46 protein-coding genes and 2 pseudogenes (1 of these 48 running past the window's edge) are annotated in these 57,671 nt (G+C 73.7%); 22 read left to right on the top strand and 26 right to left on the bottom strand.

Features of this window, described 5'->3' with window-relative positions:
- Window positions 1–1,439: the beginning of an excinuclease ABC subunit UvrA gene (uvrA, locus tag AB0N76_RS14200; protein ID WP_363556723.1), read on the bottom strand. The gene continues 1,474 nt to the left of window position 1, outside the view; the window shows 1,439 of its 2,913 coding nt (coding positions 1–1,439); it begins with the start codon at window positions 1,437–1,439; its stop codon lies off the left edge, out of view.
- Between the two features lie 268 nt (window positions 1,440–1,707).
- On the opposite strand from uvrA, the gene AB0N76_RS14195 reads away from it, so the two are divergent.
- Window positions 1,708–2,442 (top strand): maleylpyruvate isomerase family mycothiol-dependent enzyme, encoded by a 735-nt coding sequence (locus AB0N76_RS14195; RefSeq protein WP_363556721.1) that lies wholly within the window; start codon window positions 1,708–1,710, stop codon window positions 2,440–2,442.
- A gap of 165 nt (window positions 2,443–2,607) precedes the next feature.
- Window positions 2,608–3,261 (top strand): MBL fold metallo-hydrolase, encoded by a 654-nt coding sequence (locus AB0N76_RS14190; RefSeq protein WP_363556719.1) that lies wholly within the window; start codon window positions 2,608–2,610, stop codon window positions 3,259–3,261.
- Window positions 3,262–3,333: 72 nt separating this feature from the next.
- Here AB0N76_RS14190 and AB0N76_RS14185 read toward each other — a convergent pair whose 3' ends face one another.
- From AB0N76_RS14185 to zapE, 6 genes are all read right to left on the bottom strand, one after another.
- On the bottom strand, window positions 3,334–4,326 hold the full coding sequence (locus tag AB0N76_RS14185; RefSeq protein WP_363556717.1) for a TerC family protein: 993 nt from the start codon (window positions 4,324–4,326) through the stop codon (window positions 3,334–3,336).
- Between the two features lie 218 nt (window positions 4,327–4,544).
- Window positions 4,545–5,126 (bottom strand): TerD family protein, encoded by a 582-nt coding sequence (locus AB0N76_RS14180; RefSeq protein ID WP_363556715.1) that lies wholly within the window; start codon window positions 5,124–5,126, stop codon window positions 4,545–4,547.
- Between the two features lie 309 nt (window positions 5,127–5,435).
- Window positions 5,436–7,535 carry an excinuclease ABC subunit UvrB gene (gene uvrB / locus AB0N76_RS14175; RefSeq protein ID WP_363556713.1) on the bottom strand — a complete coding sequence of 700 codons (2,100 nt, stop codon included), beginning with the start codon at window positions 7,533–7,535 and terminating at the stop codon, window positions 5,436–5,438.
- 45 nt (window positions 7,536–7,580) lie between these two features.
- Window positions 7,581–7,889, bottom strand: a complete 309-nt coding sequence (locus tag AB0N76_RS14170; protein ID WP_363556711.1) for a helix-turn-helix transcriptional regulator — start codon at window positions 7,887–7,889, stop codon at window positions 7,581–7,583.
- The gene (locus AB0N76_RS14165) at window positions 7,886–8,260 is read right to left on the bottom strand and encodes a type II toxin-antitoxin system RelE/ParE family toxin (protein ID WP_363556709.1); all 375 of its coding nucleotides are present in this window, start codon (window positions 8,258–8,260) and stop codon (window positions 7,886–7,888) included. Before AB0N76_RS14165 ends, AB0N76_RS14170 begins: the two co-directional genes overlap by 4 nt.
- 48 nt (window positions 8,261–8,308) lie before the next feature.
- On the bottom strand, window positions 8,309–9,373 hold the full coding sequence (zapE, locus tag AB0N76_RS14160) for a cell division protein ZapE (RefSeq protein ID WP_363556789.1): 1,065 nt from the start codon (window positions 9,371–9,373) through the stop codon (window positions 8,309–8,311).
- 114 nt (window positions 9,374–9,487) lie between these two features.
- Here zapE and AB0N76_RS14155 point away from each other — a divergent pair, with 114 nt between their 5' ends.
- From AB0N76_RS14155 to msrB, 4 genes are all read left to right on the top strand, one after another.
- Window positions 9,488–10,255: a dihydrofolate reductase family protein gene (locus AB0N76_RS14155; RefSeq protein ID WP_363556707.1), complete on the top strand. Its 768-nt coding sequence runs from the start codon at window positions 9,488–9,490 to the stop codon at window positions 10,253–10,255.
- Window positions 10,256–10,396: 141 nt separating this feature from the next.
- Entirely contained in the window at window positions 10,397–10,858 is a 462-nt protein-coding gene (locus AB0N76_RS14150) for an indole-3-glycerol phosphate synthase (protein ID WP_363556705.1), read from the top strand.
- Window positions 10,859–10,989: 131 nt separating this feature from the next.
- Window positions 10,990–12,372 (top strand): UDP-N-acetylmuramate--L-alanine ligase, encoded by a 1,383-nt coding sequence (gene murC / locus AB0N76_RS14145; RefSeq protein WP_363556787.1) that lies wholly within the window; start codon window positions 10,990–10,992, stop codon window positions 12,370–12,372.
- 30 nt (window positions 12,373–12,402) lie between these two features.
- Window positions 12,403–12,807, top strand: coding sequence for a peptide-methionine (R)-S-oxide reductase MsrB (gene msrB, locus AB0N76_RS14140; RefSeq protein ID WP_363556703.1), 405 nt, complete (start codon window positions 12,403–12,405; stop codon window positions 12,805–12,807).
- A 48-nt stretch (window positions 12,808–12,855) separates the two neighbouring features.
- On the opposite strand, the gene AB0N76_RS14135 is transcribed toward msrB, so the two are convergent.
- The 8 genes from AB0N76_RS14135 to AB0N76_RS14100 all read right to left on the bottom strand — a co-directional run bounded on the left by AB0N76_RS14135 (window position 12,856) and on the right by AB0N76_RS14100 (window position 20,373).
- Window positions 12,856–14,085, bottom strand: a complete 1,230-nt coding sequence (locus AB0N76_RS14135; protein ID WP_363556701.1) for a cytochrome P450 — start codon at window positions 14,083–14,085, stop codon at window positions 12,856–12,858.
- On the bottom strand, window positions 14,082–14,648 hold the full coding sequence (locus AB0N76_RS14130; RefSeq protein WP_363556785.1) for an ATP/GTP-binding protein: 567 nt from the start codon (window positions 14,646–14,648) through the stop codon (window positions 14,082–14,084). Before AB0N76_RS14130 ends, AB0N76_RS14135 begins: the two co-directional genes overlap by 4 nt.
- A gap of 76 nt (window positions 14,649–14,724) precedes the next feature.
- Window positions 14,725–15,087: a DUF742 domain-containing protein gene (locus AB0N76_RS14125; protein WP_363556699.1), complete on the bottom strand. Its 363-nt coding sequence runs from the start codon at window positions 15,085–15,087 to the stop codon at window positions 14,725–14,727.
- On the bottom strand, window positions 15,084–15,539 hold the full coding sequence (locus tag AB0N76_RS14120; protein ID WP_363556697.1) for a roadblock/LC7 domain-containing protein: 456 nt from the start codon (window positions 15,537–15,539) through the stop codon (window positions 15,084–15,086). Before AB0N76_RS14120 ends, AB0N76_RS14125 begins: the two co-directional genes overlap by 4 nt.
- A gap of 145 nt (window positions 15,540–15,684) precedes the next feature.
- Window positions 15,685–17,214 carry an ATP-binding protein gene (locus tag AB0N76_RS14115; RefSeq protein WP_363556695.1) on the bottom strand — a complete coding sequence of 510 codons (1,530 nt, stop codon included), beginning with the start codon at window positions 17,212–17,214 and terminating at the stop codon, window positions 15,685–15,687.
- Window positions 17,215–17,314: 100 nt separating this feature from the next.
- Complete coding sequence (locus AB0N76_RS14110) at window positions 17,315–18,319, bottom strand: MBL fold metallo-hydrolase (protein WP_363556693.1); 1,005 nt, start codon at window positions 18,317–18,319, stop codon at window positions 17,315–17,317.
- 163 nt (window positions 18,320–18,482) lie between these two features.
- The gene (locus AB0N76_RS14105; protein ID WP_363556691.1) at window positions 18,483–19,229 is read right to left on the bottom strand and encodes a hypothetical protein; all 747 of its coding nucleotides are present in this window, start codon (window positions 19,227–19,229) and stop codon (window positions 18,483–18,485) included.
- Window positions 19,230–19,449: 220 nt separating this feature from the next.
- On the bottom strand, window positions 19,450–20,373 hold the full coding sequence (locus AB0N76_RS14100; protein WP_363556689.1) for a GNAT family N-acetyltransferase: 924 nt from the start codon (window positions 20,371–20,373) through the stop codon (window positions 19,450–19,452).
- Window positions 20,374–20,657: 284 nt separating this feature from the next.
- Here AB0N76_RS14100 and AB0N76_RS14095 point away from each other — a divergent pair.
- The 3 genes and pseudogenes from AB0N76_RS14095 (at window position 20,658) to AB0N76_RS14085 (ending at window position 23,993) form a co-directional block, all read left to right on the top strand.
- Window positions 20,658–21,988 (top strand): annotated as a pseudogene (locus AB0N76_RS14095) (DUF692 family multinuclear iron-containing protein).
- A gap of 53 nt (window positions 21,989–22,041) precedes the next feature.
- Complete coding sequence (locus AB0N76_RS14090; protein ID WP_363556687.1) at window positions 22,042–23,118, top strand: TIGR04222 domain-containing membrane protein; 1,077 nt, start codon at window positions 22,042–22,044, stop codon at window positions 23,116–23,118.
- 98 nt (window positions 23,119–23,216) lie between these two features.
- Window positions 23,217–23,993: a TIGR04222 domain-containing membrane protein gene (locus AB0N76_RS14085; RefSeq protein WP_363556685.1), complete on the top strand. Its 777-nt coding sequence runs from the start codon at window positions 23,217–23,219 to the stop codon at window positions 23,991–23,993.
- Window positions 23,994–24,055: 62 nt separating this feature from the next.
- On the opposite strand, the gene hemQ is transcribed toward AB0N76_RS14085, so the two are convergent.
- From hemQ to AB0N76_RS14070, 3 genes are read right to left on the bottom strand one after another with little or no spacing between them, the layout of a single operon-like run.
- Window positions 24,056–24,778, bottom strand: a complete 723-nt coding sequence (gene hemQ, locus AB0N76_RS14080) for a hydrogen peroxide-dependent heme synthase (protein ID WP_363556683.1) — start codon at window positions 24,776–24,778, stop codon at window positions 24,056–24,058.
- Window positions 24,775–26,211 carry a protoporphyrinogen oxidase gene (hemG, locus tag AB0N76_RS14075; protein WP_363556681.1) on the bottom strand — a complete coding sequence of 479 codons (1,437 nt, stop codon included), beginning with the start codon at window positions 26,209–26,211 and terminating at the stop codon, window positions 24,775–24,777. The genes hemQ and hemG overlap by 4 nt, the downstream gene beginning before the upstream one ends.
- Before the next feature lie 34 nt (window positions 26,212–26,245).
- Window positions 26,246–26,842 (bottom strand): Uma2 family endonuclease, encoded by a 597-nt coding sequence (locus AB0N76_RS14070; protein WP_363556679.1) that lies wholly within the window; start codon window positions 26,840–26,842, stop codon window positions 26,246–26,248.
- Window positions 26,843–26,957: 115 nt separating this feature from the next.
- Here AB0N76_RS14070 and AB0N76_RS14065 point away from each other — a divergent pair, with 115 nt between their 5' ends.
- Complete coding sequence (locus AB0N76_RS14065) at window positions 26,958–27,398, top strand: DUF523 domain-containing protein (RefSeq protein ID WP_363556677.1); 441 nt, start codon at window positions 26,958–26,960, stop codon at window positions 27,396–27,398.
- A gap of 152 nt (window positions 27,399–27,550) precedes the next feature.
- On the top strand, window positions 27,551–28,591 hold the full coding sequence (locus AB0N76_RS14060) for a DUF4349 domain-containing protein (protein WP_363556675.1): 1,041 nt from the start codon (window positions 27,551–27,553) through the stop codon (window positions 28,589–28,591).
- A 54-nt stretch (window positions 28,592–28,645) separates the two neighbouring features.
- Here the strand turns inward: AB0N76_RS14060 and hemE are convergent, their stop codons facing one another.
- On the bottom strand, window positions 28,646–29,659 hold the full coding sequence (gene hemE / locus AB0N76_RS14055; RefSeq protein WP_363556782.1) for a uroporphyrinogen decarboxylase: 1,014 nt from the start codon (window positions 29,657–29,659) through the stop codon (window positions 28,646–28,648).
- Between the two features lie 306 nt (window positions 29,660–29,965).
- Here hemE and AB0N76_RS14050 point away from each other — a divergent pair, with 306 nt between their 5' ends.
- From AB0N76_RS14050 to AB0N76_RS14030, 5 genes are all read left to right on the top strand, one after another.
- Window positions 29,966–30,628 (top strand): DUF3000 domain-containing protein, encoded by a 663-nt coding sequence (locus tag AB0N76_RS14050; RefSeq protein WP_363556673.1) that lies wholly within the window; start codon window positions 29,966–29,968, stop codon window positions 30,626–30,628.
- A gap of 319 nt (window positions 30,629–30,947) precedes the next feature.
- Window positions 30,948–31,664, top strand: coding sequence for a response regulator transcription factor (locus AB0N76_RS14045; protein ID WP_363556671.1), 717 nt, complete (start codon window positions 30,948–30,950; stop codon window positions 31,662–31,664).
- Between the two features lie 190 nt (window positions 31,665–31,854).
- The gene (locus tag AB0N76_RS14040; RefSeq protein WP_363556669.1) at window positions 31,855–33,105 is read left to right on the top strand and encodes an HRDC domain-containing protein; all 1,251 of its coding nucleotides are present in this window, start codon (window positions 31,855–31,857) and stop codon (window positions 33,103–33,105) included.
- 241 nt (window positions 33,106–33,346) lie between these two features.
- A complete protein-coding gene (locus AB0N76_RS14035) occupies window positions 33,347–34,564 on the top strand; it encodes an acetyl-CoA C-acyltransferase (protein WP_363556667.1) in 1,218 nt (405 codons plus the stop codon).
- 2 nt (window positions 34,565–34,566) lie between these two features.
- The gene (locus AB0N76_RS14030; protein ID WP_363556665.1) at window positions 34,567–36,696 is read left to right on the top strand and encodes a 3-hydroxyacyl-CoA dehydrogenase NAD-binding domain-containing protein; all 2,130 of its coding nucleotides are present in this window, start codon (window positions 34,567–34,569) and stop codon (window positions 36,694–36,696) included.
- Window positions 36,697–36,800: 104 nt separating this feature from the next.
- Here the strand turns inward: AB0N76_RS14030 and AB0N76_RS14025 are convergent, their stop codons facing one another.
- From AB0N76_RS14025 to AB0N76_RS14015, 3 genes are all read right to left on the bottom strand, one after another.
- The gene (locus AB0N76_RS14025; protein ID WP_363556663.1) at window positions 36,801–38,342 is read right to left on the bottom strand and encodes a glycosyltransferase family 39 protein; all 1,542 of its coding nucleotides are present in this window, start codon (window positions 38,340–38,342) and stop codon (window positions 36,801–36,803) included.
- A 136-nt stretch (window positions 38,343–38,478) separates the two neighbouring features.
- On the bottom strand, window positions 38,479–40,392 hold the full coding sequence (gene dxs, locus AB0N76_RS14020; RefSeq protein ID WP_363556661.1) for a 1-deoxy-D-xylulose-5-phosphate synthase: 1,914 nt from the start codon (window positions 40,390–40,392) through the stop codon (window positions 38,479–38,481).
- 247 nt (window positions 40,393–40,639) lie between these two features.
- Window positions 40,640–41,818 (bottom strand): ROK family transcriptional regulator, encoded by a 1,179-nt coding sequence (locus tag AB0N76_RS14015; protein ID WP_363556659.1) that lies wholly within the window; start codon window positions 41,816–41,818, stop codon window positions 40,640–40,642.
- Window positions 41,819–42,140: 322 nt separating this feature from the next.
- Between AB0N76_RS14015 and AB0N76_RS14010 the strand changes: the two genes are divergently transcribed.
- Together AB0N76_RS14010 and pepN are read left to right on the top strand one after the other, a co-directional pair.
- A complete protein-coding gene (locus AB0N76_RS14010) occupies window positions 42,141–44,036 on the top strand; it encodes a PQQ-binding-like beta-propeller repeat protein (protein ID WP_363556657.1) in 1,896 nt (631 codons plus the stop codon).
- A 169-nt stretch (window positions 44,037–44,205) separates the two neighbouring features.
- Window positions 44,206–46,785, top strand: a complete 2,580-nt coding sequence (gene pepN, locus AB0N76_RS14005; RefSeq protein WP_363556655.1) for an aminopeptidase N — start codon at window positions 44,206–44,208, stop codon at window positions 46,783–46,785.
- 128 nt (window positions 46,786–46,913) lie between these two features.
- On the opposite strand, the gene AB0N76_RS14000 is transcribed toward pepN, so the two are convergent.
- Together AB0N76_RS14000 and malQ are read right to left on the bottom strand one after the other, a co-directional pair.
- The gene (locus AB0N76_RS14000) at window positions 46,914–47,144 is read right to left on the bottom strand and encodes a hypothetical protein (RefSeq protein WP_363556653.1); all 231 of its coding nucleotides are present in this window, start codon (window positions 47,142–47,144) and stop codon (window positions 46,914–46,916) included.
- A gap of 20 nt (window positions 47,145–47,164) precedes the next feature.
- A complete protein-coding gene (gene malQ, locus AB0N76_RS13995) occupies window positions 47,165–49,351 on the bottom strand; it encodes a 4-alpha-glucanotransferase (protein WP_363556651.1) in 2,187 nt (728 codons plus the stop codon).
- 335 nt (window positions 49,352–49,686) lie between these two features.
- Between malQ and AB0N76_RS13990 the strand changes: the two genes are divergently transcribed.
- A complete protein-coding gene (locus AB0N76_RS13990) occupies window positions 49,687–53,820 on the top strand; it encodes a beta-N-acetylglucosaminidase domain-containing protein (RefSeq protein WP_363556649.1) in 4,134 nt (1,377 codons plus the stop codon).
- Window positions 53,821–53,922: 102 nt separating this feature from the next.
- Here AB0N76_RS13990 and AB0N76_RS13985 read toward each other — a convergent pair whose 3' ends face one another.
- Window positions 53,923–54,567: an HNH endonuclease gene (locus AB0N76_RS13985; RefSeq protein ID WP_363556647.1), complete on the bottom strand. Its 645-nt coding sequence runs from the start codon at window positions 54,565–54,567 to the stop codon at window positions 53,923–53,925.
- Between the two features lie 457 nt (window positions 54,568–55,024).
- On the opposite strand from AB0N76_RS13985, the gene AB0N76_RS13980 reads away from it, so the two are divergent.
- Window positions 55,025–56,224: a mechanosensitive ion channel family protein gene (locus AB0N76_RS13980; RefSeq protein WP_363556645.1), complete on the top strand. Its 1,200-nt coding sequence runs from the start codon at window positions 55,025–55,027 to the stop codon at window positions 56,222–56,224.
- An 87-nt stretch (window positions 56,225–56,311) separates the two neighbouring features.
- On the opposite strand, the pseudogene AB0N76_RS13975 reads toward AB0N76_RS13980, so the two are convergent.
- Window positions 56,312–56,413, bottom strand: a pseudogene (locus tag AB0N76_RS13975) (hypothetical protein); the annotation flags it as partial.
- A 29-nt stretch (window positions 56,414–56,442) separates the two neighbouring features.
- Here AB0N76_RS13975 and AB0N76_RS13970 point away from each other — a divergent pair.
- Window positions 56,443–57,216 carry a glycosyltransferase family 2 protein gene (locus tag AB0N76_RS13970; protein ID WP_363556643.1) on the top strand — a complete coding sequence of 258 codons (774 nt, stop codon included), beginning with the start codon at window positions 56,443–56,445 and terminating at the stop codon, window positions 57,214–57,216.
- On the top strand, window positions 57,186–57,671 hold a 486-nt coding region (locus AB0N76_RS13965), incomplete at its 3' end, for a hypothetical protein (RefSeq protein WP_363556641.1). The genes AB0N76_RS13970 and AB0N76_RS13965, both read left to right, overlap by 31 nt.

The raw sequence follows: 57,671 nt of genomic DNA, 5'->3' as shown, positions 1-57,671 counted from the left end.
AGACCGACGTCGACCAGGAACCGCAGCCGCTCGTTGACCTCCTTGAGGACCCGCTCGGCGATCTGCTTGTCGCGGGCGTTGAGCTTCATCGCGCCGAGGAAGTCGGAGCAGTCGCTGATCGACATCGAGGAGACGTCGGCGATCGAGCGGCCCTCGACGGTGACCGCCAGCACGACCGGCTTGAGCCGGGTGCCCGCGCAGGTCGGGCAGGGCACCTCGCGCATGTAGCCCTCGAAGCGCTCGCGGCTGGAGTCGCTCTCGGCCTCCTGGTGGCGGCGCTGGATGAACGGCACCGCGCCCTCGAAGCCGGTGGTGTAGGAGCGGTCGCGGCCGTACCGGTTGCGGTAGCGGACCTCGACCTGGTGCTTGTGCCCGTACAGCAGCGCCTTCTTGGCGCGGGCCGGCAGCCCGGCCCAGGGGATGTCGGTGCGGAAGCCCAGCTCGCCGGCGAGCGCGTCGATCAGCCGCTGGAAGTACTCCTTGGTGTGGCCGCCGGACCACGGGTGGATGGCGCCCTCGTCGAGCGAGCGCTCGTCGTCGGGGATGACCAGCTCCGGGTCGACCTCCATCCGGTTGCCGAGGCCGGAGCAGTCCGGGCAGGCGCCGAACGGCGAGTTGAAGGAGAACGAGCGCGGCTCCAGCTCCTCGAACGACACGTCGTCGTACGGGCAGTAGAGGTGCTCGGAGTACATCCGCTCGCGCTCGGGGTCGTCCTCCGGGAGGTCGACGAAGTCGAGCACGACCATGCCGCCGCTCAGCCGCAGGGCCGTCTCCACCGAGTCGGTCAGCCGGCGCTTGGCGCTGTCCTTGACGGTGAGGCGGTCGATGACCACCTCGACGGTGTGCTTCTCCTGCTTCTTCAGCTTGGGCGGCTCGGCGAGCTGGATCGTCTCGCCGTCCACCCGGGCGCGGGCGTAGCCCTTGGACTGGAGGTCGGCGAAGAGGTCGACGAACTCGCCCTTGCGCTCGCGCACCACCGGGCTGAGCACCTGGAAGCGGGTGCCCTCGGCCAGCTCCAGCACCTTGTCGACGACGGCCTGCGGGGACTGCTTGGCGATCGGGCGGCCGCAGTGCGGGCAGTGCGGCTTGCCGATCCGGGCGAACAGCAGGCGCAGGTAGTCGTAGACCTCGGTGATGGTGCCGACGGTCGAGCGCGGGTTGCGGTTGGTGGACTTCTGGTCGATCGAGACGGCCGGGGAGAGGCCCTCGATGAAGTCGACGTCGGGCTTGTCCATCTGCCCGAGGAACTGGCGGGCGTAGGAGGACAGCGATTCGACGTAGCGGCGCTGCCCCTCGGCGAAGATCGTGTCGAAGGCCAGCGAGGACTTGCCGGACCCGGAGAGGCCCGTGAAGACGATGAGGGAGTCGCGGGGCAGGTCGAGCGAGACGTTCTTGAGGTTGTGCTCGCGAGCACCGCGGACGATGAGGCGGTCGGCCACTGCTTCTGGCGCCTTTCTCCGGGGCGAGATGGCTGGTTGCGGGATGCGTTACTTCTTCCAGGATGCGCCAGCCAGCCTACTAGCTCAGGCGTTCGATTATCGAGCCTGTCCAGCCGGGTCCACCCGAACGAGTGAGGACGCCCCGCGAAGCCTTGACGCGCGATCCGAAAAGCACCTGCTCGGCACCGGGGATCGGCGATAGCGTCGGCTGGTCAACGAGCGGGGCCCCGCCCGGGCAACGCGCCGTCTCCCACGGAAGGCCGATCCGATGACCGACCCGCAGACCGCCGCCGCCTCGGCCGCGCAGTACCTGGCCCTGGTCGAGGAGAGCACCCGGCAGCTGCTGCAGACCGTCGCCGAGCTGAAGCCCGAGGCGGTAGCCGAGCCCTCCGCGCTGCCCGGCTGGACCCGCGGCCACGTCCTGGCCCACCTCGCCCGCAACGCCGACTCGCTGGTCAACCTGCTGGACGGCGCCCGCACCGGCACCGACATCCCGCAGTACGCCAGCGACGAGGCCCGCGACCAGGGCATCGAGGACGACGCGCCGCGCCCGGTCGACGTCCAGCTGGCCGACCTGCGGGAGTCGGACGAGCGCTTCACCGGCGCCGCCGCCCGGCTGCCCGCCGAGGCCTGGACGGCCGGCGTCCGGCACCGCACCGGCTACGTCTTCCCGGCCTCCGACATCCCCTGGAAGCGGCTGATGGAGGTCGAGTACCACCACGTCGACCTGGCCGCCGGCTACACCCCCGACCGCTGGCCGGAGGCCTTCGCGGCCGCCGAGTTCCGCCGCCTCGCCGACCGGCTGGCCGGAGCCGACCTGCCCGCCGTCGAGCTGGTCGCCGAGGACACCGGGGACCGCGCCGCGATCGGCACCGGCGAGCCGGCCCTGACCGCCGCGGGCCCGCTCCGGGCGCTCACCGCCTGGCTCTCCGGCCGCTCCGCCGGCCAGGACCTGCGCCGCACCCCCGACACCGCCCTGCCCACGCTTCCCCCGCTGGGCTGACGGCGCGAGGATGAGCCTGGTTTCTGTACTCGGGGTTTCTGTACTCGGGGTTTCTGTACTCGGGGTTTCTGTACTCGGGGTTTCTGTACTCGGGGTTTCTGTACTCGGGGTTTCTGTGCTCAGGGATTCTGTACTCGGATTCGTACTCGGACGAGGAGCGGACGGATGACGTACCACGGAGCGGTCAAGGTCGGCGGACCGCCGGACGTGCGTGAGCTGGCCCATCTGATCATCACCAAGGTCGCGGTCGGCCCGTACGACAACAACGCCTACCTGCTGCGCTGCCGCGACACCGACGAGCAGCTGCTGATCGACGCGGCGGCGGAGGCGCCGGTGCTGCTGGAGACGGTCGGCGAGCAGCTGGCCACCGTGGTCACCACGCACCGGCACCAGGACCACTGGGGCGCGCTGGCCGAGGTGGTCGCCGCCACCGGCGCCCGCACCGCCGCCGGCCGGATCGACGCCGCGGAGATCGGCGTGCCGACGGCGCTGGCGCTGGACGACGGCGACACCCTGGCGGTCGGCAACTGCCGGCTGACCGTCCGGCACCTGGTCGGCCACACCCCCGGCGCGATCGTGCTGGTCTACGACGACCCGCAGGGCCACCCGCACGTGTTCACCGGCGACTGCCTGTTCCCCGGCGGGGTGGGCAACACCTGGGGTGACGCGGCGGCCTTCGACAGCCTCTTCCGGGACGTCAACGAGAAGCTCTTCGACGCCCTGCCGGACGAGGCCTGGGTCTACCCCGGGCACGGCGGCGACACCACCCTCGGCGCCGAGCGCCCGCACCTCTCCGAGTGGCGCGAGCGCGGCTGGTAGCGGGCGGGGAGACGAACGACGGCGGGCCCGCGACCACTGCTCGGTCGCGGGCCCGCCGTCCTACGGGGAAGCTCAGGCGTCCAGCTTCGCAGACTCGTCCCGGCCGTCCAGCTCGGCCCGCTCGGCCTTCTTCGAGGCCATCAGGCTGGTCACGGTGGTGACGGCGAGCACCACCACGATGAAGCCCAGCGAGAACGGGATGCCGATCTCCGGCACGTGCACGCCCTGCTCGTGCAGCGCGTGCAGCACCAGCTTCACGCCGATGAAGCCGAGGATCACCGACAGGCCGTACGAGAGGTGGACCAGCTTCTTCAGCAGGCCGCCGATCAGGAAGTACAGCTGGCGCAGACCCATCAGGGCGAAGGCGTTGGCGGTGAAGACGATGTACGGGTCCTGGGTCAGGCCGAAGATCGCCGGGATCGAGTCCAGCGCGAACAGGACGTCGGTGGTGCCGATCGCGATCATGACGATCAGCATCGGGGTCATCAGCCGGCGGCCGTTCTCCCGGATGAAGAGCTTGGTGCCGTGGTACTTGTCGGTCGACGGGAAGCGCTGCTCGATCGACTTGAGCAGGCGGTTCTCCTCGAACTCCTCGTCCTCCTCGTCGGCCCGGGCCTCCTTGATCAGCTTCCAGGCGGTCCAGATCAGGAAGCCGCCGAAGATGAAGAACACCCAGGAGAACTGGGCGACCAGCGCGGCGCCGCCGGCGATGAACACCGCGCGCAGCACCAGGGCGATGATCACACCGAACATCAGCACGCGCTGCTGGTAGATCCTCGGCACCGCGAACTTGCTCATGATCAGGATGAAGACGAACAGGTTGTCGACGCTGAGCGACTTCTCGGTGATGTACCCGGCGAAGAACTCACCGGCCGGCGTCGCCCCGGAGTGCCACCAGAGGAAACCGCCGAAGATCACCGCCAGGACGACCCAGACCGTGGTCCAGATCCCGGCTTCCTTGATCGACACCTCGTGCGGCTTGCGGCCGCCGATGAAGAAATCGGCCACGATCAGTGCCAACAGCACCACGATCGTGCCGACCCACAGGCTTACGGAAACGTCCACTACTGCTCCTCCGGCAGGTAGGCGAGACAGTCATCGTCACTGCCGGAGGTCTCTTCCGCCCGTCGGGCCGTCGCCCCGGGGTGCCGCGATGGGCACCCGTGATGACGGGGTCGACTGTCGAGGAATACTCCCCTCCGCTGCCATCGAGAGTAACAGGGAAGGCAAAGAAAGGTAAAGAAGGTAAAGAACCGTCAGTGGGGCGGCCGTCGACGGGACGGTCAGAGGTAGGGCTCGATCACCGGCAGCAGGTCCTGGAAGGTCCGCCCCTTCGCCGGGGCGCCGATCGCCTGCATCGCCCAGCCCCCGTCGCCGTCCCGGAACACCTTCGCCATCACCTGCCCGGTGTGCGGGCCGCCGCCGGTCAGCTCGTACCGGGCCAGCTCCACCCCGGTCGACTCGTCCACCAGCCGGCAGTGCGCGTTCTGCACCTCGGCGAAGGTCTGCCCGGTGTACGAGCTGACCGTGAACACCACCTGGGTGATGTGGGCCGGCACGTGCGCCAGGTCGACCAGGATCGCCTCGTCGTCCTCCCCCGCCCCGGACCCGCCCACCAGGTTGTCCCCGGTGTGCCGGACCGACCCGTCCGCGCTCTCCAGGTGCTGGAAGAACACCACGTCGGACGGCGTCCGCTCGGCGTACAGCAGCGCCGAGGCGTCCAGGTCGATCTGCCGGGTGCGGCTGCCGAACAGCCCCCGCCGGGGCGCCGCCCGCCAGCCCAGGCCCATCCGGACGACGGTGAGCGTCTCCCCCGGCCCCTTCTGCAGGCTGACCCGCTGCCCCTTGGCAAGGTTCACCGACACCGAGTTGTCCTCTCTGCCCAGCCGCGCGGTCGATCCCCGCGCCGGCTCCACGGTGGAACACCCCGTTGCCGTCCCCCGGCTGAGGCCCCCTGTCGCGGCCGTCCGTCCCGGGGCGGCGCCGCAGGCCAAGCCTAGGCCCTGCGGTCGAACGCCTTTCCCGCCGTGTACCCCGTCACGGCGGAGCCGAGACACCGCCGGGCCCGGCCGGCACCGGAACCGGCCAAGCCCGGTGGTGTCCCGGCTCCGCCCCGGCTAGGGCCTGTCTCTTGGATTTTGTCGCGACCCCGGCAAGGATCCAAGAGACAGGCCCTAGGCGATGCCGGCCTCGCGCATCTGCCGCAGCTCCTTCTTCAGCTCCTTGACCTCGTCGCGCAGCCGGGCCGCCACCTCGAACTGGAGGTCCGTCGCGGCGGCGTGCATCCGGTCCGTCATCGACTGGATCAGCTCGGCCAGCTCCGCCGCCGGCAGCGACTTCGCCGGCTTGCGGTCGTTGCCCAGCGCCGGCACCGGGGCCTTGCCGCCCTTGCCGCCGCCCGTGCCCCGGTAGCCGGAGGAGAGCAGCTCGTCGGTGTCCACGTCCTCGCGGGCCAGGGTGTCCAGGATGTCGCCGATCTTCTTCCGCAGCGGCTGCGGATCGATCCCGTGCTCCTTGTTGTACGCCTGCTGGACGGCCCGGCGGCGGTTGGTCTCCTCGATCGCCTTCTCCATCGAGGGCGTGATCCGGTCCGCGTACATGTGGACCTGGCCGGAGACGTTGCGGGCGGCGCGGCCGATGGTCTGGATCAGCGAGGTGCCGGAGCGCAGGAAGCCCTCCTTGTCCGCGTCCAGGATCGCCACCAGGGACACCTCGGGCAGGTCCAGGCCCTCGCGGAGCAGGTTGATGCCGACCAGCACGTCGTACCGGCCGGCCCGCAGCTCGCGCAGCAGCTCCACCCGGCGCAGCGTGTCCACGTCGCTGTGCAGGTAGCGGACCCGGATGTCCAGGCCGAGCATGTAGTCGGTGAGGTCCTCGGCCATCTTCTTGGTGAGCGTGGTGACCAGGACGCGCTCGTCCCGCTCGACCCGCTTGCGGACCTCGTGCACCAGGTCGTCGATCTGGCCCTCGGTCGGCTTGACGATCACCTCGGGGTCGATCAGGCCGGTCGGCCGGATGATCTGCTCGACCTGGCCGTCGCCCCGGGAGAGCTCGTACTGGCCCGGGGTCGCCGACAGGTAGACCGTCTGGCCGATCCGCCCGAGGAACTCCTCCCATTTCAGCGGCCGGTTGTCCATCGCGGACGGCAGCCGGAAGCCGTGCTCCACCAGGGTCCGCTTGCGCGAGGCGTCGCCCTCGTACATCGCGCCGATCTGCGGGACGGTGACGTGCGACTCGTCGATGACCAGGAGGAAGTCCTCCGGGAAGTAGTCCAGCAGGGTGTTCGGCGGGGAGCCGGGCTCGCGGCCGTCGAAGTGCATCGAGTAGTTCTCGACGCCCGAGCAGGTGCCGATCTGGCGGAGCATCTCGATGTCGTAGGTGGTGCGCATGCGCAGCCGCTGGGCCTCCAGCAGCTTGCCCTGCTTCTCCATCCGGGCGAGCGTCTCTTCCAGCTCCCGCTCGATCCCGCCGACCGCGCGCTCCATCCGCTCCGGACCGGCGACGTAGTGCGAGGCCGGGAAGACGTGGACGGCGTCGTCCTGGCTGATGATCTCGCCGGTGAGCGGGTGCAGGGTGTACAGCGCCTCGATCTCGTCGCCGAACATCTCGATCCGCAGCGCGAGCTCCTCGTAGACCGGGAAGATCTCGATGGTGTCGCCGCGGACCCGGAAGGTGCCCCGGGTGAAGGCGAGGTCGTTGCGGGTGTACTGGATGTCGACGAAGCGCCGGAGCAGGACGTCCCGGTCGATCTCCTCGCCGACCTTCAGCCGCACCATCCGGTCCACGTACTCCTGCGGCGTGCCGAGGCCGTAGATGCAGGACACCGACGCGACCACGATCACGTCCCGGCGGGTGAGCAGCGAGTTGGTGGCCGAGTGCCGCAGCCGCTCGACCTCCTCGTTGATCGAGGAGTCCTTCTCGATGTAGGTGTCCGTCTGCGGGACGTACGCCTCGGGCTGGTAGTAGTCGTAGTACGAGACGAAGTACTCGACCGCGTTGTTCGGCAGCAGCTCGCGGAACTCGTTGGCCAGCTGCGCCGCCAGCGTCTTGTTCGGCGCCATCACCAGGGTGGGGCGCTGGAGCTTCTCGATCATCCAGGCCGTGGTGGCCGACTTGCCGGTACCGGTGGCACCGAGCAGGACGACGTCCTTCTCCCCGCCCCTGATCCGACGCTCCAGCTCGGCGATCGCCGCCGGCTGGTCCCCGTTGGGCTGGAAGGGACTGACGACCTCGAAGGGCGCCACTGACCGCTCAATACTCGTGATGGGTCGCACGCCTCCACCGTACGACCCGCCACTGACAACGCGGGACCGATCGACTCAGGCCGCGTGGGCCTCGAACCTGATGACCGGCTCCCGGGCCGGATCGATCCGGACCGCCGAGTCGAAGGCCGCGGCCAGCCGCTCGATCAGCGGCAGGGTCGGATCGACGCCGCTCTCCTCGATGCTCTCGGCCGTCTCCTCGTCCAGTCCCGCCCGTTCGGCCAGTTCGGCGAGCGTCCAGCCCAGCGCCGAACGGCGCGCGTACACCGCCTCGGCCAGCGCCATCCGTCGCCCGGCCGCGCGGTACTCCTCGCTCTCCCGGTGCTCCGGCGGCACGACCCAGCGGGTGTGGTAGCCGCTGCTCATCGCTCCTCCTCGTCCCTGTCATAGACCTGGTGGTCACCGGCGGGGCCGTGTTCGGCCTCGCACGCCTTCCGGGCCCGGTGCGCCCGCTCGACCTCGTCGGTCTCGCGGCTCCTAGTCTTGCGGAAGACGGTCAGCAGCACAGCCCGTCGGCCGGGGGCGAGCCAGTAGGTGATCCGCATCGGCCCGATCCGCAGCTCCCGCAACGCCCCACCGAGGTGGCTGGCCAGCGGGAACGGCAGCAGCTCACCGTCCTCGGCGAGCCGGTCGGCGGCACGTTCGGCCGCGCGGTACTCGGCGGTCGAGCAGGCGCGCAGCCACGCGCGCACCTCGGGCTCGATCTCGATGGTGTAGGCCGCCCGGTCCCCGGTCACGTGCTCCCCCTCCGCTCCGCAGGGAGCAACGCCCGACCGGGGCGGAGGTCACGCCGTCAGCCCGCCCTGGTTCTTCGCGCTGTCGCGGGCCAGGGCGACGAGGCGGGAGATGGCGCGGAGGTACTTCTTGCGGTAGCCGCCGCGGAGCATCTCGTCGGGGAAGACCCGGTCGAAGGGGAGGCCGGAGGCGGTGATCGGGAGTTCGCGGTCGTACATGCGGTCGGCGAGGACGACCAGGCGCAGGGCGGTGGACTGGTCGTCGACCTGGCGCACGCCGCGCAGGCAGACGGCCGTGACGTCGTCCAGGAGGGCGCCGTAGCGGCTGGGGTGGACGGCCGAGAGGTGGGCGAGCAGGGCGTCGAAGTCGTCCAGGGAGGCGCCCGGGGTGCGGGCGGCGACGGCGTCGACCTCGGCGTCGGAGTAGGGCGGCGGGGCGTCGGGCAGGCCGCGGTGGCGGTAGTCCTGGCCGTCGATCCGCATCGGGCGGAAGTGCGCGGACAGGCCCTGGATCTCGCGCAGGAAGTCGGCGGCGGCGAACCGGCCCTCGCCGAGCTTCTCCGGCAGGGTGTTCGAGGTGGCGCAGAGCTTGACGCCGTTCTCGACCAGGCGGCCGAGCAGGGTGGAGACCAGGACGGTGTCGCCCGGGTCGTCCAGCTCGAACTCGTCGATGCAGAGCAGCGTGTGCCCGGAGAGGGTCCGCACGGCCTGCTGGAAGCCGAGCGCGCCGACCAGGTTGGTCAGCTCGACGAAGGTGCCGAAGGCCTTCGGGCCGGGGGCGGCGTGCCAGAGCGAGGCGAGCAGGTGGGTCTTGCCCACGCCGTAGCCGCCGTCCAGGTAGACGCCGGCCGGGCCGGCCGGGGCCGGGGCGGTGCGGCGGAACCAGCTGCGCTTGGGCGCGGAACCGTTTCCGCTGTTGAGCGTGCCGGCGAACTGCTCCAGGACCTGGACGGCCTCGTACTGGCTGGGCTGGCTCTGGTCCGGGAGGTACGTCCCGAAGCTCACGTCGGAGAAGCGCGGCGGCGGGACCATCTCGGCGACCAGCCGCTCGGCGGGGACGACGGGGCGGCGCTCGGTGAGCGCGACCGGCGAGCCGGCGGCGCTCGCGGCGGCTATCGGCTCGGGCGCGGTGTCGGGGCGGGAAGCTGCGGGCACGGTGGACAAGGGTACGCCTGGTCCCGGCCCCCGCGGACCCCGGCCACCGGGCCGCCGCGGTGGAAGACTGGCGGCATGCAACAGTTGATCAGCCCGGTGGACGGGGCCTTCGCGGATCCGGCCTCGCTGGAGTCGCTCGCCGCCGTCTACGCGTACCCCGACCAGGTGAACCGCGGCCGCCCCTGGCTGCGCGCCAACATGGTGGCCGGACTGGACGGCGGGGCGCGGCTGGACGGCCTCTCCGAGGGCCTGTCGAGCTCGGCCGACAAGCGGATCTTCGGCGTCCTGCGGGCGCTGGCCGACGTGGTGCTGGTGGGGGCCGAGACGGTCCGCGCCGAGGGGTACCGGGCGGCCCGGGCCCGGGCCGAGTTCGCCGCCGCGCGGCGGGCCGCCGGGCAGGCGCCGGCCCCGGCGATCGCGGTGGTCAGCCGCTCGCTCGGGCTGGACCTGACCGCGCCGCTGTTCACCGAGCCGCTGGTGCGCACGGTGGTGATCACCACCGAGGACGCGCCCGCGGCGGCCCGGGCGGCGGTGGGCGAGGTGGCCGACGTGATCACGGCCGGCCGGGGCTCGGTGGACCTGCCGGCGGCGGTCGCGGTGCTGGCCGACCGGGGCTGGACCAGGCTGCTGACCGAGGGCGGTCCGCGGCTGCTGGGGCAGCTGGCCGCCGAGGGCCTGCTCGACGAGCTGTGCCTGTCGGTGGCACCGCTGATCACGGCCGGCGACGCGCCGCGCATCATCCACGATGCGCAAATGCCTGACGTGCAGCGGATGCGGCTGGTCTCATTGATCGAGCAGAAAGGATTCCTCTTCACCCGCTACCTGCGTCCGCCGACCTCGTGACCCCCGGACCGTGATCCCGCTCCCACTTGGGACTTCCTCCGCGTGGCCCGTGTGCCGGGTGAGCAGCGTGCGGAAAGCTTCCGCCGGGCAGTATGGGATGCGAAGTCGGGGCCCGGGGGCCGGCGACTGGAAGGGACTCACGTGTTCAAAACGGTACTGATGATCGAAAAGGCGCTCTCCGACGCCGACGTGGAGCTGGTCACCACGCTCCACAGCGACGAGAAGGTGTCCTTCGTCGTCCTGATGCAGCCGCGCGGCAAGCAGGACGAGCTGCTGCGCGCGCTGGACGACGTCGCCCTCGGCCACCTCGACAAGGTGGTGCACGAGCACGACGAGTCCGAGAGCGCGCCGACGCTGGCCACCGAGTCGCTCGAACACAGCCTGCGCCACCTGCGCGAGGCCGGTGCCGAGGCGGTCGGCGAGCTGGTCGAGGAGAAGCCGCTGGACCGGCTGCGGTCCGTAGTCGAGGAGCACCAGGCCGACGAGGTGGTGGTGCTCACCTCCCCGCACTTCGTGGAGGAGTTCTTCCACCGCGACTGGGCCTCCCAGGCCCGGCACAAGGTGGGCGTCCCGGTCCTGCGGCTGTTCGCCAGCGACTCCTGATCGGACCCCCCGGTGGTGCAGAATCGTCCTTGCGGCCCGGCCGCGAGGACGATTCGCACGTCGCCCGCCCTGTTCCCCCGTTCCCCTCCCCGCCCGTACGGAGCCCCGCCTTGAACGACGCCGCGCACGACCTGCACGCCCCGCACTTCATCGGTATCGGCGGCGCCGGGATGTCCGGCCTGGCGAAGATCCTCGCGGTGCGCGGCGCCAGCGTCTCCGGCAGCGACTCCAAGGAGTCGGAGACCGTCCTCGCGCTGCGCGCCCTCGGCGCCAGCGTGCACATCGGCCACGCCGCCGAGCACGTGCCGGACGGCGCGAGCAGCATCGTCGTCTCCAGCGCCATCCGCGCCGACAACCCGGAGCTGGCCGCCGCCCGCGAGCGCGGCATCCCGGTCGTCCACCGCTCGGACGCGCTGGCCGCGCTGATGGGCGGCCGCCGGGCGCTGGCCGTGGCCGGCACCCACGGCAAGACCACCACCACCAGCATGCTCGCCGTCGCCCTCGGCGAGCTGGGCCTGGAGCCGTCCTACGCGATCGGCGGCGACCTCGACGCGCCCGGCTCCAACGCCCACCACGGCGCCGGCGAGATCTTCGTCGCCGAGGCCGACGAGAGCGACCGCAGCTTCCACAAGTACGCGCCCGAGGTGGCGATCGTGCTCAACGTGGAGCTGGACCACCACGCCAACTACGCCTCGATCGACGAGATCCACGAGTCCTTCGAGACCTTCGTCGGCCGGATCACCCCCGGCGGCACCCTGGTCGTCTCCGCCGACCACGACGGCGCCCGCGAGCTGACCGCCCGGGTGGCCGGCCGCGACGGCCTGAACGTGGTCACCGTCGGCGCCGCCGAGGACGCCGACCTGCGCGTCCTGTCGGTCGTCCCGCGCGGGATGACCAGCGAGGTCACCGTCCTGCTGGACGGCGCCGAGCTGTCCTTCACCGTCTCGGTGCCCGGCCGGCACTACGCGCACAACGCGGTCGCCGCGCTCGCCGCCGGCGTCGCGCTGGGCGTCCCGGCCGCCGACCTGGCCAGGGCGCTCGGCGCCTACACCGGCGTGCGCCGCCGGCTCCAGCTCAAGGGCGAGGCCAACGGCGTCCAGGTGATCGACTCCTACGCCCACCACCCGACCGAGATGACCGCCGACCTGGAGGCCATCCGGGAGGCCACCGCCGGGCGCGTCCTGGTGGTCTTCCAGCCGCACCTGTTCAGCCGCACCCAGCAGCTCGCCGAGGAGATGGGCGCCGCGCTGGCGCTGGCCGACGCCTCCGTGGTGCTCGACATCTACCCGGCCCGCGAGGACCCGATCCCCGGCGTCACCAGCGAGCTGATCATCGACGCCGCCCGCCGGGCCGACGCCGAGGTCACCGCCGAGCACGACTTCGCCGCCGCCCCCGCGCTGCTGGCCGGCCTGGCCCGCCCGGGCGACCTGCTGCTCACCATGGGCGCGGGCGACGTCACCGACCTCGGCCCGGAAATCCTCAAGCACCTCGCGAGCGTTGCCTCCAACGTCTGAGTCGTCCGAGTCACCCGACCGGGAGCCGTCATGAGCTACGAGATCGAGAAGCCCGACGCCGAGTGGCGTGCCCAGCTCTCCCCCGAGGAGTACCGCGTCCTCCGGGAGGCCGGCACCGAGCGCCCGTTCACCGGCGAGTACACCGACACCAAGACGGTCGGCGTCTACAGCTGCCGGGCCTGCGGCTCCGAGCTGTTCTCCTCGGAGACCAAGTTCGACAGCCACTGCGGCTGGCCGTCCTACTACGCGCCGCTGGCCGGGGACCGCGTCGAGTACATCGAGGACACCTCGCTCGGCATGCGCCGGGTCGAGGTCCGGTGCGCGCGCTGCGGCGGCCACCTGGGCCACGTCTTCGAGGGCGAGGGCTACGGCACGCCGACCGACCAGCGGTACTGCATCAACTCGGTCTCGCTCACGCTGAAGCCGGCGGAGTAGCGCGGAGTGCGAGGAGGCCCGGACACCCGAGGGTGTCCGGGCCTCCTGCTATCCGGCCACCGGGGTGAAGTGGACCGGGAGGCGGACGAGGGCCCGGTGGAAGGGGCCGGGGCGCCAGTGCAGGGCCTCCGGCGGGGTGGCCAGTTCGAGGTCGCCGATCCGGCTGGTGAGCTGCTCGATCGCGGTGATCGCGATCAGCAGGGCCGGGTCCCGGGCCGGGCAGGCGTGCGGGCCGGCCGCCCAGGCCAGGTGGGCGGACTCGCCGCTGCGCAGCTCGTCGCCGTCGGCGGGCGGGGCGGCCTGGGAGTTGGCGGCCGCGTAGGAGACCAGGACCAGGCTGCCGGCCTTGATCTCGCGGCCGTGGAAGGTGACGTCGCAGCGCGGGTAGTGGGCGGAGAGGTTGGCCAGCGGCGGCTCGTGCCAGAGCACCTCGTCGATCGCCTGGTAGGCGGTCATCGCGCCGCCGAACAGCGAACCGGCGTAGCGGGCGTCGGTGAGCAGCCGGAGCAGGGCGTTGCCGATGAGGTTGGTGGTCGGCTCGTTCCCCGCGATCATGGTCAGGGTGATCTGCCGGACCACCTCCTCGTTCTCCAGCCCGGCCGGGTGGGTGAGGAACCAGGAGGTCAGGTCGTGCCGGGGCCGTTCGCGGCGCTCGGCGACCATGCCGGTGACCACCGCGACCAGGTCCGCGTACGCGGCCACCGCCCGTTCGGTGGACTCGATCATGCCGACGATGCCGGCCACCAGCCGCTCCTCGTGCTCCGCGGGCACGCCGAACCAGGTGGTGATGACGTGCACCGGCAGCCGGCGCGCGTAGTCGGCGATCAGGTCGGCCGAGCCGGCCGCCCCGAAGGCGTCGATCAGCCGGTGGGCGACCTCGGCGACCCGGCGCTGGAGCAGGTGCGGCTCCAGCAGGGCGAGACCGTCGGTGATCACCTGCCGGTAGCGGGCGTGGGTCGCGCCGTCGCTGAACAGCGCGGTGGGGCGGTAGCCGAGCACCGGCAGCAGCGGGGAGTCCGGCGGGACGGTCCGCTGCCAGGCGCGGGAGTCCTTGGAGAAGGTGTCGGTGTCGCGCAGCAGGTCCAGCGCGGCCTGGTAGTCGGTGACCAGCAGGGCCGCCACCCCGGGCGCGATCTCCACCGGGGCGACCGGGCCGACCCGGCGCAGCCGCCGGTAGACCGCGCGCGGGTCGGCGGCGAAGGCCGGGCCGTACAGGGCGACCGGGCCGTCGGCTGAGCTCTCGGACGGGCTCTCGGACGGGCTCTCGGGGATGGTCACGGGTGCTCCGGGAGGGCGGCGGGTTCGGGGGTGGCGGGCAGGCCGTGCAGGACGTGCTCGGTGAGCGCGATCAGCGCGTCCAGGCTGGAGCCGCGCTCGCGGGCGTCGCAGAGCACCAGCGGGGTGGCCGGGTGCAGGTCCAGGTGGGTCCGGAGCACGGCGGGCGGGTGGACCGGCGCGTCCGGGAAGCGGTTGACCGCGACCGCGTACGGCAGCCCCTGCTCCTCGACCATGTCCATGATCTCGAAGGAGTCGGCGAGCCGGCGGGTGTCGGCCAGCACCAGGGCGCCCAGCGCGCCGCGCGCGATGTCCTGCCAGAGCGGGAAGAACCGCCGCTGGCCCGGGGTGCCGAACATGTAGAGCACCACCTGGCCGGGCAGGGTGAGCCGGCCGAAGTCCACCGCCACCGTCGTCGTGGTCTTGCCGGGCAGGCCGGCCAGGTCGTCGACGGGGGCGCCGGCCTCGGTCATCGCCTCCTCGGTGTGCAGGGTCGGGATCTCCGAGAGGGTGCGGATGAGCGTCGTCTTGCCGACGCCGAACGGGCCGGCCACGACCAGCTTCATCAGCGTCTGGTCCCGGTCGGGCAGGTAGCCCACCCGGCCCGGCCGCCCCGGGCCGGCGGGGTCACCGGCGTAAGGGTCACCGGAGTGTGCGGAGTCCAACGAGGAGCCTCTCGACGAGGGAGCGGTCGGTCTGCTGGGCGCGGGGGATCGGCGCGCGGGCGTGCAGGCAGCCCGCCTCGACCAGATCGGCCGCGAGGAAGACGGTGGCGCTCACCGGGAGCCGCAGGTGCGCGGCGGCCTCCACGACGGTGAGCGCGCCGGGGCGCAGCAGCTCCCAGAGCCGCCGGTGCTCCGCCTCCAGTTCGACCAGCTCGGGCGGGCGGTCGGTGGCGGTCGGGAACAGCACGGTGAGCCGTTCGAAGCCGTCCGTGCCGGGCCGGGCCCGACCGCCGGTGGCCAGGTAGGCGGGCACCATCCGCCTGCGGGGGACGGCGGTCATGACCGGGCGGGGGCGTCCTGCCGCCTGGCCGGGCTCGCCAGCGCCCGGCCCAGGGCGGCGACCTGCACCTGCATCTGGTAGGCCACGTTGCCGAGTTGGGCCTCGGGCGTGGTGAACACCGCGAGCGAGGTGTTCTCGCCGGCCGGGACGACGACGGCGAAGCCCAGCTCGGACTCGACCACGGTCTGTGCCAGCCGGGGCTGCTCGGCGTCGGTGAAGGCGGTGGTGAACGCGCGGGCGGCGGCGTGCACGGTGGCGGTCATCGCCGCGACCCGTTCGGCGGAGGCGCGGCCGAGGCCGGCCGAGGCGGCCTCGACCAGGCCGTCGCCGGTGGCGATCACCGCGTGCAGGACGCCGGGGAGCTCCAGGAGCGGGGTCAGCACCCAGGAGATCCCGTCGGTCGGACTCGTGGGGTTCGGGCTGGGCGTGGTGGTGGTGGGCGTGCTGCTCACGGCGCGGCTCCTCGGGGGGTCTGGGTGGTCCGGCGGCCGGACGCGTCCGCCGGACCGTCGCCGGTGTGGGCGGCGTCGGGGCGGGGCGGGGCCACCCGGTCGGCGCCGGTGGGGCCGGTCGCCGCGGGGGACGGGGGGTGGGGGTTCAGGGTGTCGGCCGGCTCGGGCGCGGGGGCGTTCCCGGGCTCGGTGGCCGGGCCGGCGACGGGCTCGGTGGCGGTGCCGGGGCCGGCGTCCGTCTCGGCCACGGCGGCGCGGCCGGAGTCGGTGCCGAGCTGGAGCGCCTGCCAGCGGGCGGCGGCCTGCTCGGGCGTGCGCCCGACCAGGACCGGGCGCGGCCCGCCGTCCGGCCGGCGCGCAGCGGCAGCGGGGTGAGTACCGAGAGCGGCTGCTCCTCGTCCACCACGGTCAGCAGCCCGGCCGGGATCCGCAGGATGGTGCGCATGCCGCCGTACGGCGACGGTTCCAGGTGGCAGGAGAAGCCGTACTGCCGGGCCAGCTTGCCGACCACCGCGAACCCGGTCTTCGGCGGGTTGCCCAGCTCGGTGAGGAGCACCTCGGACGGCCCGGCGAGCAGTCGGCGGGCCCGGCGCAGCTGGTCCTCCTCCATCCCGATGCCGCTGTCGTCGACGATCACCAGCGCGCCCCGGCCGCCCTGCTGGACGGTGACCGGGACGTCCGTCTCCGGGTGCGAGTAGGCGGTGGCGTTGGCGAGCAGTTCGGCGACGGCGACGGCCACCGGCTCGGCCGCGCGGGCGACCACGGCCAGCCGGTGCTCGCGCAGGTGGTTGGCGACCTTGATCCGGGCGTAGCCGGGCACCCGGGAGAGCGCGCCGACCACCACCTCGGCGAGCGGCGAGTCGGTGCGGGTCAGTCCGGGCCAGGCCTCGCAGAGCACGGCGACGGTCTGGATCCGGCGCAGCGCGACCTCGTTGCGGAAGTCGACCTCCAGCAGCCGGGGGTCGTCGTTGTCGTGCTGGAGCTGCTGGACCAGGCTCTGGATCTGGTAGAGCAGCGTCTGGATCTTGGAGGTGGCGCCGCGCATCGCGGAGCGGGCGGCGGCGTCGACCCGTTCGCGTTCGTCGGTGACGGCGGCGGAGGCGGCGTCCAGGACGGCCTGCAGCGCCTGGACGGCGGCCGGGCCGACGGCTGCCGGGTCGAGCGGGCCGGTGAGCGGCGCGTTGGGGTGGCTGAGGCGCAGGGCGGCGGCGGCCACGCGTTCGGTGGCGAGGTGGGCGATCTCGGCGAGCAGCGCGGCGGTGCGGCGTTCGGCCTCGGCCGCGCGGTGCTCGGCCTCGGCGACGCGGTGCCCGGCTTCGGCGGTGCGCTGCTCGGCGTCGGCCGCCCTGTGTCCGGCCTCGGCGGCGAGTTGCCCGGCCTCGGCCGCCCGCTGCTCCGCCCGGTGGGCGCGGTCCTCGGCGGTGAGCGCCCGGTCCGCCGCCGCGTGCGCCTCCTCGGCCGAGCGCCGGCCGTCGGCCTGGGCCTCGCGGGCCTGCTGTTCGGCCCGGGCGGCCTGCCCCTCGGCGGCGCGGGCGCGCTCCTCGGCCTTGACGGACGCCGTCGCGGCGGCGCCGGCCCGGGCCAGCGCGCGGGAGCGGCCGCGCGCGAGGTACCCGGCGGCGGCGAGCGCGGCGAGCGCGATCAGCGCCAGGGCCGGTAACAGCAGCTGCGACATCGACGTCCTCGGAACTTCCTCATACGAAGGGCGCGGGGCGAACAGGGCGGGGGCGAAGCGGATTCCGACAATTCAGGCCCGACAGCTCAGGCCCGGCGGCTCAGGCCCGGCGGCGTGGCCCGCGACGCCCGGCGTCCTCGTCCGACTCCCGGGCGACCAGGGCCACCTGGCTCATCGCCTCCAGGACGTTCGGCACCTCGGAGCCGTCCAGGTGCCGGTACTCGGCGGCGACCGTGAGCACCAGCCGCTCGGGCAGGCCGAGTTCGGGGTACCGCTGCTCGGCGATGATCCGGCGGGCCGCGTCCAGCGCGGTGAGCCCGGCGGCGTGCAGGGCGTGGACGCGCTCCCGGACGTAGGTCAGGTAGGCGATGTGCTCCCGGACGCCGGGCCGGTCGAGCACCGGGCCGTGGCCGGGGACGATGATCCGGGCGCCGGTGGCGAGGACGCGTTCGCAGGCGTCGACGATGTTCTCCAGCGGACCGGCCCAGTGCGAGGGGTGGTCGCCGGGCTGTTCGGCGGTCGAGCCGAAGATGACGTCGCCGGTGAACACCGCCTGCTGGTGCGGGAGGTGGACGATGAGGTCGCCGCCGGTGTGGGCCGACGGCAGGCCGGTGATCTGCACCGGGTACTCCCCCACCTTCAGCTCCAGCTCGCCCTGGAAGACGGTGTCCGGCCGGACCGGCTCGGTCCGCGACCAGTCGAACTGCCCGAAGTGGCGCCGGAGGTAGTCGCCGAGCGGCGAGTCCGGGTCGCTGCCGTTGACCAGGGCGTGGGTCTGCTGCGGCGTGGGCTCCCAGTGGATGTGCTCCAGCGCCTCGCGGGTGGCGATCACCTCGGCCTCGGGCAGCACGCCGGCGCCCCAGAGGTGGTCGCCGTTGGCGTGGGTAACGACGATCCGGTCGACGGTGACGCCGTCGGCCAGCCGCTTGCGGCTCTCGGCGAGGAACTCGGCGGCGAGCGAGGGGTCGTAGGGCGTGTCGATCCAGAGCGCCGTCCGGGGCGAGCCGAGCAGGCCGCAGTTGGCCAGCCCCCAACCGCGCTTCGGCGGGAGCCAGACGTACAGGTCCTCGGCAATCGCGCTCACGTTCGCACGGTTGATCGTCATGGGCGCGATTATGCCGATGATGTGACAACGGTGGGGTAAAACCCAGGCGATTCCGGCCACTTCGCGGCCCGGACCCTCCCGTCCTGTCCCGAATTCTCCCCCGCCCCACCCGTCCGCCCGGTCTGGACCACTCCGCACCGGGGGGTGAATTTCAGGACGCGCCTCAGGACGGCGGCAGGACCCGGCACACCTCGACCGTCACGTCCACGGTGTCCAGGCCGATCACCCGCCCCTCGACGGCGGCGAACCCCTTCTCCCCCGAGCGGAACAGCCCGGCCAGCGGGGACTGCCGCCCGGCCGCCGCCAGCGCCTCCACCGCCATCGCCGAGCCGAACGCGAAGACGCCGCAGAGCACCACGCAGGGCGCCTGCCGGGAGGTCCGGGTGACGAACACGAAGCCGTGGTCGCGGACGAGTTCGTCGGCCGCGTTGTACTGCGCCTCGAAGGTCATCCCGCCCCAGCGGGCCCGGGCCGCCTGCGGGTGTTCGATCGTGAAGTCCGGGAAGGCGGCGGCCAGCACGGTCGCCGAGTAGGCGTTGACGCTCGGACCGCCGATCGAGAAGGTCGGCATCCGCGGGTCCTGGGCACCGGCGGTGACCAGTTCGATGGTCGCCTTCCGGTTGATCTTCCGTAGCAGGTCGGTGAGTTGGGCGATCGCCCGGGCCTCGGCCATCGGCATGAACAGCACGTTCCGCGGCCCCCGGCTGGTCAGCCGGCAGCCGTCCTTGGCGTAGGCGAACTCGGCCACCTCGATGCTCGGGGTGACGATCTGCACCCGGCCGTACGGCGCGAGCAGCGCGCGCAGGAAGCCGTAGCGCAGGAAGAGGCGGGTGCGGGCGAGGGAACGGGCGGCGAGAAAGCCGATCACGGCCGGGACGAACCCGACCAGGATCTGGAGCAGGATCTCCATGGCACCCTCCTGGCGTCCCCCGCGCGGCAGGCGCGGAAGACTCGGGCACGAACAGTCTGCGCTGAGGTGATGCCCCGTAGAACACCGGGAACTCCCGACACTGCGGCCCACCCGGCGCCGGCGGCGCGAAACGCCCCCGTTTCATCCATTCGGCCGAACGCGCGCCGCGCCCCGCCGGCCGGGCGGGTCACCCCCGGCCCGCCCGTCGGCCGACCGCCCCTCAGCCGCCCAGCCGCTTGGTGAACTTCCGCTCGCTCGCGCACCGCTCGTAGCCCAGCCACGCGTTGATCGCGAGCATCGGCGCGTTGGTCGCGTCGTTCGAGGTGTACGCGTGCCGCAGGCCCGCCGCCCGGGCCAGGCGCAGCGACTCCAGCTTGGCGAGCTTGCTCAGCCCGCGCCCCCGGAACTCCCGGCGGCAGGCGGTGAACGCCGACCAGTACCGGTCCGCGCCGTCCGTGTGCACCGCGCTGAACGCGGCCGGCTCGCCGTCGACCACGGCCACGATGGTCAGCTCGTGGTCGAGGTCCGGGTGGGCCGACACCCCGTCCCGCCACTCCTCGTAGTCGGCGGCGTCCATCTCGACCTCGCCCGGCTCGTCCCGGATCGCGTCCGCCTCGATCAGGAAGACCGGATACGGGTCCGCCGCCCAGTCGCTCGCCGGGCGCAGCTCGACGCCGGCCGGCAGCGCCGGGGCCTCGGGCAGCGGGAGGGCGAGGTCGCGGCCGGCGAAGTGGGCGAGCCGGCCCGCGGTGAAGCCGCGGGCCTCGGCGAAGGCGCGCGGGCCGGGCTCGTCGTCCACCCAGCTGTGCAGCTCGGTCACGCCGTGCTCGACCAGGTGCCGCTCGGCGGCGGCCAGCAGCGCGGTGAAGGCCCCGCGCCGCCGGTACTCGGGCAGGATGCTGCCGTTGGCGTGGCCGATGCCGGTTGTGGTGGTGCCGGTGACCACGCCGCAGCGGACCGAACCGACGACCCGGCCGTCCAGCTCGGCGACGAAGGTGCGGTAGAACTCGCCCTTGGTCTGGCGGGCGTTCAGCCAGGCGAAGGCCTCGGCGGTCTGCACCAGGTGCTCGCGCCCGGCTCGGTGGGCGGCCGCCACGGCCCCGGCGTCCTCGGGGCGGAAGTCACGAATCGTCAGTGTCGTCATAGGTGCGTCACAGTAGCCACCGGACGGGCCGTCCGCCGCCCATTTTTCCGCCGCCGCCCCTGCCCCCACCTGCGGGGATGCTCCAGGGCGGGCGCTAAAGTCCACCGTTGACGCACCGGCAAGCTCAAGTAATGCTCTGAGATGACCGGGGAAGGCTTGGCAGCCGCACCGCCCGGGGACATGCTCAGCAACAACAGCCCGGCGGCCCTGGCGACGAGGCCCGCGCCGACCGACGGCTTCCCACCCAGCCCTCCGAAGGGGGCGCACCGATGACCTCCCCTGCCCTGCACGCACCCGCAGCGACGACGGGAACGGGCACCACCACCGCAGGAGACCGCCGGCTCGGGGTCGGCCTCGGCTGGCGCAGCGAGATCGACACCGTGGTCGAGCGCCAGCCCGGCCTCGACTGGGTCGAGGTGGTCGCCGAGAACGTCTGCGCCGGCCACCTCCCCGAGTCCCTGCGGATCCTGCTCGACCGCGGCCTGACCGTGGTCCCGCACGGCGTCGGCCTCGGCCTCGGCGGCGCCGACCGGCCCGACCCGGCCCGCCTCGCCAAGCTCGCCGAGACCGCCGGGGCGCTCGGCTCCCCGCTGGTCACCGAGCACCTCGCGTTCGTCCGGGCCGGCGGCCTGGAGGCCGGCCACCTGCTGCCGGTGCCGCGTTCGCGCGACGCCCTGCGGGTGATCGCCGAGAACATCCGGATCGCCCAGGACCAGCTGCCGGTGCCGCTGGCCCTGGAGAACATCGCCGCCCAGCTGGCCTGGCCGGACGACGAGCTGACCGAGGGCCAGTTCCTCGCCGAACTGGTCGAACGGACCGGCGTCCGGCTGCTGATCGACGTCGCCAACCTGCACACCAACCGGGTCAACCTCGGCGTCGACCCGGCCGCCGAACTGGACCGGCTGCCACTGGAGGCGCTCGCCTACGTGCACGTCGCGGGCGGCACCATGGTCGACGGGGTGTGGCACGACACGCACGCCCACCCGGTCACCGAGCCGGTGCTGGAGGTGCTGGCCGAGCTGTGCGCCCGGGTCGCGCCGCCCGGTGTGCTGCTGGAGCGCGACGCCGCGTTCCCGCCGCCCGCCGAACTGGCCGCCGAGCTCGACGCCATCCGCCGGGTGCTGGACGGCGGTACGGCACGATGACCGCGCCCGCCGACGCCGGCACCCACGCCGCCCGGGCCCGGCTCGCCGCCCGGCAGACCGAACTGCTCGCCGCCCTGGTGGCGGGTGGCCCGGTCCCGCCCGGCTTCGACCCGGCCCAGGTCCGGGCCCAGGCCGCCGGCCTGGCCGCCAAGCGGCGCGACACCGCCGCCAAGGTCGCCCCGGAGCTGCCCCGACTGCTCGGCACCCGGTACGGGCCGCTGTTCCTCGGCTACGCCCACCGGCACCCGCAGACCGGCGGCTACCGGGCCGACGCCCGCGCCTTCGCCGACTGGGCGCTGACCGAGGGGACGGCGGCCGACCCGCTGGACGCCCCGACCCGCCGGGCGCTGGAGCGCTGGCTCCACCCGGCCCCCGAGCCGACGCCCGGCCCGTCCACACCGGCCGGCCCGCTCACCGGACCGCTCGCCCGGCTGCGCCGCGCCTTCGGGCGTCCCGGCCGCACCTCCTGAACCACGCACACTCCCGGCGCCGCGCGCGCCCGAACCACCCGGGGGAAACCGCCATGTGGCACAACGTCTACTACCTGATCCCGGCCGTCCTGCTGCTCGCCGCCGCCGGCTACGCCTCCCAGGCCAAGCAGGCCGCCAAGCGCGTCCGCAACCCCAAGGGCCTGCCCGGCCGCGGCCTGGACCTCTTCGACACCGCCTTCCTGGCCGGCGGCCCCGGCCGGGTCTTCGACACCGGTCTGGTCCGGATGCACCAGCAGGGCCACGTCGTGGTCAGCCGCTCCCGTCTGGTCACCCTGACCACCGACGACCCGTACGACGCGATCGACGGCACGATCGTCGACGAGATCGGCCCGTCCCGCAGCCGCGACCTCCCGGGCCTGCGGCTCGCCGTGATGCGCTCGGCGGCCGTCCAGGAGATCGGCGACCGACTCGCCGACCGCGGCCTGCTGCGCGACCCCGCCCGGCTGCACCGGGCCCGGATCGCCCGCCGGTTCCTGTGGGCCACGCTGCCGGTGCTGGCCGCCTTCACCCTCGCCGCCTACCTGATCGACTCCGGCGAGCCCGGCTACGAGCACCCCGCGCTCTGGGTCCCGCTGCTGCTGCTCGTGGTCTTCCTGGTCTCGCTGCTGGTCACCCGGCCGCTCAAGGGCCGGATCACCCCGGCCGGGCGGCGCCAGCTCTCCCTGATGGACACCGGCAAGCCCTGGCAGCCCGGCGGCAGCGGCGCCCTGACCAGCGCGGACGGCGTGGTGCTCGGCGTCGTCGCGCTCAGCGGACTGGCCCTGGCCGGGCTGGGCGACGAGGAGCTGACCGAGGCGATGCTGGCCTCGGCGACGGCCGACGAGATGGCGAAGGCCACCGGCTACTCCGCCGCCTCGTCCGCAAGCTCCACCGGCTCGTCCTCGGGCTCCTCCTGCGGCGGCTCGACGGTCTGGTGCGGCTCGTCCTCCGACTCCGGCTCCTCCTCGGACTCCGGCTCGTCCGGTTCGAGCTGCGGCGGGAGCAGCGGCTGCGGGTCGAGCTCCTCCTCGTCGTCGAGCTGCGGGTCCTCGTCCTCGTCGAGCTGCGGTTCCTCCTCGTCCTCCAGCTGCGGCTCCAGCTGCGGCGGCGGCGGAGGCTGCGGCAGCTGACTCGCGCACCCCGGACCGCGGTCCCCGGACGTCACAGTTCGGTATCGCGGTCCGGGAATGCGTTCCGCACACGGCGCGGCCGGGACTACAACAAGCCCATGTGGCTGCTCTTCCTGCTCCCGGCCTGCGCCGCCGCGGTGCTCTCCTGCATCCGGCTGGTCCGGATGACCGCGACCGCCGACGCGCTGGCCGGACAGGACGGGCCCCGGCCGCCCGAGGCGGTCGGGATCGGCCTGTACGAGACCGCCTACCTGGCCGGCGGGCCGGACCGGGTGGTCGAACTGGCCCTGGTCCTGATGGCCTCCCGCGGCCGCCTGCACCTCGCCCACACCGGCTGGACCACCGTCGTCGACCCGCGCGGCCGCAGCCGGCTGGAGCGCGCGGTGATCGCCACCGTCGGCCCCGACGGCCAGTGCCGCACCGACGACCTGCGGCTGGCGATGGCCGCCCACCCCACCGTGCTGGAGATCGGCAGCCGGCTCGCCCTGGCCGGGCTGGCCACCCCGGCCGTCGTGCAGCGCAGCACCGTCCTGGTGGTCCGCCAGGTCCGGCAGGCGCTGCTGCTCTCGCTGGTGCTGCTGGCCGCCGCGCTGGCCACGGCCGGCCTGTTCGACGGTGACGCGCTGACGCCGCTGGCCTGGTTCTCGCTGCCGCTGGTGCTCACCTCCGGCACCCTGCTGATGGCCCGGGTCGACGTCTACCCGTACACCCGCTGGGCCTCGCCGGTCGGCCAGGAGGTGCTCCGCGAGGTCCGCCCGCCCCGCCAGCACGGCCTCACCGACGACGACGAGCGCGAACTCCTCACCGCCGTCGCCATCAACGGCCCGGCCGCGCTCCCCGACGCCCGCCTGCGCGCGGCCCTGCGCCGGCACTGACGCACGAAGAAGGGGACCCCGTCCGGCCTCGGACGGGGTCCCCCTATTCTTTACGGCGTCGCTCAGACCAGGCCGTTGAGCAGCTCGCTGACCGGCTTGCGGCGGCCGGTGAAGAACGGCACCTCCTCGCGGACGTGCAGCCGGGCCCGGGACGGGCGCAGGTCGCGCATCAGGTCCACGATCCGGTGCAGCTCGTCCGCCTCGAAGGCGAGCAGCCACTCGTAGTCGCCCAGCGCGAACGAGGCGACCGTGTTGGCCCGCACGTCGGGGTAGCCGCGCGCCATCTGGCCGTGCTCGGCGAGCATCGCGCGCCGCTCGGCGTCCGGCAGCAGGTACCACTCGTAGGAGCGGACGAACGGGTAGACGCAGACGTAGTCGCGCGGGCGCTCGTCGGCCAGGAACGCCGGGATGTGCGACTTGTTGAACTCGGCCGGGCGGTGCAGCGCCATGTTCGACCAGACCGGCTCCAGCACGCGGCCCAGGCCGGTGCGGCGGAAGCGGTTGTACGCCTCCTGCAGGTCGTCGGACTCGGCGGCGTGCCACCAGACCAGGATGTCGGCGTCGGCGCGCAGACCGGACACGTCGTAGGTGCCGCGCACGGTGACGTCCTTGGCGGCGAGCTGGGCGAACAGCTCGTCCACCTCGGCGGCCAGCGCGGTGCGGTCCTCGGGCAGCTCGCCCTTGAGCTTGAACACCGACCACATGGTGTAGCGGATGACCTGGTTCAGGTCCCGTGCCTTCTTCTTCTCCGGCTGCTCGGCCTGCTGCGCAACGGTCTCAGTCATGCGCCCATTGTCCTCTCCGTGACGTTCGCCCCGGCCAGCGGGGTCAACACTCCATCGAGCCCGGCGACGGCCGTCCGGGCGCTGGCGATGCACGCCGGGATGCCCACGCCGTCGTACGCCGCCCCGCACAGCGCCAGCGCGCCCACCCGATGCGCCGCCGCCCGGATCCGGGCCACCCGGTCCAGGTGGCCGACCGGGTACTGCGGCAGACCGGCCCGCCAGCGGGTGACGGCGGTGTCGTACGGGCGGGCGGTCAGACCGATCGCCTCGCCCAGGTCGGCCAGCGAGCGGGCGACCAGTTCCTCGTCCGCCAGCTCCAGCGGCTCCTCCTCGTGCAGCCGGCCCAGCGAGGTCCGCAGCACGAAGGCGTCCGGGGCGGAGCGCTCCAGCCAGCCCCACTTGTTGGAGGAGAAGGTCGAGGCCTTGATCCGGCGGCCGTCCACCGGCGGGACCAGGAAGCCGCTGCCGGCCGGCGGCTCCGGCAGGTCGGCGCGGCGGAAGGCCAGGGTGACCAGGGCCATCCCGGCGTACTCGACGGTGTCCAGCTCGGCGGCCGCGGCCGGCGCGTCCGCGCGCAGCAGCCGGGCGGCGGCGGGGGCGGGCACGGCCAGCACGACGGCGGTCGCGGCCAGGGTCTCCCCGTCGCCGGTGGTCACCCGCCAGCCGTCCGGGGTGCGGCGCAGCGCGGTCACCTCGGTGTCGGTGCGCAGGTCCACGCCCGCGTCGGCGCAGGCGGCGGCGACCGCCGTCGGCAGGGTGCCGAGGCCGCCGCGCAGGCCCTGGAAGACGGGGGTGCCGACGGTCTGCGGCCGGGTCGCGAGCGCGTGCACGCCCTCGACCAGCGAACCGCCGCCGCGGGCGATCGGCAGCAGGGCGGGCACGGCGGCGCGCAGCGAGATCTCGTCCGCGTGCCCGGCGTAGACGCCGCCGAGCAGCGGTTCGACCAACCGGTCGACCACCTCGCGGCCCAGCCGTTCGGCGACGTACCGGCCGATCGCGATGTCGTCCGCGACGGCCTCGCCGGCCTCCTCGTGCCGGGCCCGGGCCAGCCCCTCGGGGCTCAGCACCCCGGCGGCGGCCAGCGCGGCGAGGTCCCCGGGGACGCCCATGACCTGCCCGCCGGGCAGCGGCCGCAGCGCGCCGCGGGTCCAGATCGCGGCCTTGGCGGTGGTCGGCGGCTCCAGCTCCGCCCCCAGCCCGACCGCCCGCGCCAGCTCGACCGCCTCCGGCCGCCGGGCCAGCATCGACTCGGCCCCGAGGTCCACCCGCACCCCGCCGACCTCGCCGCCCCACAACTTCCCGCCCAGCCGCCCCGACGCCTCCACCAGCGTCACCCGCGCCCGCGCCACCCCCCCGGCAGCCCCACTGAGCACGGCGGCCGCGGTCAGCCCCGCGATCCCGCCGCCGACCACGACGACATGTGCTTGCGACATGCCCCGCAGTCTCGCAGGTCTTTACACCTTTGCCTCAATCCGCCCGCTTCTTCCCCTTCGGCGCGGGGACGAGGGCGTCGAGGTCGATGTCGACCGGGAACGGCACGGATCGCTGGAGCCGCCCCCGGAAGATCCCGCCGGGGGCGTAGGCGCCCACATTGGTGTCGAGCTCGTAGACGTGCACCACCGGCAGGCCGTCCTCCTCCTCGATCACCCAGTAGTGCGGGATGCCGGCTTCGGCGTACTTCTCCGGCTTGACGACGCGGTCCGCGTGCGCGGCGTCCGGCGAGACGACCTCGACGACCAGGACGACCTCGTCGGCGGTGAACCGGATGCGCCCGGGGTCGTGCCCGGTGATCCCGACCACGATGTCGGGCCGGGTCCGGTTCCACCGGTCCAGGATGACCGCCGTCCCGTAGTCGACGGTCCACCCGGCCGGCGCGGTCCGGTCGATGGCCGTCGCGAGCGCGGCCGTGACCCGGCTGTGCCAGGCCGAGCGGGGCCGGAGGAAGAAGACCAGGGAGCCGTGTCGTAGCTCGGTGCGCGGCGGCGCCTGCGGCAGGTGGTCGAGATCCTCGGCGAACCATCCCTCCGCACGCGGCGGATACATCCACTCGGGCAGCTCGGACACGGCTGAAGGCTAGCCGCCACCGGGGTGGCCGGGAGGGGGATCGCCTCCCGATCCTCCGTCGGGGTGAAGCGGGCCCGGCGGCTTGACGACCGGTGCGCATCCTAGGCTCCTTGGCATGGAGCGGATCTTGGTGAGTGCGTGTCTGGCGGGGGTGCCGTGTCGGTACGACGGGCGGGCGAAGACGGATGCGGGGGTGGTCGAGGTCGTCGCGGAGGGGCGGGGGGTGGTGGTGTGTCCGGAGGGGGCGGGTGGGTTGCCGACGCCGCGGGCGGCGGCGGAGATCGTCGGCGGGGACGGGGCGGACGTGCTGGACGGGCGGGCGCGGGTGGTGGACGCGACCGGGGCGGACCGCACGGCGGAGTTCGTGGCCGGGGCGCGCGCGGCGCTGGCGGCGGCCGAGGCGGCGGGGGCGGGGCGGGCGCTGCTGATGGCGCGCAGCCCCTCGTGCGGGTGCGGGCAGGTGTACGACGGGACGTTCGGCGGGACGCTGCGGCCGGGTGACGGGGTGACGGCGGCGCTGCTGCGGCGGGCGGGGATCGTGGTGGAGGCGGTCTGATCCCCCGGCCTGACGCCTTGTCCGGGCCGACGCCGAGACGTGATCGAGCTGCGACCTCCGGGGCGGGTCCGATCCGGGCCGGCGACCGTCGAATGGTCTGGGCGCCCCGAGGAGCGGGCGCCGGGACCGTTCGACGCGGGGAGGGCTCGATCGTGCGAAGAGGACGGCGGAGGGCGGGGGCGCTGGCGGCGGTGGCCGTGGCGGCGGTGCTGGCCGGCGGGTGCAGTGCGAGTGGGGGCGACGGCAGGGAGGCTTCGGCGGTCGGCCCGGCGCAGGCCGACGCGCGCAAGGCGGACGGCGCCGCCCCGGAGGCGGCCCCGGCCGGGGCACCGGCCGCGGGTTCGACGGCGGCGGCCGGGTCGGGGGCGGCGGCACCGGGCCAGCCGAAGGTGGCGCCGGTGGTGGACGCGCGGCAGATCGCCTACTCGGCGCAGTTGTCGGTGCGGACCGACAAGACGGACGACGTGCTGGCCCGGGCCCGGGGGCTGGCGACCGCCGCGGGCGGCTACGTGGCGAGCGAGTCGGTCGCCAACGAGCACGGCGTCGACGTCCCGAGCGGGGCGACCGCCAAGCCGGTGGGCGGGCAGATCACCGTGAAGGTGCCGTCGGCGGTGTTCCAGCAGACCCTGGACCAGCTGGCCGGACTGGGCGAGGTGCTGTCCCGGCGCAGCCAGGCGGAGGACCTCACCCAGCAGGTCGCGGACGTGTCGAGCCGGGTGCAGACCCAGCAGGCGAGCGTGGACCGGGTCCGGGCGCTGATGGCGCAGGCCAAGACGCTGGCCGAGATCACCAGTCTGGAGGGCGAGCTGAGCCGCCGGGAGGCGGATCTGGAGTCGTGGCAGAAGCAGCTGAAGGAGCTGTCGGCGAAGACCTCGCTGTCCACCATCACGCTGGACGTGCGGCAGAAGGCGGAGCCGGTGCCGGACGCCCCGGACGCCGAGGAGGAGGACGACGGCTTCTGGCACGCGGTCGGCTCGGCGATGGGCGGCGGCTGGCACGTGCTGGCCGCGATCGTGGTCGGGATCTCGGTGGCGCTGGCCGCCGCGCTGCCGTTCCTGCTGGTGGCGGCGCCGGTGGCGGTGGTGGTGTGGGTGCTGCGCCGCCGGAAGCGGCGGGCGCCCGCCGTCCCCGTTCCCGCTCCCGTCCCCGCTCCCCAGGAGGAAGCGGAAGAAGAGGAGCGGGAAGAGGGGTGAGCGCGGCGGTGGCGGGCCCTCGCGCGGAGGGCCCGCCACCGTGCGGCGCGGGGGTCAGCGGGCGCTGGCCTCGTGGACGAAGGCGACCAGGCGGCTGAGCGCGTCCGGGTCCATGCTGGGCAGCACGCCGTGGCCGAGGTTGAAGATGTGGCCGCTGCTGCCGAGCGCCTGGGCGGCGTGCAGCACCTCGCGGGCCTTGGTCTCGACGGTCCGGGTGGGCGCGAACAGCACGGCCGGGTCGAGGTTGCCCTGCAGGCCCTTGCCGGGGCCGACCCGCTCGGCGGCGACGTTCAGCGGGACCCGCCAGTCGACGCCGACCACGTCCGCGCCGGCCTGGCCCATCAGGCCGAGCAGCTCGCCGGTGCCGACGCCGAAGTGGATCCGCGGCACGCCGTAGCCGGCCACCGCGTCGAAGACCTTGGTGCTGGCCGGCATGACCGAGCGGCGGTAGTCGTCCGGGGCGAGCGCGCCGACCCAGGAGTCGAACAGCTGGATCGCGGAGGCGCCGGCCTCGATCTGGACCTTGAGGAAGGCGGCGGTGATGTCGGCCAGCCGGTCGACCAGGGCGGCCCACAGCTCGGGCGCGCCGTACATCATGGCCTTGGTGTTCTCGTGGTTCTTCGACGGGCCGCCCTCGACCAGGTAGCTGGCCAGCGTGTAGGGGGCGCCGGCGAAGCCGATCAGCGGGGTGCTGCCGAGCTCGTCGACGAGCAGGCCGATCGCCTCGGTGATGTAGGGGACGTCGTCCGGCTCCAGCGGGCGCAGCCGCTTCAGGTCCTCGGCGGTGCGGATCGGGTCGGCGATGACGGGGCCGATGCCGGGCTTGATGTCGACGTCGATGCCGATCGCCTTGAGCGGCACCACGATGTCGCTGAAGAAGATCGCCGCGTCCACCTTGTGCCGGCGCACCGGCTGGAGGGTGATCTCCTTGACCAGCTCGGGCCGCATGCAGGAGTCCAGCATCGGGATGCCCTCGCGGACCTTCAGGTACTCGGGCAGCGAGCGGCCGGCCTGGCGCATGAACCAGACCGGGGTGTGCGGCACCGGCTCGTGCCGGCAGGCCCGCAGGAACGCCGAGTCGTACGCGGCGCCGCGGCGCGCGGGGGGCTGCTGACCGGGGGTGCCGCCGGTCGGGGGGACTGCCGTGGTGTCTGCCGTCGTCTCGCTCACGCCCCAAATCTTCGCACGCGGCCCGGACCGGACCGGCGGGGCCCGCCCCGGGCCGCGAGCGCCGCCGCAGTACCGCCGCCGTACCGCCGGGTACCGCCGGGTGGCTCCGGGATCCGGCCGCGATCTGGCCGGATTGCCGTCCCGGCGCGCCGCACGGGAAGAAGTTGCGACGATTACCCGAGTTTTCGACCTAGTCTTCGGGTCATGGCAGCGGTCGGAGGGCACCCCGCGCAGGGTGGCGGAGCAGGTGGCGGAACGGGTCGGGAGGGGGCGCCGAGCGAGTTCCGGGCCGCCGTGGAGGCCCTCGACGGGGCCCGGCTGCGGCCCGAGGTCGTGCTCTCCGCGGCGCCGGCCCCGCGCCGGCTGGCCCCGTTCGCGTTCGCGCTGACCGCCACCGTGGAGGTGGACGGCGACGAGCTGGCCGACGGCCGGCTGGTGCTGCTGCACGACCCGGCCGGGCAGGAGGCCTGGAACGGGGACTTCCGGGTGGTCACCATGACCCGGGCCGAGCTGGAGCCGGAGATGGCCGGCGACCCGATGCTCTCCGAGGTCGGCTGGGCCTGGCTGCTGGACGCGCTGCAGGCGCACGGCGCCGGGTACGCGGAGCCGTCCGGCACCGTGACCCTGTGCGCCTCGCAGTACTTCGGCGGGCTGGCGGACCGCGCGTCGAGCACCGAGATCGAGATCCGGGCCTCCTGGACGCCCGCCGACGGCCGCTTCGAACGGCACCTGGCGGCCTGGGGGGACCTGCTGTGCATCAGCGCCGGACTGCCCCCGGCCGTGCCGGGTCCGCAGTCACCGGCCGACGTCACGTCACTCGGTGGAGTGGTCCCGATGCCCGCCCGGCGGCGTCCGCGCTCGCACTGAGGAGTGGCGGGACGCGGGGGCGTCATCGGCGGACGCGGCGCCACTCCCAGGGCTGACGGAGTGTGACTTCAGGACGGCTCTGCGTCAATAAACCGGTCGAACCCGACCGCTTTGCACTGGATCCGATCGATTTTGTGCGAATTCCAGGCATGTCGTATCAGTCACCTGCGCGATTTGTCCGTATTGTTACTCACTAGATCGTGATCTTTCGCTAAAGCCGGGCACGGATGCTGCCGAAGCAGACTGTGACCCTTTCCGAACGCGGAACACTCCGACCGCCCCCTCGGGGTTCCGTCCGCCACTCCCCGCAGGAGGCCTGGTGTCGGTCCTTCTTGAGCACCCCGCAAACGTGGTCGCCTACCGCCCGACCAAGCCCACCGCCATGGTGGTCATCGCCGATCCCCGCGTCCGAAACACCGTCACCCGCCACCTCTGGGCGCTCGGCGTCCGCGACGTGATCGAGGTGTCCTCGATCGCCGAGGCCCGCCCCCGGGTCTCCACCCCGCGCGACATCTGCGTCGCCGACGTCCACCTGCCCGACGGCTCCGGACTCACCATCCTCGCCGAGACCCGTGCCGCCGGCTGGCCCAACGGGCTGGCGCTCTCCGCCGCCGACGACATCGGCGCCGTCCGCAGCGCGCTGGCCGGCGGGGTGAAGGGCTACGTCGTCACCGGCACCCGCACCAACGTCGCCATGCCCGGCCGCCCCGGTCTGCCGATCGGCGCCGGCGGCCTGGCCGGCCGGATGCGGCGCCCCGGGATGCCGGGCATGCCGGGTGCGGCCGGGGCGCCGGGAGCGCCCGGGGCCCCCGGCGCGCCGGGAGCGCAGCAGTCCGCCTACCGCGAGCTCTCCGGCCGCGAGGTGGAGGTGCTGCGGCTGGTCGCCGAGGGCCAGTCGAACAAGGCGATCGGCGTGGCGATGGGCCTCTCGGCGCTCACCGTGAAGAGCCACCTCGCCCGGATCGCCCGCAAGCTGGGCACCGGCGACCGGGCCGGAATGGTCGCGGTCGCGCTGCGCACCGGCATCATCCACTGAGCCGGTCGGCCCGCCCGGGCGGCCTGGAGGAACGTTCCTTCACCCTCCTCCAGGCCGTCGTGCCGTCACCCGTCCGCCCCCGTACCGCGCGGGGGGCGGGAGGCGGCGGCGGAGCCGTTCGTCGGTCGGATCATCGGTCTGACCAGTCCGACAACACTCCCGGCTGCGGGGACCGTCGTACCCTTGGTGAGTGACCGACGCCGTAGCAGCCATCCCAGAAGAAGCAGCCCCGGTCCCGCTCCTCGAGCCGAAGGAGGGGATCCCTCCGGTCGTGGCGGACGAGCAGGCGCTGGCCGCCGTCGTCGCCGCCTTCGCCGCGGGAACCGGACCGGTCGCCGTCGACGCCGAGCGGGCCTCCGGCTACCGCTACGGCCAGCGGGCGTACCTCATCCAGCTGCGCCGCGCGGGCGCCGGTACCGCGCTGATCGACCCGATCGCCTGCCCCGACCTCAGCGGGCTCGGTGCCGCCCTCGCGGACACCGAGTGGGTGGTGCACGCCGCCACCCAGGACCTGCCCTGCCTCGCCGAGGTGGGCATGAGACCCCAGCGCCTGTTCGACACCGAGCTGGCCGGGCGGATCGCCGGCTTCGCCCGGGTCGGACTCGGACCGATGACCGAGAGCGTGCTCGGGCTGAGCCTGGCCAAGGAGCACTCCGCGGTCGACTGGTCCACCCGCCCGCTGCCCGAGCCGTGGCTGCGCTACGCCGCTCTGGACGTCGAGGTGCTGGTCGAGCTGCGGGACGCACTCGAACGGGAGCTGGACGCCCAGGGCAAGCTCGGCTGGGCCCTGGAGGAGTTCGCGGCGATCGCCGCCGCCCCCCGTCCGGCCCCGCGCACCGACCCCTGGCGCCGCACCTCGCAGCTGCACAAGGTCCGCCGGCGCCGCCAGCTGGTCGTGGTGCGCGAGCTGTGGCTGGCCCGCGACCGGATGGCGCAGGAGCGCGACGTCTCGCCCGGCCGGGTGCTGTCGGACGCCGCGATCGTCAACGCCGCGCTGGCCATGCCGCTGAACATCGCCGCGCTCCAGGCCGTCCAGGGCTTCGGGCCGCGGGTGCACCGGCGCCAGCTGGAGCAGTGGCTGGCCGCCGTCCAGCGCGGGCGGGAGGTGCCGGAGAACCAGCTGCCGCCGGCCGCCGCGCCGCACGACGGCCCGCCGCCGCCGCGCGCCTGGGCCGAGAAGGACCCGGTGGCGGCCGCCCGGCTGAGCGGGGCCCGCGCCGCGGTCGGCGAGCTGGCCGAGCGGCACAGCCTGCCGGCCGAGAACCTGATCACCCCGGACCTGGTCCGCCGGGTCGCCTGGGAGCCGCCGGCCGACGCCTCCGCCGCCAACGTGGCGGCCGCGCTGCGCCGGCTCGGCGCCCGCCAGTGGCAGGTGGACCTGGTCGCCCCGGTCCTGGCCACCGCCTTCGCCAAGGCGGCGGCGGACGCGCAAGAGGCCTGAGCAGGAGAGGGACAGGGAAAGGGGACGCCACCCGGGGAGGGTGGCGTCCCCTTTCGCGTACCCGTGGCCGGAGGAGGGAAGAACGTGTCGGGGGACACACCCGCCGATGCCCCCGCCGGGCCTGGGCAGGTTGGTTACCGACGGGTAGCATGGCGGTGAGCGGCGCCGCTCACGTCTCCTCGCGCGACGGTCGGCGGCAGCCTGCCCACCTGAACTGTTGGTCCCTGGGAGGAGAGCCCCCGTGCCTCGTACCGCGAGGGACGTCGTCTTCGTCGATGGCGTCCGCACCCCGTTCGGCAAGGCCGGCCCGAAGGGCATCTACCACGAGACGCGCGCCGACGACCTCGTCGTCAAGTGCATCCGGGAGCTCGTGCGCCGTAACCCGAACCTGCCCGTCGAGCGCATCGACGAGGTCGCCATCGCGGCCACCACGCAGATCGGCGACCAGGGTCTGACCATCGGCCGCACCGCCGCGCTGCTGTCCGGCCTGCCGAAGTCCGTCCCCGGCTACGCGATCGACCGCATGTGCGCCGGCGCGCTGACCGCCGTGACCACCACCGCCGGCGGCATCGCCTTCGGCGCGTACGACGTGGTCGTGGCCGGCGGCGTCGAGCACATGGGCCGCCACCCGATGGGCGAGGGCGTCGACCCGAACCCGCGCTTCGTCTCCGAGAAGCTCGTCGACGAGTCCGCCCTGTTCATGGGCATGACGGCGGAGAACCTGCACGACCGGTTCCCGCACATCACCAAGGAGCGCTGCGACGCCTACGCCGTGCGCTCCCAGGAGAAGGCCGCCAAGGCGTACGTCAACGGCGACATCCAGCCGGACCTGGTGCCGATCTCGATCCGCAACACCAACCCCGCGATCGGCGAGACCGGCTGGGGCCTGGCCACCGTGGACGAGCCCATGCGCCCGGGCACCACGATGGAGAACCTGGCCGGTCTGAAGACCCCGTTCCGCCCGCACGGCAACATCACCGCGGGCAACTCGGCCGGTCTGAACGACGGTGCCACCGCCTCGCTGCTGGCCGCCGAGGACGTCGCCGAGGAGCTCGGCCTCCCGGTCAAGATGCGCCTGGTCGCCTACGCCTTCGCGGGCGTCGAGCCCGAGGTCATGGGCATCGGCCCGGTGCCGGCCACCGAGAAGGCGCTGGCCAAGGCCGGTCTGACGATCGACGACATCGGCGCGTTCGAGATCAACGAGGCCTTCGCCGTCCAGGTGCTGGCCTTCCTGGACCACTACGGCATCGCCGACGACGACGAGCGGGTCAACCCGTACGGCGGCGCGATCGCGTTCGGCCACCCGCTGGCCTCCTCGGGCGTGCGCCTGATGAACCAGCTGGCCCGCCGCTTCGAGCAGCGCCCGGACGTCCGTTACGGCCTCACCACGATGTGCATCGGCTTCGGCATGGGCGCCACCATCGTCTGGGAGAACCCGCACTTCGAGGGTGGTAAGTGAGCATGAGCACCACGACTGAGCTGCTGACCCGCGGCGCCGAGCTCTTCCCGGGCGAGGTCGTCACCACCGCGCACGTCCGCCACCTGGACCTGCCGCTGCAGGCCGGCCGGCTGGCCCTGATCACCCTCGACAACGGCTTCGACCACACCAAGCCGACCACCTTCGGCCCGGGCTCGCTGCTCAAGCTGAGCGAGGCGCTGGACCAGGTCGAGGCGGAGGCCGCCGAGGGCACCATCGTCGGTGCCGCGATCACCGGCAAGCCGTTCATCTTCGCGGTCGGCGCCGACCTCAAGGGCGTCGAGCTGCTCAAGGAGCACGCGGACGCGCTGGCCATCGGCAAGGGCGGCCACGAGGTCTTCAAGCGGATCGCCGCGCTGCCCGTCCCGACCTTCGCGTTCTACAACGGCGCGGCGATGGGCGGCGGCGTCGAGGTCGGCCTGCACTGCGACTACCGCACGGTGTCCGCGGGCGTCCCGGCGTTCTCGCTGCCCGAGGTCTTCCTCGGCCTGGTCCCCGGCTGGGGCGGCTGCAGCATCCTGCCGAACCTGATCGGCCCGGCCAAGGCCGTCAAGGTGATCATCGAGAACTCGATGGCGCAGAACAAGCAGCTCAAGGGCAAGGACGTGTTCGAGCTGGGGATCGCCGACGCGATCTTCGAGCCGGCCGACTTCCTGGAGCAGTCGCTGCTGTGGGCGGCCAAGGTCCTCAAGGGCGACGTGGCCGTCCAGCGCGAGGAGATCGACCGCGGCAAGGCCTGGGACGACGCCGTCGCCTGGGGCCGGCTGGTCGCCGACGCCAAGGTGCACGGGGCCGCTCCGGCCGCGTACCGGGCGCTGGACATCATCGCCCAGGTCAAGGACCAGGACCTGCAGGCCGGCTTCGACGCCGAGGACGCGGCCCTGGCCGACCTCATCATGGGCGGCGAGCTGCGCAGCGGCATCTACGCCTTCAACCTGGTGCAGCGCCGGGCCAAGCGCCCGGTCGGCGCGCCGGACAAGTCGCTGGCCCGCCCGGTCACCAAGGTCGGCGTCGTCGGCGCCGGTCTGATGGCCTCGCAGCTGGCGCTGCTGTTCGCCCGCCGTCTGGAGGTGCCGGTGGTCCTCACCGACATCGACCAGGAGCGCATCGACAAGGGCGTCGGCTACGTCCACGCCGAGATCGACAAGCTGCTCGGCAAGGGCCGGATCGGCCAGGACAAGGCCAACCGCCTCAAGGGCCTGGTCACCGGCTCGCTCGACAAGGCCGCCGGCTTCGCCGACGCGGACTTCGTGATCGAGGCCGTGTTCGAGGAGATGGGCGTCAAGCAGACCGTCTTCGCGGACCTGGAGAACGTGGTCTCGCCGACCTGTGTGCTGGCGACCAACACCTCCTCCCTCTCGGTCACCGAGATGGCCTCGAAGCTGAAGCACCCCGAGCGGGTCGTCGGCTTCCACTTCTTCAACCCGGTCGCGATCCTGCCGCTGCTGGAGATCGTCCGCGGCGAGCAGACCGACGACGCCTCGCTGGCCACCGCCTTCGGCGTCTCGAAGAAGCTGAAGAAGACCGCGGTGCTGTGCAAGGACGCCCCGGCGTTCGTGGTGAACCGGATCCTGACCCGCTTCATGGGCGAGATCCAGACGATCATCGACGAGGGCACCCCGATCGCCACCGTCGAGAAGGGCGTCGAGCCGCTCGGCCTGCCGATGTCCCCGATCGTGCTGCTGGAGCTGGTCGGCCCGGCCATCGCCCTGCACGTCTCGGAGACCCTGCACGGCGCGTTCCCGGAGCGGTTCGCCGTCTCCGAGAACCTCGGCAAGGTCGTCAAGGCCGGCAAGCGCGGCTTCTACACCTGGGTGGACGGCAAGCAGGTCCTCGACCCCGAGGTGCTGGAGCTGCTCACCTTCGGCGACACCGTGCTGACCGAGGAGCAGGTCCTCACCCGCTCGCTGGACGCCGTCGCGCAGGAGATCGGCCTGATGCTGGAGGAGGGTGTCGTCGCCGAGGCGCAGGACATCGACCTCTGCATGATCACCGGCGCCGGCTGGCCCTTCCACCTGGGCGGGATCACCCCGTACCTGGACCGTGAGGGCGTCTCGGAGCGGGTGAACGGCAAGCGCTTCCTGGCCCCGGGCCTGGCCTCGGTGCCCGCGTAGGGGACGACGGCCTGACCAAGGCCTGAGGAACGACGGAAGGGCCCCGGTGACCGGATCGGTCACCGGGGCCCTTCCGTGTGCCCTGACGGGTGCTGCGGCGCGTGCTAGCGCTTGAGGCGGTAGACCACGGTGTCGGCGAAGACGCCGACCATCTCGTAGTGGGTCTCCAGCAGGTTCTCGATCTTCGGAATCATGCCGGGCTGGTACGGCGCGAGGCCGGAGTCGTCGACGACCACCTCGGGCAGGCCCTTGGCGATCTCCTGGTCGAAGGTCTGCCAGGCGTTGGTCATCGAGAACTGCTCGCCGACGTTGGGGCTGCCGTCCTTGCCGCCGCTGTAGTTGGTCAGGAAGCCGGCGGTCAGGTAGCGGGTGGCCGGCTTGCGGTCGGCCAGCCAGTACAGCTCCGGGTGCATGCCCCAGACCAGCACGGTGTCCTTGGGGGTGGTCTGCGCGGCGACCGCGGTGGCGACCTCGGTGGTGCGGTCCAGCCGCTCCCCCGGCCAGGCCAGCGCGAGGCCCCAGAAGACCGTGGCGGCGGCCGTGGTGTACACCAGGACCGGCTTCCAGCGGATCGCGGAGGTGGCGATCGCCCCGGTGCCCAGCAGCACCAGCGGGGGGATCAGCTGGAGGTAGTAGTGGCCGAAGAAGTGGAAGCCGACGCTGACCGCGACCACCGAGGAGAGCAGCCACATCCACAGGTCGGTGGTGGAGCCGTGCTCCTCCCCCGCGACCGGCAGCGGGCGGTGGCGGTACTTCAGCCAGAGCCGGCGGCCGACCGGCAGCAGGAAGCCCAGCCCGGCGCCGAGCAGGATCACCGAGTTGCCGAGCGCCCGGCCGGTCATCTGGAGCCAGGCGCCGCCGAAGGTCGCGTAGTCGCCGCTGCCGGTGACCACCCAGAACAGGAAGCCCTTGGGTTTGGTGAGGATCACCGCGACCAGCGCTATCGGCAGGGTGAAGCCGAAGCCGATCTTGAGCAGGGCGGGCGGCCAGCGGACGCCGCGCCGGCGGGCGTCCTGGAAGAGCATCCAGAGCACCGGCAGCAGCACCGCGCCGCCGGTCTGCTTGGTGAGCGAGCAGAGCGCCACCGCGATCCCGGCGGCCAGCCAGCGGCGCCGCTCGGCGTACCGGAAGGCGGCCACCATGGCGGGCAGCATGAAGACCTCGAAGGTCGCCGCCTGGGTGTCCTCCGGGGAGAGCCCGATGGAGACCAGCAGGTAGAGCAGACCGGCGCCGGCGCCGGCCCGGTTGCCCCAGCGGCCGCGGGCGAGCGAGGCCAGCAGGATCGCGGTGACCAGGTGGGCGACCACCGCGAGGGTGCGCAGCGGCCAGAGCGAGGCGGAGCCGAAGACGGCGAAGCAGGCCTGGTAGAGCCAGGGCAGCAGCGGCGGCTTGCGGTCCACCACGGTGTCGTAGAGCACGCCGCCGTCGGCGAGCATCCGGGCCTGGGTGGCCAGGAAGCCCTCGTCGGGGCTCCAGACCGGGCGGACGAAGGACGGCAGGTGGGTGAGCAGCGCGACCAGGGCCAGCAGCGGCACCAGCCGGGACCAGTAGCCGGTCTTCACGCGCTCCCAGCCTTCGGCCGGGGGTACCCCCAAGGGCAGGCGCTCGGCGAGCGCGGTCAGGCGGGATCGGATGGGGGTGGGCACGGATGACAACCTACCGGGCGGGATCGGCGCGGGCAGCGCCGGTCCCGCCTTTCGGTGCGATTATCAGCCTGTTCCGGGCCAACTGTTGCAGAGCTGTCGCAAACGGACTGCTCCGGCCGGGTGAGGCGGACGCGGGTCAGACGTGGGCGACGTCCAGCTTGGCGACCAGGGCGGTCACCTTGCGGGCGATGTCCGGGGCGGTCAGGCCGATCTCGGCGAGGATCTCCGGGCGCGAGGCGTGGTCCAGGAACTCCTGCGGGATGCCGAAGTCGCGCAGCGGCAGGTCCACGTCGGCGTCGCGCAGCGCCTGGGCGACCGCCGCGCCGACGCCGCCGGCGCGGCCGTTGTCCTCGACCGTGACGACCACCCGGTGCTCGGCGGCCAGGCCCGGCAGGGCCGGGTCGACCGGCTTGACCCAGCGCGGGTCCACCACGGTGGCGGTGACGCCCTGGGCGGCCAGCAGGTCGGCCACCTCCAGGCACATCGGGGCGAGCGCGCCGACCGAGACGATCAGCACGTCGGCCCGGCGGCCCTCCTCGGCGTCCCCGAAGGAATCGGACGCTGCGGCGCGCAGCACGTCCATGCCGCCGACCCGGCCGACCGCCGGGACGGCCGGGCCGACCGTGCCCTTGGAGTAGCGGACCACCGTCGGGGCGTCCTTGACCTGGACCGCCTCGCGCAGCTGGGCGCGGACCTGGTCGGCGTCGCGCGGGGCGGCCAGCCGCAGGCCGGGGACGACCTGGAGGATCGACATGTCCCACATGCCGTTGTGCGAGGCGCCGTCGCTGCCGGTGACGCCGGAGCGGTCCAGCACGAAGGTGACGCCCAGCTTGTGCAGGGCGACGTCCATCAGCACCTGGTCGAAGGCGCGGTTGAGGAAGGTCGCGTACACCGCGAAGACCGGGTGCAGGCCGCCGGTGGCCAGGCCGGCGGCGCTGGTCACGGCGTGCTGCTCGGCGATGCCGACGTCGAAGATGCGGTCCGGGAAGGCCTCGGCGAACGGGGCCAGTCCGACCGGGTGGAGCATCGCGGCGGTGATGCCGACGATGTCCTCGCGCTCGTGGCCGAGCGCCACCATCTCCTCGGCGAAGACCGAGGTCCAGTCCTTGCCCGAGCTCTTGATCGGCAGGCCGGTCTCCGGGTGGATGACGCCGACCGCGTGGAAGCGGTCCTCGTCGTTGTTCTCGGCGGCGTGGTAGCCGCGGCCCTTCTCGGTGAGGCAGTGCACGATCACCGGGCCGCCGAAGCCGCGCGCCTTGGTGAGCGCGGACTCCAGGGCGGTGAGGTCGTGGCCGTCGATCGGGCCGATGTACTTGAGGCCGAGGTCCTCGAACATGCCCTGCGGGGCGATGAAGTCCTTCAGGCCCTTCTTGGCCCCGTGCAGGGTCTCGAAGAGCTGCTGGCCGACCACCGGGGTGCGCTGCAGCGCGTCCTTGCCCCAGGAGAGGAAGCGCTCGTAGCCCTGGGTGGTGCGCAGGGTGGCGAGGTGGTTGGCCAGGCCGCCGATGGTCGGCGAGTAGGAGCGCTCGTTGTCGTTGACGACGATGACGACCGGGCGGTCCTTGGCGTCGGCGATGTTGTTGAGCGCCTCCCAGGCCATGCCGCCGGTCAGCGCGCCGTCGCCGATCACCGCGACCACCGGGTCGTCCTTGCCGAGCAGCTGGTTGGCCTTGGCCAGGCCGTCGGCGTAGGAGAGCACGGTGGAGGCGTGCGAGTTCTCGATCACGTCGTGCTCGGACTCGGCGCGGGACGGGTAGCCGGAGAGGCCGCCCTTGGAGCGCAGGCCCGAGAAGTCCTGGCGGCCGGTGAGCAGCTTGTGGACGTAGCTCTGGTGGCCGGTGTCGAAGAGGATCCGGTCGCGCGGCGAGTCGAAGACCTTGTGCAGCGCGATGGTGAGCTCCACCACGCCGAGGTTCGGGCCGAGGTGGCCGCCCGTCTTGGAGACCTCCGTCACCAGGAAGGTCCGGATCTCCTGGGCCAGGGTGGCCAGCTGTCCGGGCGTGAGCCGGTCGAGATCGCGCGGTCCCCGAATGCGGGTCAGCAGGGCCACCCGTTCCTCCTCGTTCAGTGTTCGCGGACCGCGGGGGTCCGGCGGGCGTCGCTGCCCGGTGCGCCGGCGCCCGTCCGCCTCGTCGCGGTTCGGTCGGTGTCGACCGGTCGAGTCTAATCTCCGGCCACCGGACACCGGGCGGGGTGTCCGGTACCACCGGCCGGTACACGCCAGTCACCTCGACGGTCACTCTTTCGAGTGAACGGGAAGGACCGGCGTGTCGACTAATTTCCGAACGAGTGTTCGATCAACCTCGGCCGAGCGCCCCCGAGTCTCCGGTCTCGCTCATCACCAGGGCCAGTGCGCCGAGCACCTCGGCCCGGCCTCCCAGGGTGCCGGGGACCACCGACAGCTGGCGGGCGGCGCTGGGGATCGCGTAGCGGGCCACCGAGTCCCGGATCGGGGCCAGCACCAGCTCGCCGGCGTCCGCGAGGTCGCCGCCGAGGATCACCCGGCGCGGGTTGAGCAGGTTGCACAGGGTCGCCACGCCGGTGCCGATCTGCCGCCCGGCGTCGGCGATCACCCGGCGGCAGCCGAGGTCGCCCTGGTGGGCCAGCTCGACCACCTTGGGCAGGGTGAGGTCGGGGCCGAGCGTGGGGGTGAGCAGGTTGAGCAGGTAGCGCGAGCCGACGAAGGTCTCCAGGCAGCCCCGGTTGCCGCAGCGGCAGACCGGGCCGGCCTCGTCCAGGGTGATGTGGCCGATCTCGCCCGCGGTGCCGCCCGGGCCCCGGTAGATCTGCCCGTTGACCACCAGCCCGGCGCCGACGCCGCTGGCCACCTTGATGTAGGCGAGGTCGCTCAGGCCCCGGCCGGCGCCCCAGACCAGCTCGCCGAGCGCGCCGAGGTTGGCGTCGTTGTCCACGTGCACCGGCATGCCGAGCCGCTCGGCCAGCTCGCGGCCGGGGGCGATGCCGGTCCAGCCGGGCAGGATCGCGGTCGAGCCCAGCGCCCCGGTCTCCACGTCGATCGGGCCGGGGACGCCCAGGCCCACGCCGATCACCTTGTCCGGGCGGAAGCCGGCCTCGGCGAGCAGCCGCTCGACCAGGGCCTCGGCGCGGTCGAAGCCCTGCGCGGCGGACACGTCGACGTCCATCGGGGCGCTCTCCTCGGCGAGCACCCGGTGGGCGAGGTTGCCGACGGCGACCCGCAGGTGGGTGTGACCGAAATCGATCCCCACCACGATGCCGGCGTCGCCGCTGAGCGAGACGCTGCGCGCGCGCCGTCCGCCGGAGGAGGTGTCGGCGACCACGACGGTGCCGCTCTCCTTCAACTCCCGGACGATGTTGGACACGGTGGCCGCCGAGAGGCCGGTGCCGCGGGCGATCTCGGCCTGGGTCAGCGAGCCGGCCATCCGCACCGCGCGGAGCACCCGCTCCAGGTTGGCGCGGTGCAGCGAGGACTGCGAGCCCGGTGTGTCCGTGGACATGATCCACCCTCCCAAGGGCGTCGGGGACCCCTCCGCCGGGTGTCCCCTTTCAAGTCCTGAAGCCTAGGCCCTGCGGGACGGTGAACCCGCAGGAAGGTGAAGGTGCCGGAGAGAGGAGGAGAAGGGACGGTGCGCGGCCCGCGGACCGGCCGGGGCGGCCGGGAGGGTCGCGCCGCAGGTGGGGGCGGGAGCGGGTGGGGCGGCGGGCTCCTGCGGCCGTCCGAAAACCGACCCCCCGTACGATGGTGCCCAATCTCACCCGTCCCGCCGGCCACGGAAGTGAACCGGACCCGGGACGATTCCAGACATGACGGGGCATCAGATGGCAGGGGATCACCCTACGCCGGGGGCGGGCGAAACGCCCGGCGGCGGTCAGGACAACCGGGGCGTCTCGCTCGGGCGCAAGCCCGGCGGCGTCGACCCGGCGGCCGTGGCGGACCAGCAGACACAGCTCGACGGGGCCGCGGTCCCCGGTCAGGCCGCACCGGCGGCTCCGGCCGTCCCGCCGGCCGCGCCGCCCGCCGCACCCGCGGCTCCGCCGGCACCCCCGGCCGGGGCGCCCGGCGGGTACGCCTACGCGCCCACCGCCACCGCCTTCCCCGCCCAGGGCGGGGCCCCGGTCCCGCCGCCCGGCGCGCCGGTCGGCCCGTACGACCCGGCCGCGGGCCAGCCGCCGTTCGGCGCCCCGACCGCGGGCCAGCAGCCGTACGGCCACACCGCGCCGCCGCAGGCCGACGGCGCGGCGCCCGGGTACGGCTACCCGCAGCAGGGCGGCTACGGCTTCCCCGGCGCGCCGGTCCCGGCCGCGCCGAAGCAGCGCAACCCGGTCATGCTCTGGGGCGGCATCATCGGCGGCGTGCTGGCGATCGCCATCGTCGCCGCGCTGTTCGTGCTGTTCACCGACAAGTCCAAGGACGAGGACAAGCCGACCGCGAGCGGCGGCACCACCGGCGAGGTCACCGCTCCGGCCACCGGCGGCACCACCGGCGAGGTGACGGCACCGGCCACCGGCGGCGCGACCGGCGGCGGCTCGACCCCCGGCGGCGGCGGCAAGGCCGGCGCGTACAACCTGGCCTGGGCCGCCGACAAGCCGGCCAGCTCGGTCAGCGGCTCCACCCGGCTGCTCGCCATCTGGGGCGGCGACAAGACCGCGATCCGCGCCGACACCACCGGCATCCGCGCCGTCAACACCTCCGACGGCAAGGAGGCCTGGAGCATCCCGGTGCCGTCCGGCGCCAAGGAGTTCTGCAGCGCCTCGTACAGCACCAACAAGGGGCACGTCGCCGCGATCGCGCTGAACACCGGTGACAGCGACTGCTCCACCATCGCCGCCGTCGACGTCAACGCCGGCAAGCTGCTGTGGACCGTCAAGGTCGGCAAGGACCGGATCTCCTCCCCCACCCTGACCATCACCGACAAGGTGATCGGCATCGGCGGCAACATGGCCGGCGCGGTCAACGTCACCGACGGCTCCCCGGCCTGGAGCTTCCAGCCGCGCGAGAAGGACTGCAGCACCTACGGCACCGCGGCCGGCGCCCAGATCGTGGTCACCGACCGCTGCTACGGCCTCAGCACCACCGTCAAGTCCCAGCTGGTGGTCGTCGAGACCGACACCGGCAAGGTCCTGTCCCCCGCGCCGACCACGCTGAGCGGCAGCATCGAGCGGGTCGACAAGGTCGTCTCGGACGCACCGCTGGTGCTGGTGATGAGCAGCGGCCCGAACGGCGACTACATCCTGCCGTTCGACAAGACCTTCAAGCCGGGCAACCAGATGTCGGTCAAGGAGCCGGGCTACGACAGCCTGCGGCTCAGCGGCCAGGGCGACGCGTTCACCCAGAGCCTGGTCAGCGGCACCACCCTGTACGTGCAGACCAACCCGACCAAGCCGTCGATCAACGCCTACGACCTGAACACCGGCAAGCGGATCTGGTCGACCGACGGCAAGGCCAAGGACGGCCTGCGGCTGGTCTCCGGCACCGACAAGGACGGCAAGGTCCGGGCCATCCTCGACATGGGCTACGGCAACGACAACAAGCTGGTGACGCTCGCCCCCGCCGACGGCGCGGTGACCGAGCTCGGCAGCCTGGCCGACAACAAGAGCTCCTCGCTCAGCATCAGCCTGAGCCTGAACGAGTTCGTGCTGCAGAGCGACAACTCGCTGTACGGGTTCTCCCGCAGCAGCATGGACGTCCCGGTGTTCAAGTACGTCAAGAAGTGACGCCGGCGCGGCCGCGGTGACGCGGGCCGGTGCGTGACGGGTGGGGCGGGAGGGTGCCGGTGCGGCACGCTCCCGCCCCACCCGCTTCCGTCTCCGGGCCCATGCCACCGGCACCGGCGGGTGGACATGGCAGGATGCCAGGCATCAGCCTGACGAAGGAGTCCAGCGAGTGCCCGGCACCAACCTGACCCGCGAGGAGGCCCGCACCCGGGCCGACCTCCTGCACGTGGACGCGTACGACATCGAGCTCGACCTGAGCTCGGCCCGAGAGGGGGGCACCTTCCGGTCCACCACCGTGGTCCGGTTCAGCGCCACCACCCCGGGCGCGGCCACCTTCATCGACCTGGTCGCCCCGAGCGTCGAGGAGATCGTCCTCAACGGCGAGCGGCTCGACAACGCCAACTTCGCCGACAGCCGGATCGCGCTGCCGAACCTCGCCGCCGAGAACGAGCTGCGGGTCGTCGCCGACTGCGCCTTCACCAACACCGGCGAGGGCCTGCACCGGTTCGTCGACCCGGTGGACGGCGAGACGTACCTGTACACCCAGTTCGAGGTGCCGGACGCCCGCCGCGTCTTCGCCTCCTTCGAGCAGCCCGACCTCAAGGCCGCGTTCACCTTCACCGTGACCGCGCCCACCGGCTGGGTCGTGGTCTCCAACTCGCCCACCCCGCAGCCGGAGGGCGAGGGGGACAGCCGGGTCTGGCGGTTCGAGCCGACCGGCCGGATCTCCTCGTACATCACCGCGCTGGTCGCCGGCCCGTACGTCGGCGTCTTCGACACCTACGAGAACGGCGAGCAGAAGGTGCCGCTGGGCATCTACTGCCGGCCCTCGCTGCGCGAGTTCCTGGACGCCGAGGACATCTTCGAGGTCACCAAGCAGGGCTTCGACTACTTCCAGGAGAAGTTCGACTTCCCCTACCCGTTCGCCAAGTACGACCAGCTGTTCGTGCCGGAGTTCAACGCCGGCGCGATGGAGAACGCGGGCGCCGTCACCCTGCGCGACCAGTACGTGTTCCGGTCCAAGGTGACCGACGCCGCGTACGAGGCGCGCGCCGCGACGATCCTGCACGAGCTCGCCCACATGTGGTTCGGCGACCTCGTCACCATGGAGTGGTGGAACGACCTCTGGCTGAACGAGTCGTTCGCCACCTTCGCCGAGGCGGTCTGCCAGGCCGAGGCGCCCGGCTCGAAGTGGCCCAACTCCTGGACCACCTTCGCCAACCAGATGAAGACCTGGGCGTACCGGCAGGACCAGCTGCCGTCCACCCACCCGATCATGGCCGACATCAACGACCTGGAGGACGTCCAGGTCAACTTCGACGGCATCACCTACGCCAAGGGCGCCTCGGTGCTCAAGCAGCTGGTGGCCTACGTCGGCCAGGACGCCTTCTTCGAGGGCGTGCGCGCCTACTTCAAGCGGCACGCCTGGGGCAACACCCGCCTGGGCGACCTGCTCGGCGCGCTGGAGGAGGCCAGCGGACGCGACCTCAAGGCCTGGTCCGCCGCCTGGCTGGAGACCGCCGGCATCAACGTGCTGCGGCCCGCGCTGACCCTGAACACCGACGGCGAGATCGAGTCCTTCGCCGTCCTGCAGGACGCCCCCGCGCTGCCCGCCGGCGCCAAGGGCGAGGCCGTGCTGCGCCCGCACCGGATCGCGATCGGCCTGTACGAGCTGGTGGACGGCTCGCTGGTGCGCACCGACCGGATCGAGCTGGACGTCGACGGCCCGCGCACCGAGGTGCCCGAGCTGGTCGGCCGGCACCGCCCGGCCGTCGTCCTGCTCAACGACGACGACCTCTCCTACGCCAAGGTCCGGCTGGACGAGGACTCGCTGGCCGTGGTCACCGAGCACCTCGGCGGCTTCACCGAGGCGCTGCCGCGCGCGCTGTGCTGGGCCTCCGCCTGGGACATGACCCGCGACGGCGAGCTCGCCGCCCGCGACTACCTGACGCTCGCGCTGTCCGGCCTGCCGCGGGAGACCGACATCGGCGTCGTCCAGTCGGTGCAGCGCCAGGTCAAGCTCGCCCTCGACGCCTACGCCGACCCGGCCTGGCGCGAGCAGGGCCTGGCCCGCTGGGCCGAGGCCGCCGAGCAGGCGCTGCGCGCCGCCGAGGGCGGCAGCGACCACCAGCTGGCCTGGGCGCGGGCGCTCGCCGCCGTCGCCCGGACCGACGGTCAGCTCGGCCTGCTCGCCGGGCTGCTGGACGGCACCGCCGAGATCCCCGGCCTGGCCGTCGACACCGAGCTGCGCTGGACGCTGCTCGCCCGGCTCGCCGCCACCGGCCGGGCCGACGAGGCCGCGATCGAGGCCGAGCTGGCCCGCGACAACACCGCGGCCGGCCAGGAGCACGCGGCCAGCTGCCGGGCGGCCCGGCCGACCGCCGAGGCCAAGGCGGCCGCCTGGACCGCCGCGGTGGAGTCGGACGAGCTCACCAACTACGTGCTGGCGGCGGTGATCGGCGGCTTCCAGCAGGCCGACCAGCGCGAGCTGCTGGCGCCGTACGCGGCGAAGTACTTCGCCGCGGTGAAGGACGTCTGGGCGACCCGCAGCCACGAGATCTCCTCGCAGATCATCGGCGGGCTGTACCCGGCGCTGCTGATCGAGCAGGGCACGCTGGACGCCACCGACGCCTGGCTGGCCTCGGCCGAGCCGGCGCCGGCGCTGCGCCGGCAGGTCGTCGAGGTGCGGGCCGGTGTGGAGCGGGCGCTGAAGGCGCAGGCCGCGGACCGGGCGGCCGGGGCGCGCTGACGCCGCGAAGGTTCCCCCTCCCGGGTGACGGGAGGGGGAACCACCCCGTCGGGGAGGAACGCCCGAGGGGGCGCCGGACCACGTCCGGCGCCCCCTCGGGGTCTGTTCCGTGGGTGGAGGGCCCTCGGTTACTTCTTCTTGTCCTTGCCGCCGAGCGGCAGCGCCGCCAGGCCGGCGATGATCGCGAAGGCCGCGAGCGGGGCCAGCACGTACAGACCGAGGGTCTGGGCGACGCTCAGGCCGCTACCCGGGTCGTCGCCGTCGTCCCGGGTGAGGGCCATGGCGGGCGACGACAGCAGCATCATCAGCGTGACCGTTGCGGTGACCGCGCCGGCTCGCAAAGCGTTCCTCTTGTCCACGGTGCCAACTTACCCGCCGCTTACGCCGGACCGCTCGGCGGGGTCGGCCTTTCGGGAGGGGTGGCGGGGCCGGCGGCGGACACCGGGCGGAGCAGCTCGGCGAGGGTGCGGGCGGCCGGGGCGGCGGCCAGCGCGTCCAGGGTGACCGGCGCGCCGGAGCCGTCCGCGACCGGCAGCCGCCAGTTCGGGTACTGGTCCCAGGTGCCCGGCAGGTTCTGCGGCCGGGGGTCGCCGACCAGGTCCGGCAGCCAGACGCCGACCAGCTCGGCCGGGGTCTCGGCGAGGAAGCGGTAGAGCGCGTCCGCCGAGAGCGGCTCGCCGCCGGCCAGCAGGCCCAGCCGGACCAGCTCGGCCCGCCAGTCGGACAGCTCGGCCGCCGCCTCCGCCTGCTCCTCGCCGAGCGGGCGGGCCAGCAGGCCCAGCCGGTGCCGCAGCTCCACGTGCTCGCCGGAGAGCCGGGCGGCGGTGGACGGCAGGTCGTGCGTGGTCAGGGTGGCCAGGCTGCCCGGGCGCCAGCGCGCGGGCGGCAGGATCTCGCCCTTGGCCTGCCAGTCCCGCTCGAACCAGAGCACCGAGGTGCCGAGCACGCCGCGCGCCGCCAGCTCCTCCCGGACGCCCGGCTCGACGGTGCCGAGGTCCTCGCCGATCACCGCCGTGCCGGCCCGGTGCGCCTCCAGGGCCAGCACGCCGAGCATCGCCTCGGCGTCGTAGCGGACGTAGGCGCCCTCCAGCGGGGAGTGCCCGGCCGGCACCCACCAGAGCCGGAACAGGCCCATCACGTGGTCGAGCCGCAGCGCGCCGGCGTGCCGGGCGGCGGAGCGCAACAGTTCGGCGAACGGCGCGTAACCGGCGGCGGCCAGCGCGTCCGGGCGCCAGGGCGGCAGGCCCCAGTCCTGGCCGTGCGCATTGAAGGCGTCGGGGGGCGCGCCGACCGAGATGCCGGTGGCCAGGACGTCCTGGAGCGCCCAGGCGTCGGCGCCGTCCGGGTGGACGCCGACCGCGAGGTCGTGCACCAGGCCGACCGGCATCCCGGCGGTGCGGGCGGCCTGCTGGGCGTCGGCGAGCTGCCGGTCGACCTGCCAGGCGAGCCAGCGGTGGAAGGCGACCCGGTCGGCGAGTTCGGCGGCCTCGTGCCGGACGTGCGGGGAGTCGGGGTGGCGCAGGCCCTTGGGCCAGTGGTGGTGGTCGGCGCCGTGCCGTTCGGCCAGCGCGTTCCAGACGGCGTGGCGCTCCAGCCACTCGCCCTCGCGGGCCCGGTAGGCGTCGAACGCGGCGGTCCGGACGGCGCCGTGCCGGTCCGCGTACTGTCGGTACTCGTCGTGCAGCAGCTCCAGGGCCTGGCGCTTGAGGGCCCAGACCTCGTCCCGGTCGATCAGGCCGTCGTGCGCCAGCACCTCGGCGCGCAGCCGGGCGGCGCGGCCGAGCAGCTCGTCCGCCTCGGCGCGCCGCTCGCCGGCCAGGTAGGCGTACTCGGGGACGGCCTCGACCCGCAGGTGGACCGGGTCGGCGAAGCGGCGGGAGGAGGGGCGGTAGGGGGACGGGTCGGAGGGGACCGCGGGCAGGGCCGCGTGCAGCGGGTTGATCTGCAGGAAGCCGGCGCCCAGGGTGGCGGCCCAGCGGGCGAGGTCGGCGAGGTCGGCGAGGTCGCCCATGCCCCAGGAGCGGTCGGAGAGCACCGAGTAGAGCTGGGCGAGGAAGCCCCAGCTGCGGCCGGGCAGGGCGGGAAGGCGTTCGGGGGCGACGATCAGGTGGGCGGTGGCGGCCTGTTCGGGGGTCTCGGCGCGCAGGGTGTGGCGGCCGGGCGGGAGGTCGGCGGGGAGCCAGTGGGAGTGGCCGCGCGGGAGCTGCCAGCGGCCGCCCTGTTCGAGTTCGACGGTGAGCCGGGTGTCGGCGGGGACGTCCAGGGCGGTGCGGCGGCCGGCCCGGGCCACCACGGTGGGCGGCAGCAGGCGGGCGAGCTGTTCGGCGCGGTGGCGGGCGAGGGCGTCCCGGGCGGCGGCGGGGGTGGCCGCGTCCACGCCGAGCGCGGCGAGGACGGCGACCAGGGTGCGGGCGCCGACCGGGACCCCGCCGGGGCCGTACCGGGTGTCCACGCCGTGGGCCTGGGCCAGGGCGACGAGTTCAGGCGGGGGTGGCGGCGCGTCCTGCGCCGGCACTTCGAGGCCGTCCAGGCGGTCGGCTCCGTCACGGTCGAGATAAGCGGCCACTCGCGGCTCCTGCGATGTCTCGGCAACGCCCAGTCAGGACAGGCACAGTCCTACCCGGGTGACGGCTCGGTGACCCGGCGCGACACACACGGGCGGGGGAGCGGTGGCGCGCCGGGGGGCGCGCGGGCCCCGGGGTGCGGCGACGACATGGGGAGATGAGGTGCGGAGATGACGTACGGGAGGTGTCGGGGAGGCCGCCGGTTGGTGCGGGGGCGAAGGGTCGAAGTCGGGGGTAAATCGGACAAAATAGGCATACCCGTCGGCGGCGTTGACACCGCGTGGGGTACCTGGTGGGCTTTGGCGCGATGTGGTTCCGGCCTGGCGAGGAGGCTCCTGTGCAAGCCCGAGTGTCCGAGGTGGCCGGGCGGCGGCTGCGTCAGCAGCTGGAGCAGAGTCCGGCGTTGCGCGACGTGCTCTACCACCCCGCCGCCCTCGCGGCGCGCCGGGCCACCGCGCGGACCTGCCGTCAGCTGGCGCCCCGGACGGCGGACCGGCTGATCGCGGACCTCAAGGGCACCCCGCCGCTGCTGCCCTCGGTCCGGGCCGAGCGCGCGCTGGCCGCCCGACCGGGGTCGCCCAGCCGGCGGACCCTCCAGGTGGCGGCCACCCTGTCGGCGGCGGCCGTGGTCGGCGGCCTGCTGGTGAGCGGCCCGGCCGCGTACGCCCAGGCGCCCGGACCCGACGTGGTCAGCACCGCGAGCAGCGCCACCCAGACCCCGCTCGGCAGCGTCAGCGACCCGCAGGTCTTCCCGCGCCCGCAGGAGCAGAGCGTGGCCGGCAAGCCGGTCACCGTGCCGAGCGCGGTCACCCTGGTCACCGCCCCGAAGGCGGACCACGGCGCGGTCGACGCGGTGCGCGAGGTGCTGGGCGTGGCCGGGGCGAGCGTGGTGAACCCGCAGGCCGAGGCCGGTCCGCCGGTCGCCGGCGCGCTGGTGGTGTACGTCGGCGGCGCCGCCGAGGGCGCGGGCGGCGAGACCGACCGGGTGCTGCGCGAACTCACCGTGGCGGCCGGCGGCAAGGACAGCGCGGCGCCCACCACCGCCGGGATGCCGGCCGGCGGCTACGTCCTGGCGGCCGGTCAGCTGCCGGTCGCGGGCGGCGGCACGTACGGCGCGGTCGTGCTGGCCGGCGCGGACGCGGCGGGCACCTTCTACGCGGCGCAGTCGCTGCGCCAGCTGCTGGCCGCCGTCCCGGCCGGCCAGGGCCAGGCGCCCGGCGCGGCCGGTCTCGGGCTGCCCGGGATCACGTTGCGCGACTGGCCGTCCGGCGCGCCGGTGCGCGGCACCGCGGAGGCCTTCTACGGCACCCCGTGGACCCAGCAGCAGCGGCTCGACCAGCTGGACTTCCTCGGCCGGTCCAAGCAGAACCTCTACCTCTACGCCCCCGGCGACGACCCGTACCGGCTGGCCCGCTGGCGGGACGCCTACCCGCAGGCCAAGGCCGACGACCTGCGCGCGCTGGCCGCCCGGGCCGGGCGCAACCACGTCACCCTCGGGTACGCGATCGACCCCGGCCAGTCCTTCTGCTACAGCTCCGGCAAGGACGCGGACGCGCTGGTCGCCAAGCTGGACGGGCTGCGCAAGCTCGGCTTCGGCGCGTTCCAGCTCCAGTTCCTGGACGTCTCCTACGACGAGTGGCACTGCTCCGACGACCGGTCGAAGTACGGCACCGGTCCGGCCGCCGCCGCCAAGGCGCAGGCCGAGCTGGTCGCCAAGGTGCAGGACCGGCTGATCGCGAAGAACCCCGGTCTGGCCGCGCTGTCGGTCGTCCCCACCGAGTACCACCAGCAGGGCGCCACCCCGTACCGGACCGCGCTGGCCGCGGCGCTGCCGGCGGGCGTCCAGGTGGCCTGGAGCGGCGTCGGGGTGATCCCGGAGCGGATCACCGGCACCCAGGCCGCCGACACCGCGGGCCTGTACGGGCACCCGCTGGTCACCATGGACAACTACCCGGTCAACGACGCCACCCCGGACCGGCTCTACCTGGGCGCCTACACCGGCCGGGACACCGAGGTGGCGAACCGGTCGGCGGTCATGCTGACCGGCGCCATGCGGCAGCCGGTCGCCTCCCGGATCGCGCTGTCCACCGCCGGCGACTTCGCCTGGAACCCGGCCGGCTACAAGCCGGAGGACTCCTGGCAGGCGGCGCTGCGCTCGCTGGCCGGCCCGACCGGTTCGACCCCCACGCCCACCGGGGCGACCCTGGCCGCCGTCACCGCGCTGGCCGGCAACAGCGTCTCCTCCCCGCTCGCCAAGCAGGAGTCCGGCTACCTGCTGCCGCTGCTGGAGCGGTTCTGGGCGACCGCCGAGCCGACCTCCGGCGCCGCCCCCGACCTCGCCAAGCTGATAGAGGCCGCCACCCCGCTGCGGGACGCGTTCACCGCGATGGCCGGGGCCCAGCAGACCCTGGCGGCCGCCCCGGCCACCGCCCCGCTGGCCGCCGAGGCCGCGCCCTGGCTGGCGCCGCTGCGCGACTACGGCCTGGCCGGGCAGGCCGCGCTGGACATGCTGCTGGCCCAGCGCGGCGGCGACGGCGGGGCCGCCTGGAAGGCCCGGGTCGAGCTGAACAAGCTCCGCGAGCAGCTGGGCCAGAGCCCGGCGACGGTCGGCGCGGGCGTGCTCGGCCCGTTCCTGGAGCGCGCCGTGCGGGCCGCCGACACCTGGGCCGGCGTGGTCGGCGGCGGGATCACCCCCACCACCACCCTGGGCACCGCGCACGACCACCTGCCGGCCCTGATGACCGACGGCGTGGCCGACACCTTCTACTGGAGCTCGGCGCCGCCGCAGCCCGGCGACTCGGTCGGCCTGGACCTCGGCGGCGGCCGTCCGGTCGGCAGCGTCACCGTGCTGATGGGCTCCTGGGGCAACGGCCCGGACGGCCAGAGCGCGCTCGACGACTACATCCGCGACGGGGTGCTGGAGTACTCCACCGGCGAGGGCGGCTGGAAGCAGCTGGCCGTCGCGAAGAACCAGAAGACCGTCTCCGCGCAGCTGCCCGCCGGGACGATCGTGCGGGCGGTCCGGCTGCGCGCCACCGCCGCGCAGAAGACCGCGGTCGCGGTCCGCGAGTTCTCGGTGACCGCGCCGGACGAGGCACCGGCCAGCGTCTCCGGCGGCCCCGCCGCGCTGCCCGGCTCCTCGGCCGCCGCCGTGCTGGACGGCAACCCCGACACCGCCTACCGGGCGGCCACCGCGCCGACCGCGCAGGACGAGCCGCTCACCGTCGAGCTGGGCGCCGCCCGGCCGCTGGACCGGCTGACCGTGCTCACCGACCCGGCCGTCCGGGCCTCCGCGGCCGTCGCGGTGCGCCACCCGGACGGCAGCTGGACCGAGATCGGCACCGTGCAGCCCGGCTGGAACGAGCTGTCGGCCGGCGGGCAGCCCGCCGACGCGTTCCGGCTGGCCTGGAAGCCCGGCGGGGAGCCGCCGGTGGTCAACCAGGTGATCCCCTGGTACGCGGACGCCCCGGCGGCCCGGCTGAGCCTGACCGACGCCTCGGTGGACGCGGTGATCGGCGAGACCACGCCGGCCCAGGCCCGGGCGACCGTCGAGGCGGGCCGGCCGGAGGGCGTGACCGGCGAGCTGCGGACCGAGGTGCCCGCCGTCGCCAAGGGCCTGACCGTGGCGCCGGTGACCGGGGTGAGCGTGCCGCGCGGCGGCCGGGTCGGCGTGCCGCTGCTGGTCACCGCCGGGCCGGAGACGCCGTCCGGGACGTACCAGGTGCCGGTGGTGTTCGTGGCCGGCCAGGCCACCGTCCGCCAGGTGCTCCAGGTGCACGTGGTGCCGCCGACCGCCGGGCCGGACCTGGCCATCACCGCGCAGGCCACCTCCTCGGGCGACGAGACGCCGAACTTCCCGGCCGCCGCGGTGGCCGACCAGGACCCGAAGAGCCGCTGGTCCTCGAAGCCGGCCGACGACGCCTGGGTGCAGCTGGAGCTGCCGAAGGCCACCCACCTGGGATCGGCGGTGCTGCACTGGCAGACCGCGTACGCCGCCTCGTACAAGATCCAGGTCTCGGCCGACGGCCGGTCCTGGACCACGGTCGCGAAGGTGGAGGACGGCAAGGGCGGCAACGAGACGGTGCGGTTCGACGCGCCGGGGGCGAAGTTCCTGCGGGTGCAGGGGGTGGCCCGGGCCACCAAGTACGGCTACTCGCTGTGGGGGATCGAGCTGTACGCGGCCGCCTCGGCGGCCGGGGCGGTCACGCCGCCGGTCGCGCCCCCGGTGACCCCGCCGGTCACCCAGCCGACGACGGCGCCGACCCCGCCGGCCGGGCAGGGCGGCGGGCAGCAGTCGGGCGGCCAGGCCGGTGGTCCGGGCGGCGGCACGGCGACCACGCCGCCTCCCACGCCGAGCCCGTCGGGCACCCCGGGCGGCCCGGGCGGCCCCTCCCCCACGCCGTCCGCCTCGGCCGGCTCTGCGGGCTCTGCGGGCTCTGCGGGCTCGCCCAGCGGCACGCCGAAGCCCTAGGAGTCCCGCCAAACGGCGGGCCGCCGCGCTCCCCGGTGCGGGGTGCGCGGCGGCCCATGAGGCGTACCGGGAGTCGGACGGGCAAGCCCTTGTGGAACGGGGTCAGGCGGAGAGCGGTTCGGGCTGCTCACCGCGGCGGGCGGGGGCGGAGTGGGCGGAGTGCGCCCGACCGAGCGGCACCGGATGGCCGGTGTCGGTATGGTCGTGGTGTTCGTACTCGCCCCACTGCGGGGCGCGCAGCTGGTCGGATCCGCCGTACGGCTCCAGGTAGGGCCGCCAGCGCGGATCCTTGATGCCGGTGCCGATGATCCGCCAGGCCAGGCCGGTGGGCGGCGCCGGTGGTCGTTTCATCCGCCAGCCGAGCTCGGTGAGGTGGCGGTCGGCCTTGGTGTGGTTGCAGCGGCGGCAGGCCGCCACCACGTTGTCCCACCGGTGCTGGCCGCCCCGGCTGCGCGGGATGACGTGGTCGACGCTGGTGGCGGCGGCCCCGCAGTAGACGCAACGGCCGTGGTCGCGGGCGAACAGCGCCCGGCGGGTGAGCGGGACGGGCCCGCAGAACGGGACCCGGACGAAGCGGGTCAGTCGGACGACGGACGGCGCCGGAAGGGCGCTGGTGGCGCTGTGCAGAGTGACACCCGAATCCTCGAGGCTGACCGCCTTGTGGTTGAGGACGAGGATGAGTGCGCGGCGCATCGATACGACGCCGAGTGGCTCGTAGGACGCGTTGAGGACCAGGACATGCGGCACGGATGCCTCCTTGGACGCCTGCGGCGCGTGGCTCGCGCCGGGACGAGCGGTTCGATCACGCAACGGGTGCGTGATCTCCCCCAGTGTCGCCTTACGCCTTCGTACGGCGCCACCACTCCTGTGTAACGGACCTGACGGAACTCCGGGTGTGGTTTCCGTCATACCCGGTATGCCCGGGGGAAGCACGGGTTGCACGCGGGTGCCCCGGCGGGGGACGGCTGGGCCGGTCGGAGCAGCGCGCGGAGCAGCAGGGGGAGCGGCGCGCGAGGGCGTTGACGGGGCGTCCGGGTGGGCTCGCGCGCCCTCCCGCGCGCGGTGGGCGGGCCCTCGGCGTGTCAAGGTGCGGGCCGGGCGGCGGATAGGGTAGTGCGGACGGTCCGCAGGCCAGGGGCGTGCCTTCGGGGTGTGCCGGCGTGGCGGCGGGCCGTGCCACGACCCCAGCAGGAAGGTCCCGCACGTGTTCCGCTCCGGTGTCGCCCGCCTCCTCGCCGACGCGTCCGCCACGCCGTCGGCCTCGGTGCCGGCCCCGTCCCCGAGTCCCACGGCCCCGGAGTTGCCGCCGCTCGACCTGAGGATCCCGACCAGCGCGCAGGAAGTCTCGGACACCACCCGGCAGGCCGCCAGCTGGTTCGACTCGCACTGGCAGGACTGGCTGGCGAGCGGGGTGCGGATCGTCTTCATCATCGTGCTGGCCCTGGTGCTGCGGGCGATGGTCCGCAAGGTGATCACCCAGTTGATAACGCGGATGGTGCGGCCCGCCGAGAACGAGGACGAGCCGAACCGGCTGGGCGGGCTGCTGGCCAACACCGGGGTGATCAACCCGGAGCGGCGGCAGCAGCGCGCGGAGGCGATCGGCTCGGTGCTGCGCAGCGTCGCGTCGTTCTCGATCCTGGGCACGGCGGCGCTGATGGTGCTGTCGGCGCTCGGGGTGAACCTGGCGCCGCTACTGGCGAGCGCCGGTGTGGCCGGTGTGGCGATCGGTTTCGGCGCCCGCAACCTGGTCACCGACTTCCTCTCCGGGGTCTTCATGATCATGGAGGACCAGTACGGCGTCGGCGACGAGATCGACACCGGGGTGGCCACCGGCACGGTGCTGGAGGTCGGCCTGCGGGTGACCAAGCTGCGCGGCGCGGGCGGTGAGATCTGGTACATCCGCAACGGCGAGGTGAAGCGGATCGCCAACATGAGCCAGGGCTGGTCGACCGCCTCGGTGGACGTCCAGGTCGGGTACAAGGAGGACCTGGAGCGGGTCGAGACGCTGATCCGGGAGACCGCGGAGGCGATGGCCAAGGAGGCCCCGTTCGACGAGCTGGTCTGGGCGCCGTTCTCGATCCTGGGCGTGGAGTCGGTCGCGGCGGACTCGGTGGTGCTGCGGATCGAGGCGCGGACCGCCCCCGGCAAGTCGCTGAGCGTGGCGCGGGCGCTGCGGCAGCGGCTGAAGGCCGTGTTCGACGAGGCCGGGGTCAAGGTCAAGGAGGAGGTCGCGCCGGCCGCCGGCGCGGGCGCGGCCGCCGCCGCAGTGGTGCTGACCACCGCCGCGGCCCCCGCCCCGGGCACCGACCCGGCCCCGCCGTCCGCCCTGGCCGACCCCACCTCCGCGGGCTACAAGGCCACCGCCCCGATCCCCGCCCCGGTCGACCCGACCAAGACCCCCTGACCTCCGGGCACCCCGCCCGCCGGGCCCCGCCTCCCGATGAGGCGGGGCCTTCGCGCTACCCGAGGCAGCGGATCAGGTCGGCCCCAGCCGCTCCACCCGGTCGTAGCCGACGACGTGATGGCCCCTCTCGGCGGCGCGCACGGCGAGCGGCAGACCGACGTAGCCTTGTCCGGCGACAACAACCTTCATGACGACTCCAACCGGGTAAAGGAGCAGCTGTGCCGCTCGTGTCTGTTGTGATGCCGGTGCACAACTCGGCCTCCACCGTCGGCGCCGCGGTTCGGTCGGTGCTCGCGCAGACGCACGGCGACGTGGAGGTGTTGATCACCGATGACGCGTCCACCGACGACTCCTGGAGCCTGCTCATGGAGCTCGCCCGGCAGGACGAGCGGGTCCTGCCGCGGGCGGCACCCGAGCAGGGCGGTGCGGGCCGGGCACGCAACCTCGCGATGGAGCGTGCCCGGGGAGAGTGGATCGCCTTTCTGGACGCCGACGACCTGTGGCTGCCGACGAAGGTGGAGCAGCAGCTCGACTTGGGGGCCGTCACCGGCGCGTCCCTCACCCACACGTCGTACTTCAAGATGGACGCCGAGTACGCCGGCGAGGCTGCCGATTTCCTTCCGAACGGTCGCGTGGTCCGGGCGCGCGACCGGGTGGACTACCAGGCGATGCTGGTGCAGGACCACATCGGGTGCTTGACCGCGATGTACTCCCGGAAGGTGCTGGGCACGCGGCTGATGCCGGAGATGCGGCGGCGGCAGGACTACGCCCTGTGGCTGTCGATCATGCGTGACGGCGTCGAGGCACGGGGGCTGTCCGAGCCGCTGGCGGTCTACCGGTCCGGCCGCGCGGGGTCACTGTCCAGCAACAAGCTGTCCTTGGTCCCGTACAACTGGGAGTTGTACCGCCAGCACGAGGAGCTGTCGGTACTCCGGTCCGTCGGGGCGCTGGCCGGGGCGACGTGGGCCAGCGTGCGGAAGTCGCGGATCTAGCTCGGCCGACCGGTGTCCCGCAGGAACAGCTGGAGGAGCAACCGGCGATCGTCCGGCGCCACGTCGCGCTGGCCGTCGCCGAGCGGTTCACGGCCGTGGACGCAGCGGTGTTGGTTCAGGAGCAGCAGGTCGCCACGCTGGAGCGTGAACGTGGCCTGCCCCGCGGTCAGTTGCTCCGAGAGTTCCCGCGCTGCGCGGGCGTGCGCGCCGCCCAAGCCGGGCTGGTTGACGACCCGGTAGCGGATCCGTCGATGGAGGAGCAGGCACAAGTTCCCTTGCTCACCCCGCAGCACATTCCGGGCCCCGCCGCGATCACGATCGCGGCGGGGCGGCAACAAGGTTCTCCGCTCGATCCTCCTTCCCGGCTTCCGCACAGGAAGTCGGCCCAGTCGACTTCCTGTGGGGGCGCCGGGGGATACCGCCCCCGCGTCGGCGAGGCCGAGAGGTCGGAAGGG

It is taken from the genome of Kitasatospora sp. NPDC093806, from assembly GCF_040683335.1.
Taxonomy (GTDB): domain Bacteria; phylum Actinomycetota; class Actinomycetes; order Streptomycetales; family Streptomycetaceae; genus Kitasatospora.
The sequence above is the reverse complement of the archived record's forward strand: the minus strand, read 5'-3'. Positions and strand labels throughout refer to the sequence as shown.

Bases quoted from the DNA above. Each gene is read 5' to 3' on its own strand.
- AB0N76_RS14195 (WP_363556721.1), top strand. From the start codon at position 1,708: ATGACCGACCCGCAGACCGCCGCCGCCTCGGCCGCGCAGTACCTGGCC.
- AB0N76_RS14190 (WP_363556719.1), top strand. From the start codon at position 2,608: ATGACGTACCACGGAGCGGTCAAGGTCGGCGGACCGCCGGACGTGCGT.
- AB0N76_RS14170 (WP_363556711.1), bottom strand. From the start codon at position 7,889: ATGAGCAGCGGCTACCACACCCGCTGGGTCGTGCCGCCGGAGCACCGG.
- AB0N76_RS14155 (WP_363556707.1), top strand. From the start codon at position 9,488: ATGCAACAGTTGATCAGCCCGGTGGACGGGGCCTTCGCGGATCCGGCC.
- msrB (WP_363556703.1), top strand. From the start codon at position 12,403: ATGAGCTACGAGATCGAGAAGCCCGACGCCGAGTGGCGTGCCCAGCTC.
- AB0N76_RS14130 (WP_363556785.1), bottom strand. From the start codon at position 14,648: ATGAAGCTGGTCGTGGCCGGCCCGTTCGGCGTCGGCAAGACGACGCTC.
- AB0N76_RS14125 (WP_363556699.1), bottom strand. From the start codon at position 15,087: ATGACCGCCGTCCCCCGCAGGCGGATGGTGCCCGCCTACCTGGCCACC.
- AB0N76_RS14115 (WP_363556695.1), bottom strand. From the start codon at position 17,214: ATGTCGCAGCTGCTGTTACCGGCCCTGGCGCTGATCGCGCTCGCCGCG.
- AB0N76_RS14110 (WP_363556693.1), bottom strand. From the start codon at position 18,319: ATGACGATCAACCGTGCGAACGTGAGCGCGATTGCCGAGGACCTGTAC.
- AB0N76_RS14105 (WP_363556691.1), bottom strand. From the start codon at position 19,229: ATGGAGATCCTGCTCCAGATCCTGGTCGGGTTCGTCCCGGCCGTGATC.
- AB0N76_RS14100 (WP_363556689.1), bottom strand. From the start codon at position 20,373: ATGACGACACTGACGATTCGTGACTTCCGCCCCGAGGACGCCGGGGCC.
- AB0N76_RS14090 (WP_363556687.1), top strand. From the start codon at position 22,042: ATGTGGCACAACGTCTACTACCTGATCCCGGCCGTCCTGCTGCTCGCC.
- AB0N76_RS14085 (WP_363556685.1), top strand. From the start codon at position 23,217: ATGTGGCTGCTCTTCCTGCTCCCGGCCTGCGCCGCCGCGGTGCTCTCC.
- hemQ (WP_363556683.1), bottom strand. From the start codon at position 24,778: ATGACTGAGACCGTTGCGCAGCAGGCCGAGCAGCCGGAGAAGAAGAAG.
- hemG (WP_363556681.1), bottom strand. From the start codon at position 26,211: ATGTCGCAAGCACATGTCGTCGTGGTCGGCGGCGGGATCGCGGGGCTG.
- AB0N76_RS14065 (WP_363556677.1), top strand. From the start codon at position 26,958: ATGGAGCGGATCTTGGTGAGTGCGTGTCTGGCGGGGGTGCCGTGTCGG.
- AB0N76_RS14050 (WP_363556673.1), top strand. From the start codon at position 29,966: ATGGCAGCGGTCGGAGGGCACCCCGCGCAGGGTGGCGGAGCAGGTGGC.
- AB0N76_RS14030 (WP_363556665.1), top strand. From the start codon at position 34,567: ATGAGCACCACGACTGAGCTGCTGACCCGCGGCGCCGAGCTCTTCCCG.
- AB0N76_RS14015 (WP_363556659.1), bottom strand. From the start codon at position 41,818: ATGTCCACGGACACACCGGGCTCGCAGTCCTCGCTGCACCGCGCCAAC.
- AB0N76_RS14010 (WP_363556657.1), top strand. From the start codon at position 42,141: ATGGCAGGGGATCACCCTACGCCGGGGGCGGGCGAAACGCCCGGCGGC.